Genomic DNA, 57671 nt, shown 5'->3' with positions numbered 1-57671 from the left:
GGATTCTCTACCGATGTCGGTTTAACGTTTGACTGGTTTGTATTTAAAACGACCGACCCAACATTACAGGCCGGGCCGATGCTTAGCCTTCGGGCTGGGTATCGACTAACAACCGCGTCAAATGAATGGCACGGTGATCAGCATGGAGCCACCATAGTAACGCCCATTCGCTACGGCCCACATGGATTCTTTATCACGTTGGGCGTTGGAGGAGGTGGATTTCGGTATAAATAAACTGATACCAGCTCATGTCAGAACAGAATTTTTTACGAATGGAATATTAAATCTGCATAAGTCGTATCGGGTATAGGGGCGCAAGCCTCTATGCCCTTTGAATACTAGTCCAGCCCCAATTTGCATTCCCATGTCATAATTAACTTCTTTTTCGTTCGAAGACTATTGCAGTTGAAATACTTCAATTCGTTTGTAGGTAGCTATTGGAGAACACCTATTTGCCTACTTTTTCATATGACTCCTACTGGTAGTAAGCCTACTGCAGGAATCAGAAATAAAGCCGGTCTATCGAGGGGCTGAATGGTTAATACATGACGAATGACTGGTACGTAGTAGGTAATCAGCAGTATGCTCACGCAAATCAGTATAGCTATCCAGACGTAACGGTTGCGGGTGATTTCGTTGTTCAGCAACGACGCCTGTTTGCCGGAATACAGGTTAAACGCGTGGATTAATTGGGCGAACGATAGACTATAGAAAGTCGCCGTACGGCTCTGAGCCTCACTGTAGCTCCATTCCCAGTGAACAAAAGCATATACCTCAAATACCGCACCCGTTAAAACAATAGCAGAAAACACCACCTGACCACAGCCGACCCCTCAGCGGAACCTTACTGGCTACCAGATAACCTTTATCCATATGATGCAATGTAGCCATGATACGGGTGTCGGACCTGAAAGACTGTTCGGCTAATCGAGGATTTAAGGTACGGATCCTACTGGGTACATGGCCTGATCTGAATGCAAATTTCAGTAGCGCCCAATTCGCGTGACTGTTGCGTATCAATTGTCACATCGGCATTATTGCAGAGAACACCCAACTGCACCAATTGGCTGAAGCCATCCGTTTCGGATAAGGTTGGCTCACCCCGCAGGAACGTAAGTTCGTGAGTTAATAAATTGATCCATACCTCAGCATAAACACCCTGCTCAGGACTTGGCAAGTGTAGGCTGAAGACCTCAATTCTATTTTCGGTTAGCGTACCGGTTTTATCAGTAAAGATGACATTGCTGTCGCCCAGTGTCTCGACGGCAGATAATCGTTTAATCAGCACCTTATGGCGAGCCAACCGTAACCTACCATACGCGAGCGCCCTCGTTACCACCACCGACAAACCTTCGGGAATGGCAGCATTGGCCAGCGCAACCGAAGGTTCTAACAACGGCCCAGTGGCTTCGCCCCGAATTAGCCCAACGGTAACAAACAAGGCAGTAGTAAGACCAAGAGTATTGCCAATAAGTACTTTCGATAAAGTATCAAGTTTAGTTTCCAAGGGCGTTGCCGTTCGTTCGGCCTGCCCAACCAGCCTGGCGATGTTTCCTGATTCAGCTTGGCTGCCAACCGCTGTTATGAACCCCAGACAATGAGGCTTTTAAGCTGTCGCACGAATACGGTTAACCAGTGTTCAGTTTGAATCGTCTCTACCGCATTAGGTCCCTTTTCGCTCAAACGTCGTTTGGCTTCAGCCGTTGACAATCCCTGAGCATCACTGAGTGCTGAATGCAATGGTAAGCTGGATGGATTTGTCATTCGACTTTGCTTTTAAGGCAGGCTTATAAAGTTAAACGCCACAAGCCATACACGTCCTTAAATACCTGAACCGCCCCGGCCTCATCAAGATCCAGTAGATTGTAAATTATTATAAGGGGTACTGCGTTGGGCAGATTGATCGTTTGAGGAATGGCGTTCCTGGCGCAGCTTGTCAGAAAATTCCTGCTCAACCGGTTATAGCCCAATAATAGATTAGCTAGTTCGATGGGTTTCTCGACCCGGATACAGCCGTGGCTTAAAAACCGGTTTTCGCGAGAAAAAGTCTTCCGAACGTTTGTATCATGCACATACACATCATAAGGACTGATTACATTGAACTTCAAAACGCCCAATGCATTGTCGCAACCCGTAGATTGTCGTAGCCGATACGGAAACGATTTGGCAGGAATGGCCCAATCGATGGCTTTTGGATCGATTACCTTCCCATTTGTATTGAGGATCTGTACATTCAGGGCATCAAGAGTCGTCACTGGATTTTTTCGAATTTTTGGCAACAGTTCGTTCACCGCTATGGAGCGGGGTATATTCCAGTACGGGTAAATCACGAAGCTAGGAATAAGAGCCGTAAAACGCGGGGTCGGCGTACTGGTTTTCCCGACGACAACCCGGCTCCAGAGCAGACTATTATCTCTCCGGTCGATAACTCGTAATGTTGCCGAAGGAATGTTGATGATAATCCTTTTGTCAGAATCAAATCGATTCAACCAGCGGTATGTATTGAGCGTTTCCTGTATCTGCTCAATTGTTAGTGAGTCGGCCATATAATCGTCAATCAAGCAGCGCATACAATACTCTTTTAACTGACGGTAGTATCGATCGTGCGATTCCAGCGAATCCAGAAGCGGGCACCAGTCCATACCAGCCATAAACTGGCTGGTTAGCTGATTGATATGGACGGTATCAATATGTTCTACTACGCCCTGATAACTTATCCAGTAGGGTGTTCGTCCATAGATGATCTGGGTGAAATAACGTTTTAGACAAATCGCATCGGGATTTGCACAAAGACTGTCTACCCCAATGGCGGTAGCATAGTTACAAAGTCGTGACCAATCGTCAGGCTTTTGACCATTCACAAAAGAGGGTAATAGGAGCAGGCTGATAAGCAGATACCGTAACATGACAACGCATTATATTTTGATTATGCAAAACTGGAGATTAGAACTGTTTTCTATTCTGATGATAATCAGTCTGATTGCTGAATCCTATCAAGCTCAATGCTATTATCCATCATGGACTGACGGCTTTTCTGATAGCTAACTTTGTATGGTTAATCAATATTCATTTCTAATTTTTAAGGTCATGACCTTTGAGCCTACCTCCCAGCTATTGGCGTTCGTACTGCCAATGTCATTTCGAAAGGGTGATCTGACATTCAGTCGTGTCAGCAATGGCGAAGAGAATATTAAAATTCAGGTTACGCCCACAGCGAAACCGCGCCATATTGTATCAACGGCACAACTTGCCCGAGGAATCTGGAGAGTCTGTTTACAATGGTCAGATGGGCGATTGCAATACCTCGACGAGAAAGTAATTAGCGTGGGTTGATTCGTTCAGGCCGTTCATTTGCCATGAAAAATTGACGATGTTTTTTCGCCTTCCTGCTAGTCAGGCAGGAATACTACGCTACCGACGAGCATGAATGATTTTATAACTTTTCTATTTTAAAATTTTAGGCATTTTTTTGTTGTCAAATCTTATCATCAATCGTACTAGCTGTAAAATCCAGTAGGAGTGATGAATTAATGTGAAAACTTTTAGGGTGGGTCAAACCCAAGAAAAGCATGGGGTTTAGTAAATAAAACGGGTAAGTCAAGATTTTTGGGTTAGTCAGCTAAACAATATGCTAAATTCGAAACTGAGCGAAATCAATCCATTCAGGATCTACTCGCTCATAGTTCAACTGTAATATTTGTAGTAAGTATTTGAAAACGTAGTAATTCCTATCCCCGTTTTAGCCCGATTTACCAGTCGGATAGGCGAAATCAAACTCCGAGGAGTTCCCATTCAGAAAATTCAAAATGGGTTAAGTATGGCTGAGGTGTTATAGCAATGTTTTACCAAAAAAGAAAAAACGCCCTCTCAGCGAAATGCGGGGGCGTTTTTTACCGGTATTTGAATACAACCTGAATTGAAAAAAGCAATATCTGCGCTATTCTGTCGAATTAGCTAATGCGTCAAAATTGGTAAATAAAAAGAATTAATACAACTTTTTGGGTAAATAATAATTTTTAGCCCAAAATAGCGCCAACTGATGCATAATAGCATAAGAATTAATAGCAATAAAGTGCCTGATAATCAGGAAAGGAGCTGGTAGCCTGGTCTGAAATTGAAAAATAGATTGGGATATAAAAGGAATCAATTCAATTCATACACAACTTTTACGATGGCAGCGGAGCGAAACGTTTGTTGTATCGTTGCCACCGGTCGCATGGGGTCAGCCATGTAATTAGTCATGTAGGGGTTTAATGCTGTTGTGCGAATATTACCAACAGATTCATTTTCTTCGGCCTCACCGATCCTGACAATACGCTTTACTGAACGCGATATGGCTTTGGCCAGTCGATCGGCTTTTTCTTTTGCATTGGCCACCGCCTGATCAAACAGCCTAAGTTCAATCTCCCGTTGTTTACTAACTGAAAAAACTGTCGATAAATCCGTAAATCCATTGGATGCCAGGTGTTGTTGCACTTCGGCATAGCGCTTCAGATCATCGAATTTGACCGAAATTCGCTGATATCCCTTGAATTTTTCGGTTGGTTGCCCCATACCAACACCGCCCATTGAATAGTCACGCTCCTTTCGTACCAATAGCTGAAGAATATGCAGGTCTTTGGTCGGTACTTTTAGTTCAGTCAATATGGCCACGAGTCGCTCACGGGCTCCTTTATGCTGTTCGTAAACCAGGGTTATGTCTTTTTCATCCGTGTAGGATAAATTGACGGTAAGGGTTGCCTGGTCGGCGGGCACTTCTTCTACAGCCTCTCCAAGTACAATTAAATGATTATCAGTCGATTGCGCCCGAGAATTGCAAATAGAGCAGAAGCCAAAAACAAGAAACAGCAGGACTGACGTCAGCCTGAAATGAGTAAAGTTACTAGACATGTTCGGTGGGTATTTAGCTTAATTTATTGGTTACAAGTTAACTATTGGGGACTTCTATTGACACGAAGTGCTTCTGATTGAGTGGTAGGTTATCGGCAGTCCATTCAACATCGTTAACGAAGGCGAAGGCCCGAACAGGACAATTGGTAACCCGGCAATAATGGCAGCATTCATTGACACAGGGGTCTGTATGCACAAAAATTTCGACCTCGCCCAGGAAACCATCTTTGAGCGTATCTTCGAAATGATGTACTTCATCATGTACCTGATTCAATTCCCAATAATAGGGTAATGTGAGGTGGCAGTCAATATGCAGATCAGCTCCGTATTTCTGCACCCTCAGGTTATGGACGTCAATCCAGTTCGCGTCTTTATTGTCGTTTAATAGGGTCACCACGCGGTCGAGTGTAGGCGCGTCGGTTTCATCCATCAGACGAGCCACCGACAGACGGATGAGTTGAAAACCGTTGTAAATAATAACGAACGATAGGAGCAGCGAAAGGGCGCTGTCGATCCAGTGTTTACCCGTCAGAACAACCAGTGCCACACCAACCATTACGGCAATACTACTGAATGTATCCGTCAGTAAATGGCGACCATCGGCGGTTAGGGCCAGCGAGTCGGTTTGTTTCCCTGATCGGATAAGCATCCAGCCTACAAATGCATTGGCAATGGCTGTTAAACCGATTAGAGCGAAGCCCAGATCGAGATTGGTGAGGACTTTAGGCTCGTAAAAACTTAGAATTGACTGCCAGATTATGACCAGACCAGCCGACAGGATCATCGCACCCTCGAAACCCGAAGACAAAAATTCTATTTTCCCATGACCATACGGGTGGTTCTGATCGCGGGGCTGACCGGCCAGATAAATGCTATAAAAAGCGAATCCGCTGGCTAAAACATTGACGATTGATTCGACCGCATCGCTGAGAATAGCTGTCGAATAGGTCAAAAAATAAGCCGTGAACTTAAGTATCAGCAGGACAATGCTCAGCCCCAGTGAGACGCTCATCCAGCGGTATTTAGTACGTTGAGTGGCGCTCATCAAGTGTTACGGAATGTTGTTAGAAACCACAAAGGTACTATTCGTAGCTGTATTGTTCGTACTTTCGTGTGCATGAACGAGACAGAAAACCCCTGGCAGACACTGGAATCGTCGGTTAAATATGAAAATCCCTGGCTGTCAATCAGACACGAAGACGTCATAACCCCCGCTGGCACACCTGGTATTTATGGAGTTGTCAGTTTTAAAAATAAAGCCGTAGGTGTTATTCCAATCGATGCCGAAGGAAATACATATCTGGTTGGCCAATATCGGTATCCACTGAACGAGTACTCATGGGAGATTCCGGAGGGCGGCTCCCCGTTAGGTACTGATCCACTCGAATCAGCCAAGCGGGAGCTTCGCGAAGAAACGGGGCTCGAAGCCCGTCAGTGGACCAAAATTGCCCGTATTCATACATCCAATTCGGCTACCGATGAAGAGGGTTTTCTGTATATAGCGGAAGATCTGGTTCAGGGCGATCATGAACCAGAAGAGACCGAAGAACTGCGTGTCTGGAAACTCCCACTAGCCGAGGCTGTGGATATGGCTGTGACCAGCCGAATTACCGATTCGCTCAGTGTCAGTGGCCTGTTAATCGTAGCCCGATTGAGAGGAATCTAAACACCAGTTATGGTTTATAGTTTACGGTTTATAGTTTGTGGTGAAATCAGCCTCCTTAGCCGAAAGCCATAAACCGTAAATGATACACCATAAACCGGACCTTGCTTGTGTTTTTACCTATTCTTTTTGGTTTTTTAGTCGGCGTTGCGCTTTGTTTGACTTTTGGAACAGTGTTTTTTGCCCTGATTCAAAATAGTGTTGACAATGGATTTCGGTCGGGGCTAAAAATAGTTTTCGGGGTGATCACGGGCGATACGCTCTTCGTACTGGCTGCATTACTTGGTACGGCATTTATCCCCAAAGTTCAGGGCTTTGAAAATCTGATGGCCATCGTTGGCGTCTTGTTTCTGACAGCCATGGGTCTGGTCAATATTTTTAAAGGAACGCCCCGGCTGGCGTATCCCAAAACCCGCTTTGGCAATTTCGTTTACTATTTTACGACGGGTTTTTTCCTGAATGCACTCAATCCGGTCAACTTTGTATCGTGGGTAGCCATTGTGGCCTACATTCGTTCACACCTGCATTACACCATGGCCCAGCAATACGGATTCATGATTGCTGCTCTAGTGGGCGTTTTCGTGACCGAATCGGCACTGGCCTATTATGCAAATCGACTGAAGCGCCTATTTACCCCCCGAGTCGTATTGATTTTCAACCGTACAACGGGGGTTGTCTTTCTTATTGGCGCTGCAAATATTGCCTATAATCGGCTGCTTGAGCCGTTATCGAAAGCGATGAACTGGTGAGGAAGAAATACAGGGGATGTCTATTCACCAATCACGAAACGAATTCCTAAATTAGCCGAAGCGGTTTGGCTGTTATAACCAAAAGCGGTTGAGTAACCCGATTCACTCCGGTTCGGAAAGGTAATGTAAGGATGATTGCCGCTCTGCCAACCATAGCGAAGCTTACCATAAATCCCAAACCTGGGTGTAATCGAATAAGTTAAGCCAGCAAAAACCGATAATTCAGATTCATGGCCGGTTTGACTGAGATAAATCGATAAATCGCGAATACTTAAGTCAAGTTGCTGATAGGTATACCGGTAAGAAGCTCCAACATAAGGCTTTATTTTTCCCTTCCCGAAAAACTGTTGGACATACGGGGCAATCCCGATCTGTTTAGGGGATATAGCGGTTGTGTAGACTCCTGCCTGGGTAGCTATTCCATCACTGTAATAAGTCCCTTTTTGGGGTGCCCACCCAATCGGTACTGCTATGCCCACCCAAAGGTTTTTGGTCGCCAGGTAGCCAACACCAGGTATTATTTTGCGAAGGAAGTAATCATCAATACCGACCATGTTTTTCAGAAGAAACAGGTTATCCGTTTCCAGCTCAACCACCCAATGCCCTACTGACTGTCTTGTCGTTAATTCTTGATTCTGAGTAGTTTGCTGAGCTCTGAGTAAACTGGTAATTCCAAGTAAAGAAAGAATAAGGAAAATGTTCTTCATGGCTCCAAAAGGCTACAACTGAGAAGCAATGTATTAATAATTCTTATCAGCCTTAACTATATTAAGACTATTTAACGGGCTTGACTTCCGTCAATAAAAAAAGTTGGAGAAGAACTTAGAACACTACCTTAAACCCAGCGTTTGAGGGTAGAAACGCAATAAAATAAGGTTCTTTTTGTAGGTTCAAAATCTGATGACAGACTTTTGCCACAGCGACTAGCCTTATGTTAAGGGATTATGAGTAGTACGTTTCGACAACCTATACACCAATAACACCTGAATGGAAGCAGACTCCTTTACAATGACCATCCATATGGTCTCCAGTCTTGACGGCATTATCGCCAAAAAAGACAATAGTGTTTCATGGTTTGATACATCGGACTACTACGAGAAAGGAGTTGAAGTTACGGAGCAATCCACGCAGGAATTTCTCAAAACAATCGATTGCTATATCATGGGATCTCGCACCTACGAACACGCCCTGGAACTGTCAAAAGCGTATGGATGGGCTTACGGAGATGTACCGACAATTGTAGTCACTCATCGAAGTCTACCGATTGAGCGAAAAAACATTGAATTGTATTCAGGCGATCTGCCCCAACTTGTAACCGAACGATTAAAGCCAAACTATAAAAATGTCTGGCTTGTCGGTGGTGCCATACTGGCCAGAGAGTTCATTCGGTTAAACTTAGTGGACGAAATAAGGCTGTCAATTCTGCCTATTCTTTTAGGTGAAGGGACTCTGTTTTTCGAGCAAATTGGACAAGAACAACCATTACACCTAAAAGAGGTAACAGCCTATAAAAGCGGAATGGTAGAATTATGGTATGAGATAAAAAAATAAGTTGTATAAAAAGCCAATTCAGCCGAGAGCTTGTCCATTAAATGGGTATCACTCGTTAATTAGACCATACAGGCTCAGTACACAAGTACATCTTAACCATTCCAGACTTTTGCAACAGCCACCTGTATCATAGGCTTTTCAGAAAGTTTTCCCACTCACCGATCAGGTTCTTTTTCAGAACACGCGGAAACTTGTTCTGACCGCCCATTTTTCCTCTTGATTCCATCCAGTTATAAAAGGTTTTAGCAGGTAATACCGTGACGGTTATTTCTTTAAGGGCGTGCCGACGCTCAACGGCGTAATCATCGTTGAGTTCCTTTAGCTTCGCGTCGATTCGGTCGCGAAGATCACTGGCATCTACACTGTCATCCGTTCCAACGTACCAGTGGTGAGCGAACAAAGTGTCGTGGGAGACGCCGGCCACGGTAAATTCCCGAATGGAAATGCCCATTTCCTGCGAAACCAGCTCAATGGCTTTATTCATATTGTCGACAGACAAATGTTCACCACACAGGCTCAGGAAGTGCTTTGTACGGCCCGTAATGACAATTTCTGACCGCTTTTTACTGACGAACCGGATTGTATCACCTATTAAATAACGCCAGGCTCCCGAACAGGTAGAAATCAGCAGGGCGTATTCTTTGCCTTCGTCTACTTCATCGATCATCAGCGTTTGGGGATTCGCAACCAGTTCGCCGTCGGACGTGAAATTCTGTTCATTAAACGGAATGAATTCAAAAAACAGACCATTGTTAAGCACCAGCTGCATGCCTTCGGCATTAGGATGGGTTTGATAGGCGATGAATCCTTCAGAGGCCAGATAGGTTTCGATGTAGGTGATTGGATGGGCCAGCAGTTTCTCAAAGCCTTTCCGATACGGTTCAAACGAAACCCCGCCGTGACAGAAAACCATTAGGTTCGGCCAGACATCGTGAATGGTTTTGGCATTATAGCGGGCAATGATCTTCTCCATCAGCAACTGAATCCAGGCCGGAACACCAACGATATAGCCGATATCCCAACTACCTGCCTGCTCAGTTATTTCATCCAGTTTAAGCGCCCAATCCCGTTCCTGCGCAATCTCCCGGCCGGGTTTGTAAAATCGCTGAAACCAGAACGGGATCTGGCTGGCTGTAATGCCGCTCAGATCGCCTTCGAAGTGCCCTTCGCGTGCGTTCAGATTTGTACTGCCGCCCAGCATCAGATACCCTTTTTCGTAAAGCGTTGAGGGAAGGTTCTGATAGCGACCAAGCGTCAGAATCTGGCGGATACTGGAACGCTGAATGGCTTTGGACATCGATTTGGTCACCGGAATGTATTTCGATGCTGCTTCTGATGTGCCGGAACTGAGCGCAAAATATTTTACGCGTCCTGGCCAGGCGATATCTTTTTCACCCGCCAATGAACGTTTCCACCAGCCATCGAACATGGAGTTGTAATCGTGAATGGGGACAATCTGTTTGTATTTTTCGTAAAACTCCCGTTGTGTCCCAAACTCGGTCGAACTAAGCAGCTCTTCGAAGTGGTAGGTCGTACCAAACTCCGTAAACCGTGCTTTGCTGATGAGTTTGCGAAAGGCTTTGCGTTGCTGCTTAAACGCGGTCATTTTTCGCAGCCTGACGGCATTCGTTAACCGAATACCGTTTTTGAGCATACTGCCTAGTAGAGCCATAATGATTGTCAGTTTTCCGTTTTCCGTTTAAAGTTCAGTGGCAAATGCAAAGGCTGTTGATGTCATACCCTTGTTCAGCCAACTATTAACGAAAACGGAAAGCTATTAAAGGTTCCAGTTTTTTAGTTCATCCAACATGCCATATGAGGTCAGGTCATAATGACAGGGTACAACAGACGTATAGTTCTGAGAAAGAGCATATTCGTCAGTATCTTCGGCATGGGAGTCGAAATTAACGAAATCCCCCGCCAGCCAGAAATACCGTCGACCGTGTGGGTCGCGCCGTTCGTCGAACACTTCCTGCCATTTCGCATTGGCCTGGCGGCAGATCCGAATGCCTTTCAAGGGTTCGGCAGCTTTGGCCGGAAAATTGACGTTCAGTGCTGTTCCGCGCTGAAGGCCACGTTCCAGCACCATACGAACAATGCTCAGGATATGCTCATGCGCATGCGAAAAATCAGCCTTGCTCGTAAAGTCGCCCAGCGAGAAGCCAATGGCCGGTATCCCTTCGATAGCCGCTTCAATGGCCGCCGACATCGTGCCAGAATACAGAATACTGATCGATGAATTACTGCCATGATTGATACCACTCACAACCAAATCGGGAGAGCGGTCTTTCAACACATGATGTTTGGCCAGTTTGACACAGTCGGCCGGAGTGCCCGAACATTCATAGGCCGGAACATCGCCAAAGATATCGGAAGGATAAAGTCGAATCGGATTAGATATCGTGATGGCATGACCCATCCCCGACTGAGGGCTATTCGGGGCAACCACGACCACCGAACCTACTTGTTTCATCAATTCAACGAGTGTCCGAATCCCATGGGATGTGATACCATCGTCGTTCGTTATTAAAATCAGAGGCTTTTGCTCGGCCATAAAAAGTCAATTGTCATCAGTTGTCAGTCAATAAATGAATGTTGAGGCAGGATACTCGTTGCCCGCAACGGATGCCTATTGGCTGACTTACTATATTTGTTGCAAAACTACGTAAATACGACTGAACGTGCCGTTTAAACTTCGTACTGCTACTTCCGCCGACATTCCGGCTATTATCCGGCTGCAGGAGCAAATCTGGGAACCGACCTACCGCCCTATATTATCATCGGAGCAAATCGAGTATATGTTTACGACAATTTATGCACCTGAAGCGCTTCTGGAACAGATGACTACGCTTGGTCATACGTTTGTATTGCTCGAAACCGAGGGTGATCAACAAACGACAGAGTTAAAAGGATTTGCCGCTTTTGCGCCGTATGGACCAGATAATAAGATATTCAAACTGCATAAAATTTATGTTTTGCCCACTCAGCAGGGGAGTGGTTTGGGCAAAACGCTGATGACAGAGGTTGAAACCCGATGCCAGTCGTTGGGCGGAGAAGAGCTTCTGCTGAACGTAAATCGGTATAACAAGGCCCGAACGTTCTACGAAAAACAAGGATTTCGGGTATTGTATGAAGAGGATATTGCCATTGGACCTTATTGGATGAATGATTATGTAATGAGCAAACCTTTAGGCATACAGTCGGCCAGTAACCCAGTTTCGTATGATGTCTGATTCACTGGTTTCGGTTGTTGTGCCGCTTTACAACGAAGCCGATAATGTTCGACCGCTGCTGGAACGCATCCGTGAAGCACTCTCGACACTTCGCTACGAGTTGATACTGGTCGATGATGGCTCCAGAGATGCTACCGTAACGATTGCCAGGCAGTTTGCCGATAATCGAACGAAATTGATCGTGCTGGCCCGGAATTATGGGCAAACCACCGCGCTGGCCGCTGGTGTCGAAGCCGCAACGGGCGAATACATCGTTACGCTGGACGGTGATCTGCAAAATGATCCGGCTGATATTCCGGTTATGCTTAAACTGGCGCAGACAGAAAATTGGGATGTGGTAGCTGGCAATCGGGCCAATCGTCAGGACGGATTCCTGCTTCGCAAAATACCCAGCCGCATTGCCAATGCGTTGATTCGCCGGATGACGGGCGTTTACCTGAAGGATTATGGCTGTACGCTCAAAATTTTTCGGCGCGAAGTAGCGCAGAAATTAGGTCTTTATGGCGAACTGCACCGTTTCATACCCGTACTGGCGGCTATGCAGGGAAGCCGAATGACACAAATAGATGTACGGCATCATCCACGAATTCACGGCGTTTCTAAATACGGATTGGGTCGAATCGGCCCCGTGTTGAATGACTTACTGGTTGTGCTGTTTTTGCAGCGCTATTTCCGTCGGCCGATGCGGCTGTTTGGGCCAGTAGCTGCCATCTCTCTTCTGTTGGGGGTAGGAGTGAGTCTGTTTTTGCTGGTGCAGAAACTGTTTGGTGAGATAAGCAATCTGACCTCTTGGCTCATACTGATTGCTGTGCTGCTGCTGGGTGGACTTAATTTACTGGCATTTGGCTTTATTGCCGAGATACAGATGCGGACCTATTTTGAGGCTGGTCACAAACCGACGTATCGAATTCGGGAAGTGATTCAGGGGCAGGTATGTGCTGATTAAGCTTTGCGTTTTTGCTGCCCGGACAGACAGATCTAGCGGATAGCCAATGGCTTGTCGAAGCCAGACACAACAGGCTCACTGATCGAAATAAAAGCAGTCCAGAAACTAGTCAACCTGAATCGATACCTCAACCCGTTGCCCCCGTCGACTGACGTAGCCCTGCATCGGCGAGTAGCTTTGGGTTTGCTTCCCGTAATAGCCCGTACCGTCGTATGCCCGTAAATTAGGATCTTTTTTGCAGTCGTCAGTACAGGTGCCACCGTGTTCGTCTCCGCAGTTTTCGCAGAGGGTAATATGGTTGTTACAGGATGGGCTGGCGCAGTTAATCATCCGGCTTGTTGCGGTACCGCACCGGAAACAGGTCGATACGATGGCCGGATTGACCTGGTTTACGGGCACAGTGACGCGATTGTCGAAAACATAACATTGACCATCGAAATCCTCGCCCCCCGCTTCCATACCGTATTTGATAATGCCCCCATGAAGCTGGTAAACATTGTCAAAACCCTGTGACAGGAGATAGGCCGACGCCTTTTCGCACTTGATACCACCTGTGCAATAGGTGATGATTTTCTTGTTAGAGCCTTTGAGGTGTTCAATTTCCTGAATATGATCCGGCAATTCGCGCAGATTTTCCATGTCGAACGTAACCGCCCCTTTGAACTTGCCTACCGCATGTTCGTAATTGGAGCGCATATCGATCAGCACGACATCGGGGTCATTTTTTAACTTTTTAAATTCATCCGGTTCCAGGTGAATGCCGGTCTGTCGAAGCGGATCGACAGGGAGTTCGGAATGAACAATCTCATTCTTGATCCGAACATGCAATTTCTGAAAGGTGTGATCGTCGGCTTCATCGATCTTAAACTCAATACCCGAAAAGCGCGGATCGGCGTGCAGAGCAGCCATATAGGCCTCGCAATCAGCGGTCAACCCCGATACTGTACCATTCAGCCCTTCTGGAGCCACAATCACACGCCCAAGCAGGTTCAGTTGAAGGCACAGCAAATGATGCTCCTCGCGATATTGTACCGGATTTTGGATGGGTGAATAGATATAGTATAAAAGAACGCGATATGGTTTCATGATCAATAAGAGAAATCGGACTGCCGAAGCGGAGCGAATCAATGAATTTACAACGCTTCGGGCACGGTCGCTGACTCAGAAATTTTCTGCAAAAATAAACCCATTTTGGTTAAGTTCGTTCCATTAGAGGGCGTAAGAGGAGGAGAGTCAGATGAACAGGGAAAGAAACCAATGAAATCGGGCCTGCCTGTACCTTGGGCTATCGTTCCTGACTTCTCATTCCCAAATGCCCTTCTTGCTCTTAACTATCAACCTTTTATGCATATTGCGATAACCGGAAATATCGGAGCTGGCAAGACAACACTCGCGGGACTATTGGCCAGTCATTACGGCTGGGAGGTGCTATACGAAGCAGTAGAGGGTAATCCGTATCTGGCCGATTTTTATGAAGATATGCCGCGCTGGGCTTTTAACCTTCAGATCTATTTTCTCAATAGCCGCTTTGCGCAGATGCGCCGGGTGCTAACAGTTGCCGAACAGGGCCATACGTCTATTATTCAGGACCGCACTATTTACGAAGATGCCGCCATTTTTGCCCGTAATTTATACCTGCTGGGCACAATGAGCGAACGTGATTATCAGACCTATCGGAACCTGTTTGAAAACATGATGAGTATGGTTCGTCCACCCGATCTGATGATCTACCTGCGTGCCGATTTGCCGAAGCTCCGCAAACAGATCCAGAAACGCGGCCGGGCTTTCGAAAAGGCGATCAGTGATGATTATCTGGACAGTCTGAATCAGCTCTATGAAGAATTTGTCGCATCGTATCAAATCGGGGATCTATTGATCGTTGATGTTAATCAGCTGGATTATACGGAACGCCCAGCCGATTTTGCAGAGATCGTCCATCAAATTGATCATTGGTTACTGCGCACGATAGCCCGTCCGTGATTTTTTGAATTAAATCCACGGACTATCCCCAAACGATTCCGATTTATACCAACAAAAAGAGGGGCACCCGGACGAACCAGGTGCTCCCATTTTTTTAGACAATCAGGTGTGAAACAACTTCTCGTTAAGCGCTGTCTTTAGACAAGAGCCGGATCATTTGTTGGGGTGCTTCAGCAACCTGACGCTGGTTGACCGTCTGGAAGGTGCTTCGCTGGGCGAAAGGAGCATCGTTACTGACTTCAGCCCAACTGTAATTACTTACTTTATCGGTGGCAATCAGCGAAGCACCAGCTGACTGAGCATTGTTCCACAGATCTTCACCATTGGCGATATAGACCCGAACCAGCAGGTTTTTGGTTGAATAGGCTGGAATGCTTTGCGCCCATTTATCGTGATCGTCCGAGTAAATGTGCATGTTGATGACAACCCTCGAGCCGGTCGTTGGTACATCCGGATTGGATTCATCGTCGGGGCGGTCCATATCGGCAAAACACAGACATCCCTGCTGGTTTGTATTGGCGTAATAGGATTTCCAGTCTTCATTTCCGCTCAGACAGAAAATGAACCGGTTTCGCATATCGCCCAGAGTTGGCCAGCCCGTCAATTCAACATTTTCGCAAAGCGATCTGGATTTACTGGTATAGAGTAAAATGGGGTTAAAAATCAAACTTGTCCGGAAATAGCTGGTCAGGTATCCATCAATCTGATCGGGGAATGTGGTTTTGTCGCCGTTGGAGCTTTTAATGTCGAGCGTTACCCAAACCGGATCGTGGTCTGGATTTGTATCGTGCCAGCTTAATAGTGAGGCCAGATAAGTAGACAGATCCGGCCCACCACCTCCCGAATGGCTAACCGTGAACAAGCCCGTTCCTGGATCGTCGGAGTGCCGCCAGATATCGAGCTCAACACCGCGACACCCGCAGTTATAGGGCTTGTCGGGATGAAAAACCAGTTGATCATACAGCGACTCGTCGCGATCGTAGGAGTTATGTGATCCTTTGAAAGTTACGGATTGGTAGGGGAGGTTCTGATAGCTACTCATAAAATGTAAAAAAGAAGAAGGTAACTACGGAAAAAGAAAGTATGCCTGAATGGCGTTTAGCAGCATCATGACAACTAAAAATAGCGTGGCCAGAATGGTTATAAGTGATAACTTTCTCATAAATAAGATTGACACTAACTGGGTGGTAAAAGCGGAATGCCGCATAGGAAAAGGCCATTCCGACGGGCTGACAGGCTGGTTGCTTTTCGGACAACAGACGCCATAATCATGAATGTAGCCAGGTTAAATGGTTGGCAGCACCACCACGGGTAACAGCAATGCTGCCAGGTTATCAAAGCAAAATGATTCGATCTGAGCAGGATGAAGACATAATTTCCCTGAAGAACAGAACTGACTATGCCGACCTCATTTAGAAGATCGAATTCGGAACGGCTTCCAGTAATTGCTCTTTAAGCTGCACATCCTGATCGATATTACTATGACGGGTGATTATGATACCCACGTTGTAATACCCTGCATTATCGTCGAATCGCTCATCGAAAGCCAGAATGTTAATAGCTCCCCGACCAGGTTTACCCGAGGTTGCACTCATCCGGCCGTTGTTTGGGCTAGTGGGGTCATTCGAATCATTCACAATGGGGCATGGAAAAAACGCATTCACGTTCTTGGTATCGTCGCTGTAATATTTGTAGAGTCTGCCCTCATTTTTTGTGTCACCAGTCAGATGATAATCATCGGTAGCGTAGATAGCTCCACTCGATTCGGGCATGCAGACAATCAGACCTCCTTCATTTTTTGCATAGTCTCCTGTGCCTGGGTCAAGGCCATAGGCAGTCCGACGGGCAGTCCCTAACTCATCAGGAACCGCATCGATAATAGCCTCAACGCCAGCCGTAAAACCAGCAACCAGTGGAGCCATTTCGGGTTCGGCCAATACTATCGCTCCGCCCGCTACGACATTGATAATACCCACGATTCCCTTGATGGGTTCCATACTCACTTTATCGAAAGAGGCAATGCCAGCGGTGTTATATACCTCGATTTCGTCACCTTCCAGCACATTGTCGATGACGATGCCTTTGTCATCATTGGCCGGAATAGATGCCCAGACCAGATAGTACTGAATAGGCCCCTGATCGCCAGCCTCATCGGGTAGCGTTACCGTGGGATTGAATGTTACTGCTTCGAGAACCATGGGGTTATTTGTTTAGAAATGAATTAAAAAAGAAGAAATTGTCGATGCAAAAGTGTATGATTGCTCAAATCTGTAAATAAGCAAAACCACCCGATCGTCTAAACAGGTAGTTCACTGGGCAGCAGCCAGGCTTTTCTGCCTGTTTTATGAAAACGGGTAGTTTTACGGATGTGCAGTCTTCCCCAATTGCATTGTTTTGCGCTTAACTCAAATCAGTTAACTCTATCGCTTAAATGACTACCGAATCAAAACAAGATGAATGGGTGCCTTTTTCTGTCCCTCTCGAAACCGCCCAATCCTGGATTTCCAACTGGATTGATGCTGATCCGGAGGGTAAACAGCTCAGTCCAACCGAAATGCGGGGGTTTGTGGTTCGTCGGGCCGACTTTGTGGAACTTCTCAAGCAGGATGATACCGAATTTATTCGCATGTACATAGGCCGGAAAGAAGATCTAAAGGAAGGACGCCTGCGCCCCTGTCTCTTGCTGGTATCGGCAGCGCATCAGAAAGACATCGATCCGACAGCATCCGACCCCGACATGATTATTGACCTGGTGGGCCCAATGGTTATCAATACCGGTAATGAGGCAATGGAGGAGACCTATAACGTGTTTGATTTCTCGCACGGTTGTCCGCCTTATTGTGATCCCGAAAGTCCATTGTTCATCGGCCCTGCTGACGAAAACTGAGGTAAGGTTGCTTCTGCTTGGAGCCAGACAGAGGGAAGTTATTCGGTAGAAACCCGAGCGGAGGGGTACGATTAATACACGGAGTTGATTGATTCATTGCCCCTCCCGACAGTTCGCGATCGATAAGAAAAGACAATACGTTTACTCATCAACAACTAAGAACCGCATGCAGGATTTTTTTCTATGGATAGGTGACAACGGAACCTGGTTTCTACTCGTTTCAGTGGCCGTGGTACTGATTCGAATAGCTTACCTGACAGGCTACCTGAGGTACGTAGCCCTGTTCGTGGGACTAGCCACGTTAGGTGAGGCTGTTTCCTACATTACGTCCTACCTGAACGTTCCTAACCTGTACATACTGCATCTATACACGATCCTGGAATTCAACATCATTGCCCTGTTTTATTTTTCCTTTTTCGGTACTTTTTATCCCCGCCCATTAGTGCCGGGTTTTATGGTAGGTTTTACCGTTCTGGCCATTCTGAACAGCCTGTTTCTCCAGCCACTTCATGGCTACAACACCTACGCACGTGGCCTTGAGGGCCTGCTGGTTATCGCGCTGGCAGTACTTTGTTTTTATAAAATGCTGACCGAGCTAACCGAAAAGCGAATCGACAGGCACCCTGTCTTCTGGATCAACACGGGATTCCTGCTCTACTTTGCCGGGAGTTTGTTTTTTTTAATTCTGAGCAATGCGCTGCTGAGCAACTCGAATCGAACGCTTATATTGACTGTTTTCGGCCTTCATGCGCTCCTGATGGTCCTGATGCATCTGTTAATTAGCGTTGGTTTATGGTTCAGCCCGAGACTTCGATAGACATTTATGTTCTTGTTTTTGGAGGAGCATTGGCACTTTCACTGCTGGTAGCCGGAATCGTTGGTTTTCTGCTTTTTTATCAGAAACGGCTCTCCGACCAGGCATTAAAGCTTAAAGAAATGGAATTAAACTACCAGCAGGATGTAGTGTACCGCACACTCGATGCGGTGGAGGACGAGCGTAAGCGCGTTGCCCGTGACCTTCACGATGAGGTGGGGGCTGCTCTTTCGGCAATGCGCCTGCTGGTTGGGCAATTGGCTCACAAAAATCAGAATAAAACCGAAGCCGACGACCTGACAACCCGGTTCAAAGTGGTTATTGACAATACCATCGACAGCGTCCGGCGAATTTCCAACGATCTTCTGCCTCAGGGACTCGAAGAACTTGGGCTAACCTATGCGCTTGAAGGCTTGTGTGAAAGTGCGATGGATATTGCTGATGTCAACGTTGAACTCACGGTTGACCATGAGATCACGTTGCCTACCCGTACGAATCTGATTGTCTACCGATTGGTGCAGGAGTTGCTTAACAATGCCCTTAAACACGCCGACGCCAGCGATATCCGGTTACAGTTGCACCAGCGTGATAATCGGCTGGAATTGCTGTACGCTGATGATGGGAAAGGATTTGATTATGCCCAGGCTTACCAGCAACGTAGTCTTGGATTGAAAAATATTGAGACCCGCGCCCAGATGCTCAACGGAACCGTTTCGTTCGAGACCCAACCTGGTCAGGGTCTACGGGTAACTGCTGTCATTCCCTTAACTACTTCTCTATGAGTTCAATTCGCGTGGCCATTGCCGACGATCAGGTATTGTTTCGCAAGGGTATGATTGCTATTGTAGATGCGTTTGAGGGGATGAATATTGTGCTTGAAGCCGACAATGGACGTGCCTTACTCGATGCTTTGGCCGTTGCAGATCCGTTGCCCGATGTCGTTTTGCTCGATCTCTCGATGCCGGAACTAAACGGGGTCGAAACAACGAAACTCATTCACTCCGACTATCCAGCTCTGAAAATTATTATCCTGTCGGTTTATGGCGAAGATCGGTTCGTGACGCACCTGATGGATTTGGGCGTAAATGCCTATCTGTTCAAAAATGTAGAACCGCTCGAAGTTGAACGGGCCATAAAGGCTGTGGTTGAATCAGATTTTTATTTTAATGAAGCCTTCCTGACGGCACTGAAAAACCGGATGCTCGTAAAAAAGCCCCGTCGGTTGCTTACCGATGATTTGCCTGCTACGCTCACTGCTCGTGAAATCGAAGTGCTGAATTTGATTTGTAAACAACTGACAGCCCCTGAAATTGCCGATCGGCTCTGTGTCAGTATCCGAACTGTAGACGGCCACCGGGCTAATCTGCTCGAAAAGACCAATGCCCGCAATACCGCTGGTCTGGTTTTGTTTGCCATTAAAAATCGCCTGATCGACCCCGCCGATCTGCTTTAAATACCGATTTTTGAGAAAGCCCTTCCAAAGTCAATAATACTATTAGAGGTTGATAGTCAAAAAAGTTTGCTTATTGTGAAGGTCGATTAAATTTAAGCCAGTACGTACAGACTGACTCAAATATTTCTTTGTACTGAGTCATGCCATCTGGTTTAGCCAGAAATGAATTGGCCCCCGCTTCATAACAGGCAGTTATCTCGGCCTCATCAACCGTACTGCTCATCATAATGACAGGAATATAATGCCATTGTGGATGCTTTTTCAGATAGGTCAGAACCTGCTCTCCGCTTAATCCAGGCATATGCAAATCGAGGATAATGAGTTCAGGCTTGCCGGTTGGATAAGCCTGAATATGCTGATAAAGCGCATCTCCGCTCGCAAAAAAACGAATTGAATACTGAGACAGAAATCGCGTGAAAATCTGCTCGGTTAAAAAACGGTAGTCAGCCCCGTCATCAACGATAAAAATTCGGGACTCTGCCAGCATAGATTAAATGTTAGAACGCACAGGCCAGTGATTGTTTGCCTTATTTAATCCTTACTACCAATGAGTCCGAAATGATTTACTAATCTATCTACCGGCTATTTATTTACTAGTCAGTTGTGTTTCTGCAAATCTCAAGTGGGCAGGATCAATGAATCTATTCGTCAATCTGCTTTTGGTCAGTAATGGCCTCAAACGATAATACAACCCCATCATTAAGTTTTACGGCCGAAGCGTGGTGCCACTGATTGATGGATTCGTTCTCATAATGCAGCGGAAAGCGTTTCGATTCGCCTGTTTCGACTATTTGTTTCAGAATAGTAAACAAATCAGATTGTTTGAATGCTTTATTTAGTATGGAATAGCGCTTTCCAGTAAGGTTGGTTTGACCAATTGTTTGTTCAGTTGCCTGGTTGACAATCTGATACTCAAAATCTATAAGTTCGCCTGACTCATTCCGGATGCTTTTTAAAACGCTGATACCATTGAGCGAAGAGTCAAAAACCGATTGCAGTAGAGCCGTGCTTAGGGCCAGTGCTTCCGTCCGCTCCTGCACCCGTCGGTCCAGTTCCTGATTAAGTTCTTTTTGCAGATGCATATCGGCCGAGCTACCAATATAGCCCCCAAATGTTCCATCGGGCGCAAACATCGGCTGAGCATTCTCCAGCATCCAATGGTACTCACCATCGTACCGTCGCAGCCGGTACTCGGAACTAAACGGTTTTCTATCGGCTATGTATTGATTATAAGTTCCTTCATAGCCTTTTCGGTCATCGGGGTGCAGATTTGGTGCCCACCCGTGGTTCGTAATATCCTCGAGCGTACGCCCTGTATAGTCGGCCCATACTTTGTTGATAAACGTGTATTTGCCATCGGGGCCGGTAACCCAAATAAGACTGGGAGCATTGTCGGCAATCTGGTGAAACCAAGCTTCCCGTTCGGCCAGCAGTCGTTGTGCCCGCCTATGTTCGGTAATATCTTCGATCGCGAGCAGAATCGCTTCGTGCTGACGTACCACCCGACGAGCATTTAAGGACAGAACTTTACTGCCAATCCGAGGGTCCGGCGATGAGTAAGTGAACTCAAAGCCCTGAATCTGAGTGCTATGTGTAGCCACATCCGTCAGCATCAGGCGCAGCTCAGGAATATCCCACTGGCGGTTGCCCAGTTCATAAATGAGCTGCCGTTCTGTATCTTCTTCTTTGGTTCCAAAGAGTCGATAGAATGTCTGGTTTGCACTTTTTACGCGCAGGTCGGTATCCAGCACCAACGTAGCCTCCCGAATTGTGCCAAAGATATCTTCGGCAAACTGGTGGGCTTCTGATAGTTGATCATTGCGTACCTGCAATTCCTGATTGATCGTCAGCAATTCTTCGTTGGTCGATTCAATTTCTTCTTTGCTGGTTTCGAGTTCTTCGTTAATACTCTGCAATTCCTCATTGCTGCTGATGATCTCTTCATTGGCCGATTGCAGTTCTTCATTACTGGCTTCCTGTTCCTCAATAATGGAACGCATGTCCTCCCGAAGATTGGCCAGTTCGTCTTCAAGCTCTTTGATCCGGCGATTACGTGCATCGGCCGAACGGTTTGACGGGGCTATCGGTGGCTCAACTTCTTCAAAGATGATCAGGTAAAGTCGTTCTTCTGTATTGGTGTTCAGCGGTACGGCCTCAATCGAAACGTAATGTACTTTATCTTTAAGCCGCACTTCCAACCCACTTTTGCGCACGGACTCCCCTGATTTTTGCGCTTTATGGATCGTATTTCTCAGTTCGAAAACCAACGATGGACGGGCCATTTTAATCAGGTTCAGACTCGCTTTGCCCGGTGCAGGCTCGAGAAACAGACTTGTTGAGCCACGAAACTGAAGAATTTCCAGATCCTGATTTACCAGAACGCAGGCCGGAATATATTGACTCAGCAACAGATTATCTACCACTTTATCCAGGTCATTTCCCGAATTAGGAAAACGGTCTGCCGACGAACTATTCATTTTTGGGGCGGTAAGCTGTCTGTTCGATGATCCGGTCTGGCTGCCATCCAGTTGACGTGGACTCATGGTAAACGAGGCTCGACTGTCTACATCGTTTTTGCGAATGAAAATTTTATAATTTTTTTCGAGTTGCGAAAACAACGGAGCCGATGAACCCACGGTTTCTGATTTTCCCAACATCAAGAATCCACTCGGATTCAGGGCATAATGAAACGTGACGATCGCTTTTCGCTGTAGGGTCGTATCCAGGTAAATAAGCAGATTGCGACAACTGATAAGGTCCAGCCGCGAAAACGGCGGATCTTTTAACAGATTATGCGGGGCAAATACACAGAGATCCCTCACCGACTTGTTGATGCGATAGTGGTCATCGACTTTCGTGAAGAAGCGTTGTAAACGCGAGGGGGATACGTCGACGACTTCACTTCGGGTATAGCTGCCCAGCCGTGCTTTGGCTACCGCCGATTCACTCAAATCTGTAGCAAAGATCTGAATGGTCATACTGGTGGCCCGATCGCCGAGCACTTCCAGCAGCAGCATGGCTATTGAATAGGCTTCCTGCCCCGTAGAGCAGGCCGTAATCCAGATACGCAGCGGGTCTCGACTGGGTTTATTTTTAATCAGTTGCGGGAACAGTACTTTCTGGAGGTAATCCATCGTATCGGCATCCCGGAAAAAGCTCGTTACGTTGATCAATAAATCATCATAGAGCAATGGTGCTTCTTCCGGATGCTGGCGCAAATAATCGGCATAGTCGCGCAGGGTATCCAGCTTGTACAACAACGTCCGGCGGATAATACGTCGCCGGATGGTAGTTAGCTTATAATGGCTAAAATCGGTACCAGTCATTCGGCGAAGTAGCTGAATAATGATCCGGAGGTCATCGCTGGATTCTTCTTCGTCCATCAACTCCGTTTGTGCCGTTTGCTGGAAAATAGAAGGTAGTTGGCTGAGCCGTTCCAGTTCATGGGCAATTTCGGCTGGCGAAAGAACACGGTCTACAACACCTTCGGAAATAGCCGACCGGGGCATACTTTGAAACTGGGCGGTTTCATCCTGGGCAAACGTAAAACCACCGGCCGCTTTGATGGCGCGCATACCCAGCGTTCCGTCAGATGCAGTTCCTGATAAAATGACCGCAATGGCGCTCTCTTTCTGTCGTTCGGCCAGCGATAAAAAAAACTGGTCGATTGGCATATGAATACCGGAAATACCTGACTGGTTGCGGGGAAGAAGCGTTAATACACCATCGATTACTTCCAGATCACGGTCGGGCGGTATAACATAGACATGATTGGGCTCTATAGGAAGCATATGTTCAGCCTCCAGAACCGGCATCGTAGTTACACGACCAAGTATGTCTGGTAAATGACTTTCAAAAGTCGGATCGAGGTGTTGAATATATACGTAGGCTAGTTCCGTTGTAGCTGATAGATTCGAAAGAAGTTCCGAAACGGCTTCAATACCACCAGCCGAAGCGCCGATAGCAACAATGGGTATCGGCGATGATGGCGTTTGAGTTGGCAGGGGGGGGATTTTTTTTTAGCCATTTAGGGTACTCCGAAAACTTATCGGCATGGAGAGGGTTTGGAAACTATGCAATAAACAGACAGTCGAGATGTTGATTAAAGCTCGTTTCTACCTGGCTAAACAGACTGTTTTGGCAAACATAGTCATATATGTATCGTAAAAGTAACAGCTTATCCGCGATATGGCAAAACGAAACATTATTGTTATAGGTGCATCGGCAGGTGGCGTTTATGCGCTAAGAAAATTGGTGGAATTGTTGCCTCCTAACTTCGACGCAGCTGTCTTTGTAGTTCAGCATATATCGCCCCATTCTCCAAGTTTTCTGCCCGACATTCTTAAGCTTGCCGGTCCTCTGCCCGTTACTCACCCAACCGATGGCGAAATTATTCAGACCGGCCGGATTTATGTTGCGCCCCCCGACTACCATATGCTGGTTGAATATGACCAGGTAATCGTAAAAAAAGGGCCGAAAGAAAACCGGTTCCGGCCTTCGATCGATGCGTTATTCCGGTCGGCGGCTTATACGTATGGCCCCCGGGTGATCGGTATTGTGCTAACGGGTATGCTAAACGACGGTACATCGGGTATGTGGTCGGTGAAACGATTGGGGGGCATTGGTATCATTCAGGACCCCGCTGATGCTATGTATGCCAGTATGCCCGACAGTGTGCTTGAGTATGTAGATGTCGATTATGTGGTTCCGGTTTCTAAAATGGCCTTTCTGCTCGAAGATTTAATCAGGGAAAACGTCAGTGACAAGCCGGAACTGTCGACAGAAGAAACAGAACTCATGGCAACGGAGATTAACATTGCGGCCCAGGAAAATGCGTTCGAACTGGGCATTCAGGATATGGGTGAACTGACACGCTTAACCTGCCCGGAATGCAATGGAGCACTGATTAGTATTAAAGAAGGAAAGCTGATTCGCTACCGGTGCCATACCGGCCACGCGTTTACGGCAAGTACGCTGCTTGCCGCAACTACGAAAGATGTAGAAGAATCATTCTGGAAAGCGATTCGCAGCCTCGAAGAAACCGTAATTCTGCTGGAACAATCCGGAAAGCAGTTTGCGGAGGGAGGGAATGAAAAAGCCGCCCGGCATTATATGGAAAAAGCCCGCGAAGCCCGCGAACGGGCGCGGAGAACGCATGAGTTTGTTTATCAACAGGAGCAGCTAAGCGAAGACAAGATCGTTACAGTCAATAAGCCCCAGATTAATCAATCGTAGGGCTAGAAGCGATAGCCAAACCCTTAAGGCGACAGAATATAAGCGCTGCCGCCTTAAGGGTTCTTTCGTTAAAACGCCACCCGATAGCTGAGTACTGGAATCAGCCCTGTGCCATAAAACGTTTTGATTGTTCCACTGGACGTATCAAATGAGCGCCCATAAACATTCTGACGGTTCACCGCATTCTGCAGATCGAGGGAGAGTGTACGCGTTGATCGAAGCTTATTTTTCTTCCAGCTTAGCCGGATATCGGGACGAAAGTAATCAGGCAACTGTTCCGTAAACGACTGATTATCGATGTATTCTGTCTGGCTCAGCCGTTTCGATTCGGCCAGGTCGATAGGCGTGTCGCGATAACCGCCATAGTAGCTGAGTTTAAGATTCAGGCCAAATACATTAGAGCCATTCGTCCATTCTTTACCGACCAGCAGGCTCTGGGCGTGGCGGCCATTCCAGCGGGTGTTCCGCCATACACCGTCCGATCCCTGATACTCGGAATTGTATAACGATGACGAAACCAGGAAATAAAGACCATGATGCAGGAATTGTTCCAGGGTTAATTCCAGTCCGTAGTTGCGACCGTGGCCGTTGTTCGCCAGATTCCGATCGGCCGATCCGCTGAAGCTATTCGTGATCGCGAAGGCATCCCGTTTATCGGCACTTACCGGAATGTCGAACAGCCATTGGTAGTAGGTTTCAACTTTCAGCCGCAACGGTGGACCATCTGCCCGGCTGTTGAGCCGACGGTCGTAGGCCAGCACGTAATGGTGCGAGCGCGAAAAGCCCAGGTTTCGGTTGGTGGGTGATGGTGTATCGCTGGATTGACTGGCTGGCAGTACAAAGTAAGTAGCTGGATTCTGTAACTGACTATGCAGGCCATACCCAAAGCTCAGTGACTGATTCGGTGCGAACCCCCATCGAATGGAACCACGTGGTTCAAGCGCCGATGTGCCATTGAGGGTTAGGTGAAGGTAGTGTACTCCAGCATTCATGGTCACCTGCTCCGATAACCGGTAGTTCCATTGCCCAAAGGCCTGCAATGTGCTGGTTCGGTCGCTTACCCGAACGCGCGTTAGCATTTGCTGTTCTTCGGCTTCCCACGATCGCTGGGTAAGATCGTACCGGAGTTGAGTGCCGATCAGACCGGTGCGGAATGTATGTTGCGCGTTGGGTTTATACGTCAGCGTCGACGATAAAATTCGTTTCTGAGTCTGGTAGGAAGCGTTATCCCGTTCGGTAGCCAGATAATTGCTGGAGGATTCCAGTCGCTCGGTGCGATATTTGTTTTCGTAGCCCGAGACCAGCAACACTGTTTTTAGCATGGTCTTGCGACCAAAAGGCATCGTATGGGTAAGGCCAGCCGCGCCTGTATTCGATCGGAAATCGTCGTTATATCGATCAAATTCATATTCCCATTTCGTTGAATCTGTCAGCGCGTTGATCTTACTGCTGCTCAAACCGCCAAAACCAAAAAGGGTAAATGCGCCTGCTTTCTTTGTCGGTAAATAAACGTTGAACGACAGATCCTGAAATACGCGATCTCCGGTGCCGATGTCAGCGCCCAATTTTGAAATCAGGCCCAGCGTCGAATACCGATAATTTACCAGAAAAGAGCCTGTATACCCTTTGGCAATTGGTCCTTCGGCAGCCAGATCCAAGCCCAGGACGCCAGCCTGTACGGTGTATTCACGTTTGGTATTATTGCCCCGGCGCAGCCTTAGATCGAAAACACCCGACAGAGCATTGCCGTATTCAGCGGGGAACGCACCCGTCAGAAAATCGGAGTTGGCCAGTAGTTGGGCGCTCAGGATTGATATGCCGCCACCGGCTGTGCCCAAACCAGAAAAGTGATTCGGATTCGGAATCTCAACACCTTCCATTCGCCATAACAGCCCATTGGGCGCGTTTCCCCGGATCACGATGTTATTCCCACCATCGTCGGCCCCAACCACACCCGCATAAGCAGTAGCCATTCGGGCCGGATCATTGACGGCTGCGGCAAATTTCTGCGTCTCTTCTACCGAGAACGTTCGGGCCGATACCGCAGCCATCTCGTTGAGAGGCTTGTCTTTTTCGACAGTTGGCCGAACGTTTACTTCCGATAACTGATTGACGGCTTCTTCCAGCGAGACGCTGAGCACCAGTTCTTTGCCCGCATCGACGGTGATGTTTTGCAGCAGGAATTTTTATAACCGACGGCGCTGATTTGCAGGGTCTGCCGCCCGACAGGGATTTTGGTTAATTGAAACTGGCCGGATTGGTCGGTGCTGGTGCCCTGAAGCGGAGACGTATTGAGCACAACAACTGTAGCTCCGGGAAGGGGCGTTTGCAGACTTTGGTCCATTACTGTACCCCTGATGGTTTGGGTAAAGGTTTGAGCGGAGAGTGAATAGGAAGTCAGGCAAAGGCCGATGAATAGGAGTTTGCGGGCATTTGATAAAATCTGCATGGAGCGTGTGTTAGTTTGTTCTCCCGACAGTTATTTCGTTCGATTCCCCTATGTCAATTGCTTATTTTTCAGGTAAATAGGTGAAAAATAATTTTATTTTAGAGGAGCGTAGGGGTTTACCGATAACTAGGTGTCTTATCGCTGACCAAGCGCATGTGCAGCGAAAATGATAGCTTTGCCGCATCCAATCATCCATCTACCTAAGTCAGTGCAACCAACTGAACAGGACGTATTATCGGCAATCCGGCAGGGCAACGAACGTGTATTCGAGGCTGTGTTCCGACAGCACTATGCCCCGTTATGCCGGTATGCCCGTCAATTTTTGCCCGATGCCGACGATGCCGAAGAAGAAGTGCAGGCCATGTTTCTGACACTTTGGGAAAAACGCGACGGCCTTTTGATAACCATTTCGCTGAAGTCCTATTTATTCCGGGCCGTGCATAACCGTTGCCTGAATCGAATCAAGCATTTTGCCATTCGGGATGAACACCGGCAGCATACGCTTTATACGGGAGAAACAACGGCTGAATCACCCGTGCAGGCGCTTCTCGGCGACGAACTGTCTGACCGATTGCAGGCCGCTATTGGAAAATTGCCCGAACAGTGCCGGCTGGCATTCACACTGAGTCGGTTTGAAGAATTGAAATACCAGGAAATTGCCGATCAACTGGGTATTTCGATTAAAACAGTCGAAAATCAGATTGGCAAGGCACTTCGTATTCTGCGTACTGAATTGAGCGATTATTTACCCGTGGCATTAATACTGATGAGTAGTGTAAAATGGCTAGAAAATCACATGGCATGGTTCATTAATACGACCTTGCTGCTGTTACTCGTTATTCTTCATTGTACATTATCCATCGTTCATTTGTAAGACATGGCAGACCAACGACCCATAGACGACGCCCTGCTGGCCAAATTCCTGGCGGGCGAAACCGACCCCGGCGAGTCGGCGCGGGTGCAACAGTGGCTCGCCAGTCAGAACTCGGCTCCAACAGAGCCCAGCCAGGATGACTTTGCCCACTTTGAACGCATCTGGCAGGACGCCAAACCTGCCGAAACCCGACCTATTGATACCGAATCCGCCTGGCAATCAGTTCAGCGAAAAATGCGGCAGTCGGACTCCAACGTCCCATCTGTTTCGCAGCCTGATCCGATTATCAAACCCATGCCGGTTCGGCGCGAAGAGCAGAACCTGACGCAGGAAAGGCAACCACAACGACGCAAGCCGATCTGGAGTCAATCGATCTGGCGGGTAGCTGCCATGCTTTTGCTTACGATTGGTGTGGGTTGGATGGCATTTCGTTTTCTGAATCAACCCAAACCCGTCGAGCAGTTCCTGACTTTCTCGACAACCAATCGTCAAGCTGAACGAATTTTACCGGATGGGACTAAAATTTTACTGAATCGACATTCCACTCTACGCTATCCAGCTACGTTCGATGATCATCATCGAGACGTAACGCTGACCGGCGAAGCTTTTTTTGACGTCATACCGGATGCGCAAAGACCCTTCCGAATCCAGGCCCGTCAGACATCAGTGCAGGTGCTTGGCACATCGTTTAATGTCCGGGCTTATGACGCCAACGTCAGCGTAGCTGTTCGGACGGGGAAAGTACGATTTGCCAGTAAGCGAAAAGCCGTGTTGTTGACCAAAAATCAGCAGGCAACCTTTGAGGCCAAAGAGGATACAATTCGTCGGTCGCTTCAATTGCTTCCCAATGAATTTGCCTATAAAACGGGCCAGCTTGTGTTCGATAATGAGCCTTTACGTGAAGTTGTGCAGACACTAAACCGGGTTTATGACGCGGATGTACGCCTTGGAAATCAGGTGCTTGGTGATTGCCGGTTAACGACCCGCTTTACGAATGCTACTCTGGATGCTGTTGTGGTGATCACTGCCGAAACGCTGAAGCTAAAGGTCAGGCATGTGGGCAAACAGGTGATTTTAGACGGAACCTGTCAGTAAATAGGGGTAACTGCCCGATTGGCTGTCTTGGTTGAAAATTACCACTAGAATGGTTTCGCTTCGAATTTATAGTTTCCTGATTTTCTTTTTTGCCGCTACCGGGCTACGGGCGCAGTCGACGCCCCCGCTCGAGCGGTTAATTTCGGTCGATATCCGCAACCAGCGCATTGAGGAGGCCCTTCGGCAGATCAGCAGTGCCGGACGTTTCGAGTTTTCCTATAATCCGGCCCATGTCGATAAAAATGCGCTGGTTACAGTTCGATTAACGAATGTCCCGGTCCGGCAGGTACTGAATCAGGTATTTGCAAACACCTTGACGTACAAAGCACGAGGGAATCATATCATTCTGCTTCGGGCTGAACAAACGGATTCGACGCCTAAAAATCTATTGCTTGATGGCTACATACTGGACGAGACGACTGGCGAGCGGATTGGACAGGCCAGTATTTTTGAGAAAACAACGCTTGCTTCTACCGTCAGTAATCCGTTTGGCTATTACCGAATCAAGCTCCCAACCGATCTGCCAATGATCCGGCTGGATGTGCGGAAACAGGCTTATGTGGGAGAAACGGTGACGGTTAGGGGTAAATTTACGCATACCATCAATGTCCGCCTGAAGCCGCTTCCCCAGAATATTCCGGTGCAGGCACAGGCCCTTCCGATCCGTGTTACTGAAGATACGACACGATCGACCACGCCATTAGGACTGGCTGCCGTTTCGGTGGAGCTCCCAGCTGTTCAGGCAGACACAATGCCCAGGCAGGAAACGTTGTCAATTCTCGATCGGGGGCGGGTCGGCGTCATGAAACTGTTGGTGTCGGCACAACAGACAATTCACGATATTAACATGAATCGGGATACGCTCTATCGGGATTGGCAAATTTCGTTTTTACCCTATATCGGCACGAACCACCGGTTGAGCGGCCGGATCATCAATCGGTTTTCGGTGAATGTATTGGCGGGCTATTCGTTTGGTGTTCAGGCTTTTGAGGTGGGTGGTCTACTGAACCTAGTTGGCGGAGATGTGCATGGTTTTCAGGCCGCTGGCTGGGGTAACCTGGTTGGCCGACAGGTCAATGGGGTTCAGGTGGGCGGATTGTTTAACGTAAATGGGGGAGATGTAAGTGGTTTGCAGGCTGCCGGAACGTTCAATGTGAATCTGAAACAAGTACAGGCTGTTCAGCTGGGTGGCCTGTTTAACATGAATTTAAAACAGGCGCAGGGGGTTCAGGTCGGGGGCTTATTTAATTTTACGCTGGGCGAACAACCCGGCGTAGCGCAAATAGGCGGTTTAATGAACATTGCCGGAAATAAAATAAAAGGACTTCAACTGGCGGGTCTGGTCAACTATGCACATGGTGACCTCCGGGGATGGCAGATCAGCGGTATTGTCAACCGGGCGCGAACCATAACGGGAGGGCATCAAATTGGCTTGATAAATATTGCCGATTCTGCCGGAAATATACCAATTGGGTTGCTGAGCCATGTGCAAAAGGGTGGCTACCGACGGATCGAGGTCTCCTCGGATGAAGTTAATTTGTTCAACATCGCCTACCGAACGGGTGTCCGGCAATTTTATAACATTCTCTCGGCGGGTACCAGTTTTGAGCGGGTCGGAAGTCCCCGATTAAGTGCTGGCTATGGATTAGGTACTGCATTTAATCTGTCGAAAAGAACAATGCTGAGCCTTGAAGGAACGGCGCACCACCTGTTCTACTTCCAGGGAAAGGATACGGGCTGGAACCAGCAAATCCGGTTCAGCACCCTAATCGAAACCCGGTTCAGCAAGAATTTGTCGCTGGCTTTTGGCCCATCTATCAACTGGTATTTCACGGATAATGAAACCAGTAAGCCGATTAGGCAACCGGCCATCTCACTGTATGATAATCGCGCTTCTGACTTTGGCAGAACCTATAACTGGGGCTGGATTGGCTTTCAGGTTGGGCTACGATTCGGAAATTCGAACAGTTAACGCCGTTGCCTGTACTCGCCGATGGACGCCAGATCCATGTAGCAAGCCAACAGGGAGAAAAATTTTAGAATACACATAGGGGTATCCCTTCAGGCGGTTGTCATGATCAGGAAGACGGGTAGTTTGTTCGCTAAATTCTTTCCCAGAAACGGTTTAGCCCACAATACGGACTCGCTTCTACTTGAACAACAATCATTAAGATCATGAAGCGTACTACATTTTCTCAGCTAATCTGTACTGCATTATTACTCATTGGATTAAGCTCCTGCGGCTGGCGCCGTGAGGATATTGGCCCGTTTCAGGGCGATCAGCAAACATTCGGACTGGCCAATTTCGATCGACTCGATATGGGCAGCGCCTTTACCATCACGGTTCAGCCGGGTAGTGACTTTCGGATTCTGGCAGAAGGCGACCGTCGGAACTTAGACGACCTCGATGTGTATACCCGCAACGGTACCTTGTATGCGCGGTATCGCAATTCACGAAATCGGCAGTACGAAACGTCATTTACCATTACCATGCCAACCTTGCGGGGTGTTTCATTTTCGGGGGCCAGCCAATCGTCCATCGCCGGGTTTACGAATCTGAACGAACTGGATATTGAGCTATCGGGGGCGTCGAAGGGGCAGTTTGCCGTTCAGGCTAAGCAAACGAATCTGACTCTTTCGGGGGCATCGAATCTGCAACTGAGTGGAGTAGGAGCGGCACTCGGAGCCGATCTGTCGGGGGCGTCGACCTTGCAGGCATTTGCCTATCCCGTAAATAACGCCAATCTGGACCTGTCCGGAGCCAGCAAAGCGAACGTTAGTGTTTCCAGTTCGCTGGATATCGATGCCAGCGGTGCCAGCAACGTTCGCTATCGGGGTGCACCTTCGGTGAAGCAGCGCCTGAGCGGTTCCAGTTCGGTGCAAACGGATTAATTCGGTCACAGATTGTATTCGTGGTGTCCGGTTTGAGAGCGTGACACCACGAATTTATCGACCTAAAGCGCAACGTGTTGACCTGCCATGAGAACATCCAGTCTTCGGATCGATTGCACCATTGCCCGTACGGTATGGTAATTGATTTTCCAGGAGTGGCTCATGTGAGTCCAGATCGGAACGCCCTGCCGGGTCATCAGCGGCCACCACTCGCCGACCGGATGGTTGACCATTTTATCCAGAACAAACCGGTGAACGTTTTCGTAGGCTTTCCAGTAGCGTTCGTCGCCGAAAATCCGGTACGCATCTAAAAATCCGATCAGCACCTCGGCCTGTTGCCAGAACTCTTTTTCCCGATCATAGACCTCGCCCGAGTGTGAGCCTTCGACGAAAACACCACCAAGCTCCCAATCGACACCATGGTCAACGGCATGACTAAAGGCTTTCAATAACTGATCGCGATAGGTGTCAATAGGTATTTCCAGGACGGCCATAGCGTGCAGAAGAAGCCAGGCAAATTCGGCATTATGTCCATAACTGGTGTTGTCTTCGGCTTCCCGTTTGACACCATCTTCCGTGAAGCGGTCCCAGCCCCAGATCACATCAAATTTTATCTGCGGGGCGACCTCCCAGTTTGCCCAGAACTGAGGCACACCCGTCCCATATATCGGATGCATGATTTTATGGACCAACAGCTCGATGACTTCAAGCAATTTTCGCCGATGGATGGGCTGCTTCGTGCATTCATAGAGAGTCGTGTATGCTTCCATCAGGTGCATATGCGCATCGAGCGTTTTGCGGTCGCCCCCGGCCGAACCGGGCCCTTTGAGCGTCCACTCGCGGTCGAACATCTCAAAATAACCACCGTATGTTGTATCCGACGCATATTTCTGTAGCAGATCAAATACATGCCGGGCGTATTTAACCCCGCGCGGATCACCCGTAGCCAGTGTATATTCGCTCAGGCAATAAATGGCGAAACTTTGCCCATAAACGATTTTCTGATCGTTAATAACGTCCCCTTTCCGGTTGGTCATCCAGTAAAAACCGCCATACTCTTCGTCCCATAACTGGCTTAGCAGGTAATCGACACCATGCCGGGCCAGCTCTGCCAGCTTTCCGTACCCATAGCCCGCCCGATGGGCCGACGCATAGGTATAGATGGAGCGGGTCTGGGCAATGAGCGATTTTTCATCTTCGCCTGAGTCATAACCGTACTGATCAAAGTGAGTGATGAACCCACCATTTTCGTCGTCCACGGTTCGGCTTATCCAGAAAGGAAGTAATTCTTCGGTCAGATGGAGGTGAAGTTCCTGAAGATGCTGATGGAAGGTATCTTTAGTCATCGGAATAGTGGGATTGATGTAAGGCAAGGATTTCGGAGAGGCTGGCCGTTCCGGTCTGATTGCATTTCTGAACAGTAACGGCGGCTGCCAGATTCGCGAGTTTAAGGGCATGAGCAGGTGCTGCTTCAGCGCCCAGGCAGGCAGCCCAGGTTGCTACAACGGTGTCGCCTGCGCCAACGGTATCTAACGGACCTGTCAGGTTCAGACCGTCGATTGCCTGAATTTCTGCCTGATCGATGTAAAGTATGCCTGCCTGCCCACGGGTAATCAGCAAGGGGCCGCCACTACGCTCCCGAAAGGCATTCCCGTGCCGAATGCACCAGTCGATGTCCGGATGATCGGGATGATCGATGCCCAGAAAACGGGCGAGTTCGGCGGTGTTCACTTTTAGTGTGGCCCCGAAAACCTGCGTTCCTACGGTTCGCATATCGGCTACAAACCGAACCGTAGGGAAACGGGCGATCAGCTCATTGATCTGGTACATACGCTCTTCCGTCAACAGGGGATTGGCAAACTGTTGATTGATGATGAGTACGTCAAGCGTGGAGAGTGCTTGCTCCAACCCGATCATCAATGAACGGAAAAAGGGGTCAGATACGCGATTGTTGATGCCAAAATCGATCCGGTTAGCTTCCTGTCCATTCAAATTCGGCTTGGTATACAGGCACGTATCCCAGTTTTCGGGGGGTATGTGTAAAAGGTCGGTATTCACACCCAGCGAATAGAACAGGTGCAGCATTTCCCGCCCGAATAAATCATTCCCAATACAACCGATGACCTGAACATTTGCTACACCCAACGCAACCAGATTCTGGACAACATTGCCCGCAGCACCCAGTGAAGCTCTGGGTTGACTACCCCAGAAAACCTCCAGGTCTGTTTCCAGTGACTGTTCGCCGGTTTTGGTTTGAAGGTCGAAATAGAGATCTACGGCAAAGTCGCCAATGACGCCCACGTTTATAGCTGCAAACTGTTGGAAAAGCGCGTTGATTTTGGGGCTTGTCATCCGGCTAACGGCGTGTTTAGAAGTCGGGGGTAGTCTTTTTTCATAAAGTATAGCAAGATAGTTATTGTACTAGTGTACTACATCCTGAATGCGTTCTGTTTGATTAAAAAGAAAAGGATGTTGTGTTTATAACTGATATACGATCCATCGACTTCCGGGATTTACTAATTTTTAGCCTTCAATAGTTAACTCAGGCCCATTTTTTCCTTGATAGAAGTAAATAGACTTAGCCCTATGCCCCATTTTTTACAGGCCGGTCCAATGCAGGTTCGCTATGAGAACGGCTTTTTACGGTATATGACCGTTGGCGATTCGGAAATCCTTCGCATGATTTACGTAGCCATCCGCGACCGAAACTGGCAAACAACAACGCTGGTAATTCTGAATGAAACAATCGAACAAAGCCCGGATTCATTTCGGATTAACTACGATTGGAAAACCGACGATCTGGGGATTCAGATGACAGGACACGTTGCTATTCAGGGGAATACAGATGGCGTGATTACTGTCGATTTCTACGGGAAAGCCGTAAATGACTTTCAAAAGAATCGGATAGGTCTTTGTGTTCTGCATCCGGCCCACGACGTTTTGGGGCAATCTGCCGAGGTTACCAGCCCGGATGGAAGCCTGACCAAAGGCCATTTTCCGACGTTCATTAACCCAAACCAGCCTTTTCTTGCGATGAAGACGTTTCGCTGGCAATCCGCTTCAGGCTCGGTTTGGCAACTGGATTTTTCGGGTGATGTATTCGAAATGGAAGATCAGCGAAACTGGACCGATGCATCTTTTAAAACCTATTCAACGCCCGTTGCATTACCATTTCCAGTAGCCGTTTCTGTTGGCGATGAGTTTCGGCAGCAGGTGGTATTTGGTCAGACCAAACAGAATTTTATTGGTGAACTGTCGGTCCCAGAATCTCAGAAATTGGCTGCTGCACTAGATTCGGCAAAACCCACCCGACCGCTAATTGGTGTAGGACAGCGAACGGACGGCCCGTCACTAACCACCATCGAAGCCGATCTGTTGAAACCACTACATCTGTCGCATTTACGAACCGATGTGTTTTTCAGTCTATCGAATTGGCAGCAGCTTTTAAGCGACGCCATTGCTGATGCTGAACTACTGGAGGTGCCAATCGAACTGGCCGTATTTTTTGGTGAAGAACCACTGACTCAACTCTACTTGTTGCAAACTGTTTTACGGGAACAAAACGCCGATGTAGGCTCGATACTATTATTTGAGGCAACTACGCTGACAACGTCAAACGAATTGCTAAAAACGGTCGTACCTGTGTTACGGACAGAATGGTCTAACTTGGCAATCGGGGGTGGAACCGATGATCATTTTGCCGTACTGAACCGTAATCACTTCAACACGGACCTGGTTGATTTTGTGACTTATTCGGTTTGTCCACAGGCACATGCAACTGATGATCTGACCATTACGGAGAATATTGCTGGTTTGCTGCCAACGGTGCTAACGGCCCGACAGTTCAGTAGCGGTAAGCCAATTCATATTTCTCCGGTTGCCTTTAAACCCCGCAATATTACTGTCGCTAATGTGGCCAACGAGCGCCAGACCACCGTGGCTGACCCTCGCCAGGCTACCGAATTCGGTGCCGAATGGACCCGCCAGAGTTTGATCGCATTAGCTGACGCCGGCGTTGCATCAATTACTTATTACCAGTCACATGGGCCAGCCGGTTTGGTAAATGGCAATACGGTCTATCCGGTTTATGATGCAGTAAGCAGTCTTTAGTTGGCAATTAGTGATAACTCACTGCCAACTAAAGACTGCTTACTGTTTACTATAGACTGAAAGCGGTACATCTTCCGACAGTTCAGCCCGTATTTCCGACGGTTGAGTCGCTGGTTGCTTTTGCTTCAGAGCCACCGGGAATATATTTACTAACGAATGGAAAAGCTGAACGACCGTTGGCTGCGACTGGTGGGGATACCCCTCGTTTCAATCGTATCTAATTTTATTTTCTTTCAACCCGACAACGACGCTCATCACATCAGTCGCTGGATGGCGTTGGGAGTGAGTCTGGTGGAGTGCGTACTGATTTGGGAGATGGCCCGATTGGGTATTATCCGGGCGCGTCGGCATTACCCAAAACTTAGCCAGACAACACCCCGGATCATTGAACAGGTGGTCTGGTTCACCGTGACGACGATTATTCAACGGGTGGGCATCGTTTATCTGTACGACGTTACCGAATTTTGGGGTTACCCAATGAGCGAGCGAGCCTACTGGCTGAATACGCTGATTCCATTTCTGTTTACCGTACCGATGGCCACGATTTACGAAGCGCGGTATCTTTATCGGCAGTGGTGGGTCACCTACTACGAAGCCGAACAACTGAAGAAACAGGCGCTTCAAAGCCAGCTCGACTCGCTGAAAGCACAGATCAATCCTCATTTTCTTTTTAATAGCCTCAGTACACTCTCATCGCTGGTAAGCGAAAATCCCAAACAGGCTGAGCGATTTATCGAAGAACTGGCGCTGGTGTATCGCTACGTACTCCAGACCAACGAACAGCCATTAACTACCCTGGACAGTGAATTGCAGTTTATCCGGGCCTATTTCCATTTACTGCAAATGCGTTTTGGCCGAAGTGTTGAGTTAGAGATATCGGTCGATGAGCCGTATTATTCGTTACTCATTCCGCCCCTGACCCTGCAACTGCTGGTCGAGAATGCCGTCAAACACAATGCTGCTTTGCCAAACAGACCGTTGGTGATCCGGATTTATACCGATCAGGCCCGGCGCCTGTTTGTCTGCAATACCGTCAGGAAGAAACAAAATCTGGTGCCTTCAAACCGGACAGGACTGGCCAATATTACGGCCAAATACCGGCTTCTTGGCCAACCGCCCGTGGTTGTCGAGCAAACCGATGAGCACTTTCAGGTGATGATTCCGCTTATTCACGAAACCCGCTATGACCATTCTCATCATTGAAGACGAAGAACTGACTGCCCGAAAACTTCAGCGATTGCTGCTGGATATAGAGCCAACGGCCATTGTGGTGGGTATGACAGTTAGTGTCGACGAGTCGGTTGACTGGCTACGATCGAATGCTCAGCCAGATCTGATTTTTATGGACATTGAACTGGCCGATGGACAGAGTTTTGATATTTTCAACCATGTCGCCATTACCAGCCCCGTTGTGTTTACAACAGCTTACGACGAATATGCCATTAAGGCCTTCAAAGTCAGCAGTATAGACTATCTGCTGAAGCCAATAAAAGAAGATGACCTGCGTCGGGCATTGGCCAAACTTCAGGCGCTTAAGGAGGTATTGGTAAGCCAAACGGGAACAGCTGGTCCGTCGGGACTGGAAGCTTCTCTGGCAGGGCTGCTCCAGCAGTTGCGGGAAACACCGTTGATTGCGCCAGCTGCACCGCCCCTGATTTCTGGCATGAATGAAGCTAATCAGCCTTATCGGGATCGTTTTATGATCAAGCAGGGGCAGCGGCTGTTTTCAATCGAAGTCGACGAGGTTGCCTATTTTGTAACCCGAAATAAGATGTCGTTCCTGAAAACGAAGGAAGGCTCAGAATGGCTGATTGACTATACACTGGATGAGTTATCGCAAATGCTTGATCCCCGGCGGTTTTTTAGACTTAACCGGCAGATCATTGCCGAACTGCGGTCGGTGGATAAGGTACATTTGTACTTTAATGGGAAGCTTAAAGTTGATATGCGTCCGGTTTTTGACGAAGAAGTGGTGGTTAGCCGCGAAAAAGCGGGTGAATTTAAGCTTTGGTTGGGTGAATAAAATCGACGCTCCAGCCGTGAATACGGGCCATTCGGTAGTGACTTTGTTTTGGCAAAATTTTACGCTTGCCAGTTTTGTGTCGTTAGCACAAACCAAACGACAACTAATGAAACAAAGCCTCTTAATTTCCTGCTTCATGCTGATTTTCTGTTTGCCGCTTGCCGGGCAGACACTGACGCCAGAACAACTCCAGACCGATTTCGCCCGATTCCGGACAGCCTTGAACGAAGTTCATCCGGAGATGTATCGCTATACGCCCAAACCCACGTTTGATTCACTCTTTGCAGTGGCGGCTGCGAAATTGAACCAGCCAATGACCCGGCAGGAGTTTTACGTGGCCATGATTCCCTTGCTGGTTGCTTTACGTGATGGGCACATAAAATGGATAGTATCGGGCCGGGATGAACATTATCCATTTGCTACCGAAAAGTTATTTCCGCTGAAACTGTATTTTCTGGGCGAGAAAGCGTGGGTAACCGGAAACTACGGCACAGGTAATGTTCCTGCCGGGGCTGAAATTGTCTCGATCGATGGGCAACCGATTGCTGCGATTATTCAGAAATTGCTTTCAGTCATGACGTTTGCCGATGGCAATCGCGTAGGTGGCAAATACGAAGATCTGAATCAGTACTTCTCGGGCTACTATGCCACCTTTATTGCATCGCCTGATACGTTCGAGGTGGTTTTTAAAACCCGTGATGGAGAAACAAAAGCTGCTTTACCGGCTGTTACCGAAGCCGGTATCAAAACCTATGTCGCGAAGAATAAACCCACTGGTCAAAAACCATTTCGGTTGACACACAAAGATTCGAATACAGCCGTAATGACCATTGAACGCTTCTGGGCTGATAAAAGCGATCCGGATTTCAGTTCCTTTTTGAAAGATTCCTTTCGGGAAATCAAGCAGAAAGGTATTCAGAATCTGGTCCTTGACCTACGCCATAACGAAGGAGGGGAGGAGTCGTGGGGCGTTTTACTGGCTACGTATTTTGCCGAAAAGCCGTTTCGTTATTATGATCACATCCGTGTTCGCCAGAAGAAAAAATATTCGTTTCCCGTCTGGACATCGAAGCTGTACATGAAATTTCGGTGGCTGGCAGTAAAGAAACAGGGCGACGGTTACGTATTTACAAAGCAGCGGGGTTTGAAAATGCAGAAACCTAACCGTGATGCCTATCATGGCAACCTCTACGCGCTGATCAATGGGACCAGTTTTTCAGTAACCTCTGAGTTCGCTGCTCGATTACACGCCGATCGAAAATCCCGATCTGGCGGAGTAACATTCGTTGGGCAGGAAACCGGAGGAGGCTATAAGCTCGATACCAGCGGTCTCTTTGCAATTACGCAATTACCCAATTCTAAAATTGACCTGGGTATTGGCATGTTTGGCTTTCACATGGCCAATGTGTCTGATTACCCGCATCAGGGCCGGGGCATCATTCCTGACCACCCGGTTGACCCTACTATCGATGACATTCTGAATCGGTACGATCGAATCATGGAATATGCCCTAAAGCTTGCTCAATCGCAGAAGTCGCCCCTGACGAAGGCGGAATAAACCTTATCAAAACAGTCTTTTATGAAAAATCTGTTAACGACAGTCTGGCTGTCGCTTGGGTGTTCTGGTGCCGTTGCTCAGGCACCAGAGGAGCCATTTATACGACAAACTCCGCACCCCGTCTCGGAATTTCAAATCGGTTACAACCGCGAAACCTACAAGATGCGGGATTTACAGGCGTCACCAATGCTGTATGTGGCAAACCTGAACGGTATTCGTATAGCTTATACCCGGCTAATGACAAAAAATCAGTGGTACATTGCGGCTCAGGCTGGTCTGGGCGATTTTATTGCTCCCGGTTTAGGCATTCGATCGATTAAATTTTCGTCTGAACAAGAGCAACCCCTGTGGGTGGTTCCAACATTATATGCTGGACAAGTCGAGCTTGATTACCACCGGCTCATTCAACGAACAACTGACCGGACGAGCTGGCTTGGACTGGGTATTCGCGATTCGTTTGGGTATGCAGACGGGCTCGTTTTATCGACCTGGGCACTGAATACAGCCACTTTATCGGTGTTGTATAAGACGAGATTAACGCTTGGCCGGAAGCATTCACTAAGTGCCGGGTTTTCACTCCCCCTAATCGCATTCATTGGCCGAATGCCCTATAGCAATGTTATTTCAGAGCCGAACCGGTCGAATGCTTCGTCTTTTCTGAGTGGATCGCAGTGGGTAACTGTCAATCGGTTCCTGAATCCGCAGGTCGGTATCGGTTATCGGTTTGAGCTAAACCAGTGGGTCGCGTTCCAGACCGACTATCAGTACAATTGGCTACGCTATACAGAACCGCAACTGATCCGATCGGCAACCCACCGGGCTAATCTTTCCGTTATCTACAAATTTCAATGGCAAACCCGATGAAATCCTCGACGATATACTCCATAAAGACGATATTTTTAAGTTTGCTGGCAATGCTGTTGGTTGCCTGCAACGACCTGACGGTAGGCCCGGAGCCAGTCAATACGCCCGAATCAAATTTCGATCAACTCTGGCAGGAATTTGACCGGATGTATGGTCAGTTTGCCGTGAAACAGATAGACTGGAACGCTGTTTATGAAAAATATCGGCCGCTGGTAAAACCACAAATGACGGATAATCAGTTATTTGATGTGATTGCTCAGATGCTGGGTGAACTAAACGACGGCCATGTCTGGCTGGTAAAACCCGGTCCGGATTATCGACGTTACGATAGTGGCCCCAACTATCCAACCAATGAATTTGACCTGAAGGTCGTAAAGAAATACATAACAGATAGTCATGAAATCGGCACCGCTGATGGGCTTAACGTGCTCTATGGAAAACTAGACGGGAATATTGGTTATCTCTATTTCGTGGATTTGGGCCAGAACCCAAAATTCTATGAACGGGCTGTTGACGAAACGCTGGCTGCCCTGGCCGATACCAAAGGAATTGTTATCGACGTTCGGAATCTGGCCGGGGGTGATGATCGCTCAGGACAGGTGGTGGCCAACCGGTTTGCTTCTACCCGTAAGCTATTTATGAAAACCCGTTTTCGAAATGGACCAAGGCATACGGATTTTACAACAGCTGTTGACTGGTACGTGGAACCGGCTGGGACGTTTCGATATGCAAAACCGGTCGTGTTGCTGACCAATCGAATTACGCAAAGTGCGGGCGAGACATTTACACTGGCCATGCGCCAGAATGCCAATGTAACTCACATTGGCGACACCACATTTGGCGTTTTTTCTGATAACCCAAAACGGGAGCTACCTAATGGCTGGATTTATGCCCTTAGTTCTGGTGATTTCAGAGCGGCTGACGGCAAGAGCTACGAGGGCATCGGAATCGAACCGAAGCAACGAGTCGTCAATCCCAAAGACGATCTGGCTGCTGGCCACGATGTTGTGTTGGCGAAGGCAATAGCCATGTTGAGTAAGTAACGGGGTTTAGTGTTTAGAGCAGACAATTAGTAATAATGACAAACGCAATGAAGAAGCCGAAAAGCCGGTGCAACGGAGATTCATTGAGTTAAACTGAAAAAGTGGTATCCTGCCTAAATAGTGATACTATCGCTTATTCTGCCAATAAAGTGTTTCAGATCACTTTGGCTAACGGGCTTAGGTTGATAATCGAACACACCTGCTGCTCGGTATAACTGGTTTTGGGCTTCCCAATACTCTTCCGTTAAAATGATGATTGGAATTTTAGCTAAACGGCTGTCAAGCTTAAATCGCTTGATCCAGTCAATTTCTGAACCAGTAGGTGAAATTCCATTTAGCACAATGGAACTCGGTAAGTTCATGTCTGTCTGTAATAATTGTTCAAATTGAGTAAACGACTTAAACCAATGTAATTCCAGATTGGGAGCCCACGTATTTATTCCCTGTTGAAGTATCATAAAGTCGTCCTGATCTTCGTCTAGCAGGGCTACCCATTTGTTATCGGATTTCATACTCAATTATTAAACATTTTAATACTCATATAAATCAATGTCCTTACTAAAATGTTTGCTATGTATGGTGTTTACACCAGGATATTCTAACATGTTTACCTGAGAAAACCCGACAGTTTGACCAGTGATAGAGTTGTTTCTTAGTACGTTACAGGTACATTGGATTAGTTTACCCGTATTAGTTCCTGGGCAAGGTTTGAACTGTTTCATGGCATTTAGCCTGAGCTGCCAAAATAATTCGCTTTTGTAAGGCTAGCTCAGGTCAATAGCGGTGGCTTTCTGTAATAAATTATGTACTTCGTAATCGGTTGTCTGCGAAAAATCATCGTACCAATAACCTACACTATAGAATGGTTCTGGTGTTCTGGCGCAGATAACGAGGTCGGCTTCGCGCCTTAATTCGTCACAGGATTGTTCGGTTGCTACCGGTACGGCTATTATAAGTTGAGTTGGGTTTTGCTGCTTGACGGCTAGTAGGGCAGCCTTCATACTGGCACCCGTTGCCAAGCCATCATCGATCAGGAAAATTGTTTTCCCGTTTATGATTTGTGAAGGTTTACCGGCACGATACTCGCGTTCGCGACGCACTAATTCCTGACTTTCTACCTTAACAACCTGAGCAATCGCTTCCTGCGAAATACCCTTTGATCGAATCAGCGATTCGTTCAGAACTAGTAGGCCCCCCGAAGCAATGGCCCCCATAGCTAACTCTGGCAGCGTAGGGAAGCCCAGTTTGCGGACGATAAAAACGTCAAGCGGGCAATGGAGTCGAATGGCAACTTCATAGGCAACCGGCACACCACCGCGTGGCAATGCCAATACGAGGCTGTTGTCCTTTCGGTCATAGCGGGCAAGCAGTTGGGCTAACACCTTGCCGGCGTCGCTTCGGTCTTTAAAACGCATTGATAACAAAATAAAAAACCTGGTCAGTCACCGACTGAAAGGCGTATGAGCGACCGTGGTACGGCTTTATGCGAAAGTCCTGTGGGGAAATTAACCCGGCTCATGCTGGATTTGTTAACGGAGGAAGCATGAATTAATTACTGGAGTACGCCAGTCGGAGCAGACCGTCTTTCTGGAGATCGACCAGATCGGAGTTGACAATCGATTTAGGTATGAAAACGATTCGCCCAACTCCGGGTACTACTGTTTGCGCGACCGGACGACCGAAGCGGGAATAAAAAACGCTTAGGCAGTCTTTGGGTAATAAATCAATGCAGAGATTAATTCCGGCAAAGTTGTCTAACTGGTAGGATTTAGTGAAAAATCGCAACTACAGTACTGTAAATCAGATGTTTATCCGTTCGGCAACCATTATGTTGACGGTATCCGGATGGTTTAACAATTGCGGCCATCCTGCTTTTAAAAAAGGTTGTATCTGCGAGTCATGAAGCCGTCCAAAATATTGGCCAACCGTTCGTTTCGTGTGGAATCGTTTTAAGGCATACATATTCGCAGTACGATTATAGAGTGGGCATAAATAGAGAAAGAAGTTTATTTTTAGTGAAAAATGGCCGCTAATTGTACTTTTTTGTTTTATTTTATCGCAAATCAAATTGATTGTACTTGGCTAACTTACTATATTATACGGTTAATTCATGAGTGTAAAATAATTTAGCGATTTTAGACTCTTTATTTAATATGATTAAAGTAGTAGTTTGCGAAGGATATGTGATTATCTATTCAATGGTATATGTGCGTAATATTTAGCTAGTCTTTTGGCGCTGGAGTTAGCTGAAAAGGTAATGACTGTAAAGTGACCTGTAATCGATTACATAGGAAATCGACTTAGTAACCCGAAGAAGGTAAATCAGTTGTTAATAGTTGAAAACTATTGGCACTTTACTGTTTGGGATGTTCTGTAAGTCCTATCATTAACGTACGTTTTATTGATTCTTTGTTTTACCACGTAGAGTAGTAATCGCTAGCCAAACGGCGTTCTTCAGGCTAAATCCCATGGCATAAAGCCGTTTTGCTTCTTTAGTTATATCATCAATAGTAGGTGTTGGTTCCGGCTCCTGCTTATTTGTTTTCATGGCCATGCTATGACTTGTTTTCATATTCGTGGATAGCATTGCCACTAACAACAATCAAGCCAGTAGCATAAGTAGACTATTGTTGTTGGTCGGTCCTTTAACTGGCCAGGGCCAGGCGTTGAACAACATTTGTACGATAAGGCTTGGCGAATCTATGAACCGCTTTTCTGCGTATGTCTGTCATAATGAATGGCGATTTCCGCTTCTCCACAGATGGAATCTACCATTAACACTATCAAGATCCGGCCTATTATTTACACATAGGCCGGAATTTTTTTTGCCATACTTCCAGGGCAAGAGGGCAACATAAGCACCATGAATAGAAAATTAGAAATGAGATTCGACACCAGTCAAGATTGTTGATCTCATGGTCAGGAAAAATTAATTACTGGGTTATAATGACTTAGTTACAGATTATTAAAACTGCCCTTTTAAAGGCACACCCAATCTGGACTGAAGCCGCAGAAGACAGAATCTGACGACTTTCAATTCCGTCAATGCGACTAAAAATCAGTTGACAGGTATGCCTGCCGAACGAACCGTAACCTGGAGGGCAGCTGATCCGGGCTTTCTACCAGAATACCAGCATTAACCTCCTCAATACATTTCAGAGTGCTCGAATTACTGTCCATTAAAACACGAATGCACATAACGTTTTGTCGCCGGAAACAAGGATTGCGGAGGGAATTTTACTACAGCCAGCACACAACTCTATGACTTTTGAAACCTTAAACAGGCATTACCAGTCTGGGTTAGCGAATACGGGGTCTCAACAATAATTATACCAACACTGGCTCGTAGTGCATAGTAAGCACCAATTTTAACAAAAGGAGCCGGAGCTAAGGCTGGCAATATTGTCTGGTCCTAACCACTGCTCCAATGCGGCCGTTTGATTGCCTGCGTTACTGAATGACAGCGAAAAAAAAGTTATTGGCCCAATAATTGGCGATCAGGTTATTGTTCATATTGGCTATCCGTTTCCGTCAATCGATTTTCATTGACCGCAAAAAAATGACTCAATGGTAAATTGAAAAATGGTATTTATTCATTGCTGTATCAACAAAAAACACTGACTCTAGAAGAATCAGTGTTTACGTATTCGTTGTATGACTATGTATTCAAAAAGCTGTATTTAAAGATCGAGATACCAGGAATATGCACTAAACAAGTGCCTGACTACTAACTATGATTTACCAATTGTGTAAGCCCTTGCCGGAGTTTTAGTACGTCCCCAACAGTCCAATCCATTTCTAATCGATTAGATAACCGGTTGATTTTTAACCCGCATAAGCGGGAGAACTGTCTTCGTTGTGAATTTGATATGCCATTCAAAAGCGTTATTAACAAGGGCAAATTGCTGTAAAACTGTGTAAAGGCAGTTGTCGGCAACTGATAATGATTAGCCAGTAAATGAATCTCATTGATGCGCCAGAGTAGCGGATTTCTATAGCGGAGCTTAATGCTATTATAGCTTAATCCCACAATCGAACAGATCAAAGTAGCCTTCTTCTTATCTTCTTCCAGCGAACGGAGTACAGCCTGTTGAAGATTAGTGAATGAATCCAGCGCATTTAAAAAAGGTATTAATGAATCCATAGAGTTTGGTGTAAAAAATGGGCTGTTGTATTGAATGAGTGCGGTCTGGTTTAGAATAATCACCCCTTATTGAATCAGTAAGGGGTGATTATATTAAACGAATGTGATCCAGGCTTACTAAGCAATTATTAATTCGTAAATAGCTTGCAAAGTGGATTCCACGTGTTAGCGGATCGGATCGCCGATTCGCTGAGGCCGTTTTGTTTGCTGTAGGATGAAAGGCACACAGATTTCAGCTGGGCAACCGCACACCGTTGGCATCAATAATACGGTCATGTCTGAGTAACAACCTGACTGGTTGTAGACACGCACTGTATAAGCGGTTGCCACCCCAGGACTCGCCAGTGTGCTAGCAAGCACGCCATTGGCTGGAATCACCTGAGCCGGACCCGAAAGCGAAGCCGCAGGGTTAAAGGAGGCTCCTAGCGAATACTGATAGGTGTGTTTCGGATTGAACTGGCTTAGCACCACTTGTCCGTTGTTTTGGGGCGTATTGCCCTGACAGGTCGCAGCTACGGCTACCGCCTGATAGTTCGGTAGGGTATCGAGTTCTAAAATGAAGGGGCAGCACGAGAATGTAGGACATGAACCGTTCAGTACAGCCGATTCCAGTGTATAGGCTCCCGGTTCATTTACAACTAACTCATTACTAGACTGAGCCTGGATAAGGATACCATCCTTAAACCATCGATAGCTGGGTCGTCCCACAGGTGCGGTCAGGGTGTATTCATCACCGAGGCACATTTTGACCGGGATCGATGTACAGACTTTCGCCGTATCCCCTGGAATCGTGGCTGTATTGTAGAGGATACCACTGCTATCAGCTTTGGCCTGGACGGTAAGCGTCAGACTCTGGCCCGGATTGAGGCTGGCGATTGTCCAGTGGCTGATGGGTGTACCCTGGGTAAAGGTAGTGCCCACCGGAGCGGTGGCCGAATTGAGCACGTAGCTCAGGCCCGCAGAGGTTGAGTCCTGAACGACCACATTGGTAGCCACCGTGGTGCCGGTATTGGTGAGCACAAGGCTGTAGGAGAGGACCTCACCGAGGGTAGCTTTCGACTTGTCGACCCGTTTGTCCAGACTGAGCTCTGGGTTAGTTCCAGAGAAGCCCGCATCCAGAGTCGGATTGAACTCACCCGCGGTCAGGGTGATGGCCTGAGTTTTCCCGGTAATAAGGTCAGCATCCGAATCCTTGGTGTCATCGCCCACATTGGCCAGCGTGGCGGTGTAGCCGTTGGGGGCGGTGAAGCCTACCGAGTAGGAGAGACTCGATCCGGGTGTGAGTCCGGTGAAGGAGTAGAAGCCGGTGGCATTGGTCAGGGTGGTGGCCGAGCTGACCCCATTGATGAACAGGGTCGCCACTACGTTGGGGATGGGGGCTTCACCGACATCCTGACTACCATTCTTGTTGGTATCACTCCAGACGAAGTCACCCAGTCCGGCTGTTGGCGCTACCGAGCAGGCAGCCGGAGCGGTATAGGTGGCCGTGGTGGTCGAACAGCCGGGTAGGCTAGCCGTCATGGTATGGCTCTGCCCATCGGAGGTGAGGCCGTTGAAGGTGGCCGTGAAGGTGGCTGAGCTCACAGCCGTCGTGGCGAAGGTCAGACTCTGAGCCCCGTTGGTGACGGTGAGCACACCGGGCGTGGGGTTGGTCAGGGTGACGAGGGCCGTTGCCGAGTAGGCGTTGGTGGCCGTGGCGCAGAGCCCCGGCGTAGCCACCGCACTCATCGAGCAGACCGGGGCTATGGTGCACGATGCCGGGGCGGTATAGGTGGCCGTGGTGGTGGAGCAACCGGGCAGGCTGGCCGTCACGGTATGGCTCTGACCATCGGAGACGAGACCGTTGAAAACCGCCGTGAAGGAGAAACTGTTGAGTCCGCTGGCAATGGTGGTGGTCAAACTCTGAGCCCCATTGGTGACGGTGAGCACACCGGGCGTGGGGTTGGTCAGCCTCACCACAGCGGTGGCTGAGTAGGCGTTGGTAGCCGTGGCACAGAGCCCTGGCGTAGCCACCGCACTCATCGAGCAGACGGGTGCTATCGAACAGGAGATCGGGGCAGTGAATGTCTGATTTACAGAGCAGGCCGAATTTGAATAGCTGGCAGTAACTGTATAGTCCTGCCCATTGCTGACTAATCCAGAATAACTAAAGGTTCCCGTAGAATTGCCTGCAGGCAATGTCAGACTTCGTGGCGAAAATGCTGCTGAGGTAATCGAAAGTGTGCCACTGCTGAGAAGGTTGGTGGCGTTGACAGTACCTGACAGGACGTAGCTGTTGGTAGCCGATTGGCACAGACCAGGTGTGACGAGCATAGTCAGCACACAAGGCACAACTGTACAACTTTTTGGCGCAACTGTCACCGTTATATCCTGTACACAATTGTCAGATCCATTAAAAAACCGGACCGTATAGGTCTGACCTTCATTGGGCGCATTATTGACCACTGTTTGTGGAAGCGACCCGATAGCAGTTGCACTAGCGTAGGCCACACCAGTATAAGACGTACCTATACTAACAGCGAAGCGACTCGCATTCGTCACCGATGTGATGTTAACCTGGCCATTATTGTTTTCTGTTGTTGCTGTACAGGTGGCGGGTACCGGCGCTAGTGTTGCCTTGATATCCGAACAAAAGACACCGGCATCGAAAGTGTGATCGACAAAGCCAAAATCACCTGTAGTGACGTTAATTTGTGGAATACCACCTGGTTGGGCACCCAGAACCGTAGACAACACATTGGGGTCAGCATCCGAGTCGTTCTGGTCAGGTATGCTCCCCTCACCCACGTTTGCTAGCGTCAATTTGAATTTATTAGCATTAACCGTCAGTTCCTGCGTACCGCTGTTAAACTGACCCACTCCAAACAGAATGTTATAGGCCGTATTGGGTAATAACGCATCCCCCAATAGTGTAGAAAAGTAATATTCTCCGCTTGCTGAGGAAGTCCTGGATGCCACCAAAGCACCCGTTGTGGCATTGTATAAATTGACTATAACACCTGCTATGGGTAATTCGCTGGGGTCCTGCACGCCATCATGGTCGGAATCGTTCCAGATTCGGTTGCCTAGTTCCAGATAAGTAGCTGCTGAGCAAACTAGCTCCAGATCCCCTAAACCCGTTGATTTTCCAAATGTGCCTGGGTTTGGTTGTGTATTATTGCCAGTAGCTGTTTGGTAAAGGATGAACGCACTATTTACGCCACCGTTGTTGTTATTTAAATGGCGTACTCCTCCCGAGTATATGACGTTCGGGTAGTCGGATGCATCATTTGGGTTAATTGGGTCCATAGCGGTAGTGACTACTTCGCCCGAACCGGGTCGTAGCGCTAGTCCACCTTCGCTATTTTCAGCATGATATATCACATTTGGGTTATCTAACTGATACATGTTGTCGTTGTAAAATTCACCAAATCCAGGCCCCTGGTTATTGGCTGTTCCATAACCGGTAGCAGGACCAGCTTTTGCATTGTTTTCCAGTATGAACGTGTTATTGCTGTTGTAGGCTCTTAATATATCTCCACCAGCATTGCCTACGTATAACGTTGTTCCCGTTAAGCCATAGTTAAAAAAGCCGAGTTGCATACCCGTCCGATCAATGAACCCCAGCACCATGGTGCCATCAACGTCAAATTCAATGTCGGATAAAATGGGTTGCGGATAAAAAGCGACAAAATTGGATCCACTGGGAATCATATTAAAAGTCGATAAATCATCATTCCAGGGATACCAGCCCGTAATACTTGGATTATAAGAAACAAAACCTTTTGGGTAGGTCAGCGGAATCGTAAGTACTTTTGTCCATGTATTCGCTACTGGGTCGAGTTGATAAACGTATGCAGACAGAGCGGATTTTGAATTTGCGGAAGCATTGCAAACGCCCCCTACATAGACTTTATTCCGATATACTTTTAAGGCCCAACTGTGTGGTGTACCGCCGATGCAGCCTGGGTCAGGAATCGCAAATGTCGTTACGTTTGCCGCTGTGGGTTTGGTTCCATTGCTGTTATACGCTGTTATATCGACCTGATGAACGGTATTGGTGAACAGGTTGGTGAAGTAAAGTTTAGTATTATCATCTGACAGGTCCATTCCACCGATACCAATTTTGCCGATCTTTGAAAAGGTAACTGGGTCGTGGCTGGGCGTCGTTCGTTCGGCATTTAAACCACGTTCTAAATTCGTACCAATACTACCGACATCAATACCAAGGTCGGTGACTACATTAAGAAAGTTGGATACGATCGGTGCAGCCGGATTCGTTAAGTCGATGGCATAGATACCACCAATACCTTGTGGGCCTAAACCGGTATAGCGTTTTACGGTAGCAGATGCAAAGAGTCGTTTGGTAAATTTGTTGTATGCCATCGCCCAGGTTGACCCAACCTGAGAACCTTCTATCATAAATGTTTCAGGTCCACTGCGTCCCGCTGAATTATAGTTAAACCCAACAATTGCCGGAGCAGTACCTGAAGTGCCTCCTCCTAATGGGTCCCCATTCGTGTAACAGGGTGTGGCCAGCAATGGATTGGTTTCGCAGTATTCGTTTTGATTCAGTACGCCCAGACTCGCGGTGCAGGTTGGTGCACTGATAAACTGAACCGTTGTGCGACTGTTGGTTCCATTGGGTCCACTTTTGCCTCCCGACAGAAAAGCCGGAATGTTCGAATACTCTAATCGTACGGGATAAGCAGTGGTCGGAATAGTAAGGCTAAAAATACCGAACGCATCGGTCGTAGTCGAGACTGGAGAGCCAATTTTGGGAAAGGCAGTAACGGTAACATTTTGAACACCCACTGTTTCACCGGTTGCCTGAATGCCGTTGGCATCAAAGTCATAATATACAGTTCCACCTAGCGTATTAGCCGGGCATGCCGTGGGCTGACAGGCAGACGGAGCCGTATAAGGCCATAGGAACGTACTGGGTGTACAACTTCCCCTCAATACTCTTACCAGGCCTTTAGAGCCATCAGCGGGTATTTCAAACGCAATAACCTGGGGCGATACGATGGTTTGCTGCCCACTAATAGTGGCAGTATATGCCTGGGTAAAGGTGCCCGTTTTAAATGTTCGGGAGGCAATTGGTGTTCCAGTCAGAGTAGTGAGTTGGACTAGGATATCCTCAGAGCCAGTGTTGTTCCAACCTATCGTAGCACTTACAGTAGCTTTGCTTTGTCCACCAACATAGTAACAATCTGAAGTAGTTACAGATAGTATAGTCGGACATTGTGCTTGTGTTAAAATAGGGCTTAAAAGTCCTGCCAGGCCGAATAAAAGCCATATAGACAGAAGGTTCCTGGGCACAGTCCACAGCATCGTGCACGATGCTTTTAACTGTATCCGTTGTCGTAAAATTGGAGGCATATTCATAAAATCAGGTTTAAATATTGACAGTGGGTCTATTTGTCTGAATGGTATTGATCAGGTAAATGGGCATTTTCGTGAGTACATAGCATCTCGTATTGATGATAGAGCCCCCTTTCTAACCGGTGATCAGATGCGATTATAGGGTTAGTCAGGGAAACTCTTTCAGCGTAGAAAACAACCTATTTGGAGTAAGCAGAAAGGGCAGTTCAGGGGTCTACTTCCTTCATGGATTACTTTTGATCTCCCAGGCGTCCAGGACGCTTGGTTTGTTTGATTACGTACGGCAAACAGACCTCCGCCGGACAATCACATACTGTTGGCATCAATAATACGGTCATGTCTGAGTAACAACCTGACTGGTTGTAGACACGCACTGTATAAGCGGTTGCCACCCCAGGACTCGCCAGTGTGCTAGCAAGCACGCCATTGGCTGGAATCACCTGAGCCGGACCCGAAAGCGAAGCCGCAGGGTTAAAGGAGGCTCCTGGCGAATACTGATAGGTGTGTTTCGGATTGAACTGGCTTAGCACCACTTGTCCGTTGTTTTGGGGCGTATTGCCCTGACAGGTCGCAGCTACGGCTACCGCCTGATAGTCGGGTAGAGTATCGAGTTCTAAAATGAAGGGGCAGCACGAGAAATCAGGGCATATTCCCCCGGTATTGTCACTCTCCAAACTGTATGAGCCCGGTTCATTTACAACTAACTCATTACTAGACTGAGCCTGGATAAGGATACCATCCTTAAACCATCGATAGCTGGGTCGTCCCACAGGTGCGGTCAGGGTGTATTCATCACCAAGGCACATTTTGACCGGGATCGATGTACAGACTTTCGCCGTATCCCCTGGAATCGTGGCTGTATTGTAGAGGATACCACTGCTATCAGCTTTGGCCTGGACGGTAAGCGTCAGACTCTGGCCCGGATTGAGGCTGGCGATTGTCCAGTGGCTGATGGGTGTACCCTGGGTAAAGGTAGTGCCCACCGGAGCGGTGGCCGAATTGAGCACGTAGCTCAGGCCCGCAGAGGTTGAGTCCTGAACGACCACATTGGTAGCCACCGTGGTGCCGGTATTGGTGAGCACAAGGCTGTAGGAGAGGACCTCACCGAGGGTAGCTTTCGACTTGTCGACCCGTTTGTCCAGACTGAGCTCTGGGTTAGTTCCAGAGAAGCCCGCATCCAGAGTCGGATTGAACTCACCCGCGGTCAGGGTGATGGCCTGAGTTTTCCCGGTAATAAGGTCAGCATCCGAATCCTTGGTGTCATCGCCCACATTGGCCAGCGTGGCGGTGTAGCCGTTGGGGGCGGTGAAGCCTACCGAGTAGGAGAGACTCGATCCGGGTGTGAGTCCGGTGAAGGAGTAGAAGCCAGTGGCATTGGTCAGGGTGGTGGCCGAGCTGACCCCATTGATGAACAGGGTCGCCACTACGTTGGGGATGGGGGCTTCGCCCGCATCCTGAATGCCATTCTTGTTGGTATCACTCCAGACGAAGTCACCCAGTCCGGCCGTTGGTGCTACCGAGCAGGAAGCTGGTGCGGTGTAAGTGGTGCTGGTCAGGCCACAGTTCGTTGCTGAAGCTGTTAGGGTATGCAACGTACCACTACTGGTTAAACCGCTCAGGGTGAAACTGGTTGGCTCATTGCCTACGAGGGTTGCAGTCATGCTGACAATGCCATCGGTAATGGTAACCAGTTGACTGCCAATTGTATTGGTTGCCGAAATGGTTCCTCTGACACTATACTGGTTAGTAGCTGTGTTGCAAACATCAGGGGCAACCACTAAGTTGAGTAAGCAAGGTGGTGTTATTGTACAAGACAATGGAGCTGTGTAGGTAACACTGGAGATTTTACCCAGATAGCTGACCGTCAGGGAGTGACTGCCTGTTCCCGAGGGAAGTCCAGCCAAATTGAAGGTTACCGAAGGCTGATTTGCCGTTACCGAAACGGTGGTTGTAGACGTACCGTCGGATATGGTTAGGGTGCCAGCGGAAGTCGCTGTGAGGCTGATGCTTCCCGTGACCACATACTGATTGGTAGCTGTATTGCAAGTGCCAGGGGTAATAATCAGTGCCAGCGCCGGTGCGAGTGAGCAACTAGTAGGAGCGGTATAGGTGGCCGTGGTGGTCGAACAGCCGGGTAGGCTGGCCGTGACGGTATGGCTCTGCCCATCGGAGGTGAGGCCGTTGAAGGTGGCCGTGAAGGTGGCTGAGCTCACAGCCGTCGTGGCGAAGGTCAGACTCTGAGCCCCGTTGGTGACGGTGAGCACACCGGGCGTGGGGTTGGTCAGCCTCACCACAGCGGTGGCTGAGTAGGCGTTGGTAGCCGTGGCGCAACTACCGGCCGTGACCAGGGCACTTATCGAACAGGGCGGGGCTAGGGTGCAGGATTCCGGGGCGGTATAGGTGGCCGTGGTGGTGGAGCAACCGGGCAAGCTAGCCGTGACGGTATGACTCTGCCCATCGGAGACGAGGCCGTTGAAAACCGCCGTGAAGGTGGCTGAGCTCACAGCCGTCGTGGCGAAGGTCAGACTCTGAGCCCCGTTGGTGACGGTGAGCACACCGGGTGTGAGGTTGGTCAGGGTGACGAGGGCCGTTGCCGAGTAGGCGTTGGTAGCCGTGGCACAGAGCCCCGGTGTAGCCACCGCACTCATCGAGCAGACCGGGGCTATGGTGCACGATACCGGGGCGGTATAGGTAGCGGTCGTGGTCGAGCAGCCGGGTAGGCTAGCCGTGACGGTATGACTCTGCCCATCGGAGATGAGGCCGTTGAAGACCGCCGTGAAGGAGAAGCTGTCGAGTCCGCTGGCAATGGTGGTGGTCAGACTCTGGGTCCCATTGGTGACGGTGAGCACACCGGGTGTGGGGTTGGTCAGCCTCACCACAGCGGTGGCCGAATAGGCGTTGGTGGCCGTGGCGCAGAGCCCCGGCGTAGCCACCGCTGTGATCGAGCAGACCGGGGCTATGGTGCACGATGCTGGGGCCACATAGGTCGTGGTCGTGGTCGAACAGCCGGGCAGGCTAGCCGTGACGGTATGACTCTGCCCATCGGAGATGAGGCCGTTGAAGACCGCCGTGAAGGAGAAGCTGTCGAGTCCGCTGGCAATGGTGGTGGTCAGACTCTGGGTCCCATTGGTGACGGTGAGCACACCGGGTGTGGGGTTGGTCAGCCTCACCACAGCGGTGGCCGAATAGGCGTTGGTGGCCGTGGCGCAGAGCCCCGGCGTAGCCACCGCTGTGATCGAGCAGACCGGGGCTATGGTGCACGATGCTGGGGCCACATAGGTCGTGGTCGTGGTCGAACAGCCGGGCAGGCTAGCCGTGACGGTATGACTCTGCCCATCGGAGACGAGGCCGTTGAAAACCGCCGTGAAGGTGGCTGAGCTCACAGCCGTCGTGGCGAAGGTCAGACTCTGAGCCCCGTTGGTGACGGTGAGCACACCGGGTGTGGGGTTAGCCAGCGTGACCACAGCGGTGGCTGAGTAGGCGTTGGTAGCCGTGGCGCAGAGCCCTGGCGTAGCTACCGCCGTGATCGAGCAGACCGGGGCTATGGTGCACGATGCCGGAGCGGTATAGGTGGCCGTGGTGGTCGAACAGCCGGGCAAGCTAGCCGTGACGGTATGACTCTGCCCATCGGAGACGAGGCCGTTGAAAACCGCCGTGAAGGTGGCTGAGCTCACAGCCGTCGTGGCGAAGGTCAGACTCTGAGCCCCGTTGGTGACGGTGAGCACACCGGGTGTGAGGTTGGTCAGGGTGACGAGGGCCGTTGCCGAGTAGGCGTTGGTAGCCGTAGCACAGAGCCCCGGTGTAGCCACCGCACTCATCGAGCAGACCGGGGCTATGGTGCACGATACCGGGGCGGTATAGGTAGCGGTCGTGGTCGAACAGCCGGGCAGGCTAGCCGTGACGGTATGACTCTGCCCATCGGAGATGAGGCCGTTGAAGACCGCCGTGAAGGAGAAGCTGTCGAGTCCGCTGGCAATGGTGGTGGTCAGACTCTGGGTCCCATTGGTGACGGTGAGCACACCGGGTGTGGGGTTGGTCAGCCTCACCACAGCGGTGGCCGAATAGGCGTTGGTGGCCGTGGCGCAGAGCCCCGGCGTAGCCACCGCTGTGATCGAGCAGACCGGGGCTATGGTGCACGATGCTGGGGCCACATAGGTCGTGGTCGTGGTCGAACAGCCGGGCAGGCTAGCCGTGACGGTATGACTCTGCCCATCGGAGACGAGGCCGTTGAAGACCGCCGTGAAGGTGGCTGAGCTCACAGCCGTCGTGGCGAAGGTCAGACTCTGAGCCCCGTTGGTGACGGTGAGCACACCGGGTGTGGGGTTAGCCAGCGTGACCACAGCGGTGGCTGAGTAGGCGTTGGTAGCCGTGGCGCAGAGCCCTGGCGTAGCTACCGCCGTGATCGAGCAGACCGGGGCTATGGTGCACGATGCCGGAGCGGTATAGGTGGCCGTGGTGGTCGAACAGCCGGGCAAGCTAGCCGTGACGGTATGGCTCTGCCCATCGGAGACGAGTCCATTGAAGACCGCCGTGAAGGTGGCTGAGCTCACAGCCGTCGTGGCGAAGGTCAGACTCTGGGCCCCGTTGGTGACGGTGAGCACACCGGGTGTGGGGTTGGTCAGCTTCACCACAGCGGTGGCCGAATAGGCGTTGGTGGCCGTGGCGCAGAGCCCCGGCGTAGCCACCGCTGTGATCGAGCAGACCGGGGCTATGGTGCACGATGCCGGAGCGGTATAGGTGGCCGTGGTGGTCGAACAGCCGGGTAGGCTAGCCGTGACGGTATGGCTCTGCCCATCGGAGACGAGGCCGTTGAAGACCGCCGTGAAGGTGGCTGAGCTCACAGCCGTCGTGGCGAAGGTCAGACTCTGGGCCCCGTTGGTGACGGTGAGCACACCGGGTGTGGGGTTGGTCAGCTTCACCACAGCGGTGGCCGAATAGGCGTTGGTGGCCGTGGCGCAGAGCCCCGGCGTAGCCACCGCTGTGATCGAGCAGACCGGGGCTATGGTGCACGATGCCGGAGCGGTATAGGTGGCCGTGGTGGTCGAACAGCCGGGTAGGCTAGCCGTGACGGTATGGCTCTGCCCATCGGAGACGAGGCCGTTGAAGACCGCCGTGAAGGTGGCTGAGCTCACAGCCGTCGTGGCGAAGGTCAGACTCTGAGCCCCGTTGGTGACGGTGAGCACACCGGGTGTGGGGTTGGTCAGCTTCACCACAGCGGTGGCTGAGTAGGCGTTGGTAGCCGTGGCGCAGAGCCCTGGCGTAGCCACCGCACTCATGGAGCAGACCGGGGCTAAGGTGCACGATGCCGGGGCGGTATAGGTGGCCGTGGTGGTGGAGCAGCCGGGCAAGCTGGCCGTGACGGTATGGCTCTGCCCATCGGAGACGAGGCCGTTGAAAACCGCCGTGAAGGTAGCTGAGCTCACAGCCGTCGTGGCGAAGGTCAGACTCTGGGCCCCGTTGGTGACGGTGAGCACACCGGGCGTGGGGTTGGTCAGGGTGACGAGGGCCGTTGCCGAGTAGGCGTTGGTAGCCGTAGCACAGAGCCCCGGCGTAGCCACCGCACTCATGGAGCAGACCGGGGCTAAGGTGCACGATGCCGGGGCGGTATAGGTAGCGGTCGTGGTCGAGCAGCCGGGTAGGCTGGCCGTCACGGTATGGCTCTGACCATCGGAGACGAGGCCATTGAGAGTATAGTTGACCGATGTTGTAGCTGCAGTGACAGCTATCGTTGTGGCCGAAGCGCCAGTACTGATCGTGAGTGTACCGGCTACAGCAGCAGTCAGACTTACCGTCCCACTTATATTATATTGGTTGGTCGCGGGAGCACAAGTTGTTGGTACAGCAGTAGTGTTCA

49 protein-coding genes (2 of these 49 only partly in view) are annotated in these 57671 nt (G+C 48.9%); 23 read left to right on the top strand and 26 right to left on the bottom strand.

From position 1 onward, the window contains the following. A protein-coding gene (locus G8759_RS22070; RefSeq protein ID WP_167212531.1) for a hypothetical protein crosses the window boundary here: on the top strand, positions 1-234 show its end. It extends 411 nt beyond the left edge of the window; the window shows 234 of its 645 coding nt (coding positions 412-645); the start codon falls outside the window, past its left edge; it ends in the stop codon at positions 232-234. Positions 235-464: 230 nt separating this feature from the next. On the opposite strand, the gene G8759_RS36460 is transcribed toward G8759_RS22070, so the two are convergent. The 5 genes from G8759_RS36460 to G8759_RS22045 are packed head-to-tail and all read right to left on the bottom strand — an operon-like array spanning position 465 to position 2906. Further along, positions 465-812, bottom strand: a complete 348-nt coding sequence (locus tag G8759_RS36460) for a cation transporting ATPase C-terminal domain-containing protein (protein WP_167212528.1) — start codon at positions 810-812, stop codon at positions 465-467. After that, positions 775-1020, bottom strand: coding sequence for a hypothetical protein (locus G8759_RS36455; protein WP_167212525.1), 246 nt, complete (start codon positions 1018-1020; stop codon positions 775-777). The genes G8759_RS36460 and G8759_RS36455 overlap by 38 nt, the downstream gene beginning before the upstream one ends. Next, positions 950-1540: an HAD-IC family P-type ATPase gene (locus G8759_RS22055; RefSeq protein WP_232074318.1), complete on the bottom strand. Its 591-nt coding sequence runs from the start codon at positions 1538-1540 to the stop codon at positions 950-952. Before G8759_RS22055 ends, G8759_RS36455 begins: the two co-directional genes overlap by 71 nt. A gap of 41 nt (positions 1541-1581) precedes the next feature. Continuing rightward, complete coding sequence (locus G8759_RS22050; protein ID WP_167212522.1) at positions 1582-1764, bottom strand: cation-transporting P-type ATPase; 183 nt, start codon at positions 1762-1764, stop codon at positions 1582-1584. Positions 1765-1787: 23 nt separating this feature from the next. Beyond that, positions 1788-2906, bottom strand: a complete 1119-nt coding sequence (locus G8759_RS22045) for a L,D-transpeptidase family protein (RefSeq protein WP_167212519.1) — start codon at positions 2904-2906, stop codon at positions 1788-1790. Positions 2907-3087: 181 nt separating this feature from the next. On the opposite strand from G8759_RS22045, the gene G8759_RS22040 reads away from it, so the two are divergent. Further along, a complete protein-coding gene (locus tag G8759_RS22040; protein WP_167212516.1) occupies positions 3088-3333 on the top strand; it encodes a hypothetical protein in 246 nt (81 codons plus the stop codon). 810 nt (positions 3334-4143) lie between these two features. Here G8759_RS22040 and G8759_RS22035 read toward each other — a convergent pair. Both G8759_RS22035 and G8759_RS22030 read right to left on the bottom strand, forming a co-directional pair. Next, positions 4144-4890: an SIMPL domain-containing protein gene (locus G8759_RS22035; RefSeq protein WP_167212512.1), complete on the bottom strand. Its 747-nt coding sequence runs from the start codon at positions 4888-4890 to the stop codon at positions 4144-4146. Positions 4891-4927: 37 nt separating this feature from the next. Further along, complete coding sequence (locus tag G8759_RS22030) at positions 4928-5935, bottom strand: cation diffusion facilitator family transporter (RefSeq protein ID WP_167212509.1); 1008 nt, start codon at positions 5933-5935, stop codon at positions 4928-4930. Positions 5936-6007: 72 nt separating this feature from the next. On the opposite strand from G8759_RS22030, the gene G8759_RS22025 reads away from it, so the two are divergent. Together G8759_RS22025 and G8759_RS22020 are read left to right on the top strand one after the other, a co-directional pair. Further along, complete coding sequence (locus G8759_RS22025) at positions 6008-6556, top strand: NUDIX domain-containing protein (protein ID WP_167212506.1); 549 nt, start codon at positions 6008-6010, stop codon at positions 6554-6556. Between the two features lie 107 nt (positions 6557-6663). Continuing rightward, positions 6664-7302, top strand: coding sequence for a LysE family translocator (locus tag G8759_RS22020; protein ID WP_162390574.1), 639 nt, complete (start codon positions 6664-6666; stop codon positions 7300-7302). A gap of 20 nt (positions 7303-7322) precedes the next feature. Here G8759_RS22020 and G8759_RS22015 read toward each other — a convergent pair whose 3' ends face one another. Next, positions 7323-8009, bottom strand: a complete 687-nt coding sequence (locus G8759_RS22015; protein WP_167212503.1) for a porin family protein — start codon at positions 8007-8009, stop codon at positions 7323-7325. 280 nt (positions 8010-8289) lie between these two features. Here G8759_RS22015 and G8759_RS22010 point away from each other — a divergent pair, with 280 nt between their 5' ends. Continuing rightward, positions 8290-8853: a dihydrofolate reductase family protein gene (locus G8759_RS22010; RefSeq protein ID WP_232073900.1), complete on the top strand. Its 564-nt coding sequence runs from the start codon at positions 8290-8292 to the stop codon at positions 8851-8853. A gap of 127 nt (positions 8854-8980) precedes the next feature. Here the strand turns inward: G8759_RS22010 and G8759_RS22005 are convergent, their stop codons facing one another. Further along, on the bottom strand, positions 8981-10525 hold the full coding sequence (locus tag G8759_RS22005) for a GH3 family domain-containing protein (RefSeq protein WP_167212500.1): 1545 nt from the start codon (positions 10523-10525) through the stop codon (positions 8981-8983). Positions 10526-10630: 105 nt separating this feature from the next. Then, complete coding sequence (gene surE, locus G8759_RS22000) at positions 10631-11407, bottom strand: 5'/3'-nucleotidase SurE (RefSeq protein ID WP_167212497.1); 777 nt, start codon at positions 11405-11407, stop codon at positions 10631-10633. A gap of 127 nt (positions 11408-11534) precedes the next feature. Between surE and G8759_RS21995 the strand changes: the two genes are divergently transcribed. After that, a complete protein-coding gene (locus G8759_RS21995) occupies positions 11535-12086 on the top strand; it encodes a GNAT family N-acetyltransferase (RefSeq protein ID WP_167212494.1) in 552 nt (183 codons plus the stop codon). After that, on the top strand, positions 12076-13032 hold the full coding sequence (locus G8759_RS21990) for a glycosyltransferase family 2 protein (protein ID WP_317166710.1): 957 nt from the start codon (positions 12076-12078) through the stop codon (positions 13030-13032). Before G8759_RS21995 ends, G8759_RS21990 begins: the two co-directional genes overlap by 11 nt. A gap of 105 nt (positions 13033-13137) precedes the next feature. Here the strand turns inward: G8759_RS21990 and trhO are convergent, their stop codons facing one another. After that, a complete protein-coding gene (gene trhO / locus G8759_RS21985; protein WP_167212491.1) occupies positions 13138-14118 on the bottom strand; it encodes an oxygen-dependent tRNA uridine(34) hydroxylase TrhO in 981 nt (326 codons plus the stop codon). A gap of 258 nt (positions 14119-14376) precedes the next feature. Between trhO and G8759_RS21980 the strand changes: the two genes are divergently transcribed. Further along, positions 14377-15012: a deoxynucleoside kinase gene (locus G8759_RS21980; RefSeq protein ID WP_167212488.1), complete on the top strand. Its 636-nt coding sequence runs from the start codon at positions 14377-14379 to the stop codon at positions 15010-15012. A 124-nt stretch (positions 15013-15136) separates the two neighbouring features. On the opposite strand, the gene G8759_RS21975 is transcribed toward G8759_RS21980, so the two are convergent. Further along, entirely contained in the window at positions 15137-16054 is a 918-nt protein-coding gene (locus G8759_RS21975) for a Ca2+-dependent phosphoinositide-specific phospholipase C (RefSeq protein ID WP_167212485.1), read from the bottom strand. 370 nt (positions 16055-16424) lie between these two features. Further along, the gene (locus tag G8759_RS21970; protein ID WP_167212482.1) at positions 16425-17210 is read right to left on the bottom strand and encodes a hypothetical protein; all 786 of its coding nucleotides are present in this window, start codon (positions 17208-17210) and stop codon (positions 16425-16427) included. A gap of 233 nt (positions 17211-17443) precedes the next feature. Between G8759_RS21970 and G8759_RS21965 the strand changes: the two genes are divergently transcribed. The 4 genes from G8759_RS21965 (at position 17444) to G8759_RS21950 (ending at position 20166) form a co-directional block, all read left to right on the top strand. Further along, on the top strand, positions 17444-17899 hold the full coding sequence (locus G8759_RS21965; protein ID WP_167212479.1) for a hypothetical protein: 456 nt from the start codon (positions 17444-17446) through the stop codon (positions 17897-17899). A gap of 166 nt (positions 17900-18065) precedes the next feature. Then, complete coding sequence (locus G8759_RS21960) at positions 18066-18716, top strand: hypothetical protein (RefSeq protein WP_167212476.1); 651 nt, start codon at positions 18066-18068, stop codon at positions 18714-18716. Continuing rightward, positions 18692-19495, top strand: coding sequence for a sensor histidine kinase (locus tag G8759_RS21955; protein WP_167212473.1), 804 nt, complete (start codon positions 18692-18694; stop codon positions 19493-19495). The genes G8759_RS21960 and G8759_RS21955 overlap by 25 nt, the downstream gene beginning before the upstream one ends. Continuing rightward, the gene (locus G8759_RS21950; protein ID WP_167212470.1) at positions 19492-20166 is read left to right on the top strand and encodes a response regulator transcription factor; all 675 of its coding nucleotides are present in this window, start codon (positions 19492-19494) and stop codon (positions 20164-20166) included. The genes G8759_RS21955 and G8759_RS21950 overlap by 4 nt, the downstream gene beginning before the upstream one ends. Positions 20167-20236: 70 nt before the next feature. Here the strand turns inward: G8759_RS21950 and G8759_RS21945 are convergent, their stop codons facing one another. Then, positions 20237-20653, bottom strand: coding sequence for a response regulator (locus G8759_RS21945; protein ID WP_167212467.1), 417 nt, complete (start codon positions 20651-20653; stop codon positions 20237-20239). Positions 20654-20807: 154 nt separating this feature from the next. Further along, positions 20808-24128, bottom strand: a complete 3321-nt coding sequence (locus G8759_RS21940; RefSeq protein ID WP_232074317.1) for a CheR family methyltransferase — start codon at positions 24126-24128, stop codon at positions 20808-20810. A gap of 226 nt (positions 24129-24354) precedes the next feature. Here G8759_RS21940 and G8759_RS21935 point away from each other — a divergent pair, with 226 nt between their 5' ends. Then, positions 24355-25401, top strand: coding sequence for a chemotaxis protein CheB (locus G8759_RS21935; protein ID WP_167212464.1), 1047 nt, complete (start codon positions 24355-24357; stop codon positions 25399-25401). 68 nt (positions 25402-25469) lie between these two features. On the opposite strand, the gene G8759_RS21930 is transcribed toward G8759_RS21935, so the two are convergent. Both G8759_RS21930 and G8759_RS35985 read right to left on the bottom strand, forming a co-directional pair. Beyond that, positions 25470-27542, bottom strand: coding sequence for a TonB-dependent receptor (locus G8759_RS21930; protein ID WP_232073899.1), 2073 nt, complete (start codon positions 27540-27542; stop codon positions 25470-25472). Next, on the bottom strand, positions 27494-27850 hold the full coding sequence (locus G8759_RS35985; protein WP_232073898.1) for a carboxypeptidase-like regulatory domain-containing protein: 357 nt from the start codon (positions 27848-27850) through the stop codon (positions 27494-27496). The genes G8759_RS21930 and G8759_RS35985 overlap by 49 nt, the downstream gene beginning before the upstream one ends. A gap of 208 nt (positions 27851-28058) precedes the next feature. Between G8759_RS35985 and G8759_RS21925 the strand changes: the two genes are divergently transcribed. From G8759_RS21925 to G8759_RS21910, 4 genes are all read left to right on the top strand, one after another. After that, positions 28059-28724, top strand: a complete 666-nt coding sequence (locus tag G8759_RS21925; RefSeq protein WP_394353259.1) for an RNA polymerase sigma-70 factor — start codon at positions 28059-28061, stop codon at positions 28722-28724. Between the two features lie 3 nt (positions 28725-28727). Further along, complete coding sequence (locus G8759_RS21920; RefSeq protein WP_167212458.1) at positions 28728-29819, top strand: FecR family protein; 1092 nt, start codon at positions 28728-28730, stop codon at positions 29817-29819. 49 nt (positions 29820-29868) lie between these two features. Continuing rightward, a complete protein-coding gene (locus G8759_RS21915) occupies positions 29869-31791 on the top strand; it encodes an STN and carboxypeptidase regulatory-like domain-containing protein (protein ID WP_167212455.1) in 1923 nt (640 codons plus the stop codon). 203 nt (positions 31792-31994) lie between these two features. Then, the gene (locus G8759_RS21910; RefSeq protein WP_167212452.1) at positions 31995-32711 is read left to right on the top strand and encodes a head GIN domain-containing protein; all 717 of its coding nucleotides are present in this window, start codon (positions 31995-31997) and stop codon (positions 32709-32711) included. A 62-nt stretch (positions 32712-32773) separates the two neighbouring features. On the opposite strand, the gene G8759_RS21905 is transcribed toward G8759_RS21910, so the two are convergent. Together G8759_RS21905 and G8759_RS21900 are read right to left on the bottom strand one after the other, a co-directional pair. Further along, entirely contained in the window at positions 32774-34057 is a 1284-nt protein-coding gene (locus G8759_RS21905) for an AGE family epimerase/isomerase (RefSeq protein ID WP_167212450.1), read from the bottom strand. Beyond that, the gene (locus tag G8759_RS21900) at positions 34050-35063 is read right to left on the bottom strand and encodes a bifunctional heptose 7-phosphate kinase/heptose 1-phosphate adenyltransferase (RefSeq protein WP_167212447.1); all 1014 of its coding nucleotides are present in this window, start codon (positions 35061-35063) and stop codon (positions 34050-34052) included. The genes G8759_RS21905 and G8759_RS21900 overlap by 8 nt, the downstream gene beginning before the upstream one ends. A gap of 234 nt (positions 35064-35297) precedes the next feature. Here G8759_RS21900 and G8759_RS21895 point away from each other — a divergent pair, with 234 nt between their 5' ends. The 6 genes from G8759_RS21895 (at position 35298) to G8759_RS21870 (ending at position 42309) form a co-directional block, all read left to right on the top strand. Beyond that, positions 35298-36821, top strand: coding sequence for a hypothetical protein (locus G8759_RS21895; RefSeq protein ID WP_167212443.1), 1524 nt, complete (start codon positions 35298-35300; stop codon positions 36819-36821). A 156-nt stretch (positions 36822-36977) separates the two neighbouring features. Further along, on the top strand, positions 36978-38024 hold the full coding sequence (locus G8759_RS21890) for a sensor histidine kinase (protein ID WP_167212440.1): 1047 nt from the start codon (positions 36978-36980) through the stop codon (positions 38022-38024). Further along, entirely contained in the window at positions 38005-38844 is an 840-nt protein-coding gene (locus G8759_RS21885; protein ID WP_167212438.1) for a LytR/AlgR family response regulator transcription factor, read from the top strand. Before G8759_RS21890 ends, G8759_RS21885 begins: the two co-directional genes overlap by 20 nt. 106 nt (positions 38845-38950) lie before the next feature. Next, on the top strand, positions 38951-40402 hold the full coding sequence (locus tag G8759_RS21880) for a S41 family peptidase (protein ID WP_167212435.1): 1452 nt from the start codon (positions 38951-38953) through the stop codon (positions 40400-40402). A 21-nt stretch (positions 40403-40423) separates the two neighbouring features. Further along, positions 40424-41266, top strand: coding sequence for a hypothetical protein (locus G8759_RS21875; protein WP_167212432.1), 843 nt, complete (start codon positions 40424-40426; stop codon positions 41264-41266). Next, positions 41263-42309: a S41 family peptidase gene (locus tag G8759_RS21870; RefSeq protein ID WP_167212429.1), complete on the top strand. Its 1047-nt coding sequence runs from the start codon at positions 41263-41265 to the stop codon at positions 42307-42309. The genes G8759_RS21875 and G8759_RS21870 overlap by 4 nt, the downstream gene beginning before the upstream one ends. Before the next feature lie 113 nt (positions 42310-42422). Here G8759_RS21870 and G8759_RS21865 read toward each other — a convergent pair whose 3' ends face one another. From G8759_RS21865 to G8759_RS21835, 7 genes are all read right to left on the bottom strand, one after another. After that, a complete protein-coding gene (locus G8759_RS21865) occupies positions 42423-42821 on the bottom strand; it encodes a response regulator (protein ID WP_167212426.1) in 399 nt (132 codons plus the stop codon). Between the two features lie 252 nt (positions 42822-43073). After that, positions 43074-43724 carry a phosphoribosyltransferase gene (locus tag G8759_RS21860; RefSeq protein ID WP_167212423.1) on the bottom strand — a complete coding sequence of 217 codons (651 nt, stop codon included), beginning with the start codon at positions 43722-43724 and terminating at the stop codon, positions 43074-43076. A gap of 133 nt (positions 43725-43857) precedes the next feature. Then, positions 43858-44094, bottom strand: coding sequence for a hypothetical protein (locus G8759_RS21855; protein WP_167212421.1), 237 nt, complete (start codon positions 44092-44094; stop codon positions 43858-43860). A gap of 613 nt (positions 44095-44707) precedes the next feature. After that, positions 44708-44881 (bottom strand): hypothetical protein, encoded by a 174-nt coding sequence (locus G8759_RS21850; RefSeq protein ID WP_167212418.1) that lies wholly within the window; start codon positions 44879-44881, stop codon positions 44708-44710. Positions 44882-46036: 1155 nt separating this feature from the next. Further along, positions 46037-46453 (bottom strand): hypothetical protein, encoded by a 417-nt coding sequence (locus G8759_RS21845; RefSeq protein WP_167212415.1) that lies wholly within the window; start codon positions 46451-46453, stop codon positions 46037-46039. Between the two features lie 165 nt (positions 46454-46618). Further along, positions 46619-51814: an SdrD B-like domain-containing protein gene (locus G8759_RS21840; protein WP_167212412.1), complete on the bottom strand. Its 5196-nt coding sequence runs from the start codon at positions 51812-51814 to the stop codon at positions 46619-46621. 233 nt (positions 51815-52047) lie between these two features. Beyond that, positions 52048-57671, bottom strand: partial view of an SdrD B-like domain-containing protein gene (locus G8759_RS21835; protein WP_167212409.1) — the 3' portion only. Its footprint extends 1498 nt past the window's final position; 5624 of the gene's 7122 nt are visible here — the last part of the coding sequence; the start codon falls outside the window, past its right edge — the gene reads right to left on this strand; its stop codon occupies positions 52048-52050.

The sequence above is a fragment of the Spirosoma aureum genome (assembly GCF_011604685.1).
Classification (GTDB): domain Bacteria; phylum Bacteroidota; class Bacteroidia; order Cytophagales; family Spirosomataceae; genus Spirosoma; species Spirosoma aureum.
This window is presented reverse-complemented; position numbering and strand designations above follow the sequence as displayed.

Excerpts from the sequence above, each read along its gene's own strand:
- G8759_RS35985 (WP_232073898.1), bottom strand. The coding sequence starts at position 27,850 with ATGCAGATTTTATCAAATGCCCGCAAACTCCTATTCATCGGCCTTTGC.
- G8759_RS22040 (WP_167212516.1), top strand. The coding sequence starts at position 3,088 with ATGACCTTTGAGCCTACCTCCCAGCTATTGGCGTTCGTACTGCCAATG.
- G8759_RS21960 (WP_167212476.1), top strand. The coding sequence starts at position 18,066 with ATGCAGGATTTTTTTCTATGGATAGGTGACAACGGAACCTGGTTTCTA.
- G8759_RS21920 (WP_167212458.1), top strand. The coding sequence starts at position 28,728 with ATGGCAGACCAACGACCCATAGACGACGCCCTGCTGGCCAAATTCCTG.
- G8759_RS21895 (WP_167212443.1), top strand. The coding sequence starts at position 35,298 with ATGCCCCATTTTTTACAGGCCGGTCCAATGCAGGTTCGCTATGAGAAC.
- G8759_RS22050 (WP_167212522.1), bottom strand. The coding sequence starts at position 1,764 with ATGACAAATCCATCCAGCTTACCATTGCATTCAGCACTCAGTGATGCT.
- G8759_RS22015 (WP_167212503.1), bottom strand. The coding sequence starts at position 8,009 with ATGAAGAACATTTTCCTTATTCTTTCTTTACTTGGAATTACCAGTTTA.
- G8759_RS21955 (WP_167212473.1), top strand. The coding sequence starts at position 18,692 with ATGGTTCAGCCCGAGACTTCGATAGACATTTATGTTCTTGTTTTTGGA.
- G8759_RS21980 (WP_167212488.1), top strand. The coding sequence starts at position 14,377 with ATGCATATTGCGATAACCGGAAATATCGGAGCTGGCAAGACAACACTC.
- G8759_RS22010 (WP_232073900.1), top strand. The coding sequence starts at position 8,290 with ATGGAAGCAGACTCCTTTACAATGACCATCCATATGGTCTCCAGTCTT.
- trhO (WP_167212491.1), bottom strand. The coding sequence starts at position 14,118 with ATGAAACCATATCGCGTTCTTTTATACTATATCTATTCACCCATCCAA.
- G8759_RS21890 (WP_167212440.1), top strand. The coding sequence starts at position 36,978 with ATGGAAAAGCTGAACGACCGTTGGCTGCGACTGGTGGGGATACCCCTC.
- G8759_RS21945 (WP_167212467.1), bottom strand. The coding sequence starts at position 20,653 with ATGCTGGCAGAGTCCCGAATTTTTATCGTTGATGACGGGGCTGACTAC.
- G8759_RS21900 (WP_167212447.1), bottom strand. The coding sequence starts at position 35,063 with ATGACAAGCCCCAAAATCAACGCGCTTTTCCAACAGTTTGCAGCTATA.
- G8759_RS21915 (WP_167212455.1), top strand. The coding sequence starts at position 29,869 with ATGGTTTCGCTTCGAATTTATAGTTTCCTGATTTTCTTTTTTGCCGCT.
- G8759_RS21950 (WP_167212470.1), top strand. The coding sequence starts at position 19,492 with ATGAGTTCAATTCGCGTGGCCATTGCCGACGATCAGGTATTGTTTCGC.
- G8759_RS21840 (WP_167212412.1), bottom strand. The coding sequence starts at position 51,814 with ATGCCTCCAATTTTACGACAACGGATACAGTTAAAAGCATCGTGCACG.
- G8759_RS21875 (WP_167212432.1), top strand. The coding sequence starts at position 40,424 with ATGAAAAATCTGTTAACGACAGTCTGGCTGTCGCTTGGGTGTTCTGGT.
- G8759_RS21880 (WP_167212435.1), top strand. The coding sequence starts at position 38,951 with ATGAAACAAAGCCTCTTAATTTCCTGCTTCATGCTGATTTTCTGTTTG.
- G8759_RS21865 (WP_167212426.1), bottom strand. The coding sequence starts at position 42,821 with ATGAAATCCGATAACAAATGGGTAGCCCTGCTAGACGAAGATCAGGAC.
- G8759_RS21910 (WP_167212452.1), top strand. The coding sequence starts at position 31,995 with ATGAAGCGTACTACATTTTCTCAGCTAATCTGTACTGCATTATTACTC.
- G8759_RS21870 (WP_167212429.1), top strand. The coding sequence starts at position 41,263 with ATGAAATCCTCGACGATATACTCCATAAAGACGATATTTTTAAGTTTG.
- G8759_RS22005 (WP_167212500.1), bottom strand. The coding sequence starts at position 10,525 with ATGGCTCTACTAGGCAGTATGCTCAAAAACGGTATTCGGTTAACGAAT.
- G8759_RS22025 (WP_167212506.1), top strand. The coding sequence starts at position 6,008 with ATGAACGAGACAGAAAACCCCTGGCAGACACTGGAATCGTCGGTTAAA.
- G8759_RS21845 (WP_167212415.1), bottom strand. The coding sequence starts at position 46,453 with ATGGATTCATTAATACCTTTTTTAAATGCGCTGGATTCATTCACTAAT.
- surE (WP_167212497.1), bottom strand. The coding sequence starts at position 11,407 with ATGGCCGAGCAAAAGCCTCTGATTTTAATAACGAACGACGATGGTATC.
- G8759_RS21935 (WP_167212464.1), top strand. The coding sequence starts at position 24,355 with ATGGCAAAACGAAACATTATTGTTATAGGTGCATCGGCAGGTGGCGTT.
- G8759_RS21860 (WP_167212423.1), bottom strand. The coding sequence starts at position 43,724 with ATGCGTTTTAAAGACCGAAGCGACGCCGGCAAGGTGTTAGCCCAACTG.
- G8759_RS22035 (WP_167212512.1), bottom strand. The coding sequence starts at position 4,890 with ATGTCTAGTAACTTTACTCATTTCAGGCTGACGTCAGTCCTGCTGTTT.
- G8759_RS21975 (WP_167212485.1), bottom strand. The coding sequence starts at position 16,054 with ATGAGTAGCTATCAGAACCTCCCCTACCAATCCGTAACTTTCAAAGGA.
- G8759_RS21850 (WP_167212418.1), bottom strand. The coding sequence starts at position 44,881 with ATGAAAACAAGTCATAGCATGGCCATGAAAACAAATAAGCAGGAGCCG.
- G8759_RS21970 (WP_167212482.1), bottom strand. The coding sequence starts at position 17,210 with ATGGTTCTCGAAGCAGTAACATTCAATCCCACGGTAACGCTACCCGAT.
- G8759_RS21885 (WP_167212438.1), top strand. The coding sequence starts at position 38,005 with ATGACCATTCTCATCATTGAAGACGAAGAACTGACTGCCCGAAAACTT.
- G8759_RS22030 (WP_167212509.1), bottom strand. The coding sequence starts at position 5,935 with ATGAGCGCCACTCAACGTACTAAATACCGCTGGATGAGCGTCTCACTG.
- G8759_RS21965 (WP_167212479.1), top strand. The coding sequence starts at position 17,444 with ATGACTACCGAATCAAAACAAGATGAATGGGTGCCTTTTTCTGTCCCT.
- G8759_RS21905 (WP_167212450.1), bottom strand. The coding sequence starts at position 34,057 with ATGACTAAAGATACCTTCCATCAGCATCTTCAGGAACTTCACCTCCAT.
- G8759_RS22045 (WP_167212519.1), bottom strand. The coding sequence starts at position 2,906 with ATGTTACGGTATCTGCTTATCAGCCTGCTCCTATTACCCTCTTTTGTG.
- G8759_RS21990 (WP_317166710.1), top strand. The coding sequence starts at position 12,076 with ATGATGTCTGATTCACTGGTTTCGGTTGTTGTGCCGCTTTACAACGAA.